The sequence below is a fragment of the Cryptosporangium arvum DSM 44712 genome (assembly GCF_000585375.1).
Lineage (GTDB): Bacteria > Actinomycetota > Actinomycetes > Mycobacteriales > Cryptosporangiaceae > Cryptosporangium > Cryptosporangium arvum.
On record NZ_KK073874.1, the window covers coordinates 8,037,393 to 8,091,676 of the forward strand.

Annotated in this window: 60 protein-coding genes and 1 pseudogene (1 of these 61 only partly in view); 13 read left to right on the forward strand and 48 right to left on the reverse strand. The window is 71.0% G+C overall.

Going from position 1 to position 54,284, the window contains the following annotated elements:
- The first annotated feature begins 126 nt into the window (after positions 1 to 126).
- Positions 127 to 456 (forward strand): WhiB family transcriptional regulator, encoded by a 330-nt coding sequence (locus CRYAR_RS36625; RefSeq protein ID WP_051571417.1) that lies wholly within the window; start codon positions 127 to 129, stop codon positions 454 to 456.
- Positions 457 to 530: 74 nt separating this feature from the next.
- Here CRYAR_RS36625 and groL read toward each other — a convergent pair whose 3' ends face one another.
- A complete protein-coding gene (groL, locus tag CRYAR_RS36630) occupies positions 531 to 2,171 on the reverse strand; it encodes a chaperonin GroEL (RefSeq protein WP_035857769.1) in 1,641 nt (546 codons plus the stop codon).
- Between the two features lie 107 nt (positions 2,172 to 2,278).
- Positions 2,279 to 2,587 carry a co-chaperone GroES gene (gene groES / locus CRYAR_RS36635; protein ID WP_035857770.1) on the reverse strand — a complete coding sequence of 103 codons (309 nt, stop codon included), beginning with the start codon at positions 2,585 to 2,587 and terminating at the stop codon, positions 2,279 to 2,281.
- Between the two features lie 454 nt (positions 2,588 to 3,041).
- Here groES and CRYAR_RS36640 point away from each other — a divergent pair, with 454 nt between their 5' ends.
- Together CRYAR_RS36640 and CRYAR_RS36645 are read left to right on the forward strand one after the other, a co-directional pair.
- Positions 3,042 to 3,233: a DUF1918 domain-containing protein gene (locus tag CRYAR_RS36640; protein ID WP_035857771.1), complete on the forward strand. Its 192-nt coding sequence runs from the start codon at positions 3,042 to 3,044 to the stop codon at positions 3,231 to 3,233.
- Positions 3,234 to 3,256: 23 nt separating this feature from the next.
- Positions 3,257 to 4,135 carry a DUF72 domain-containing protein gene (locus CRYAR_RS36645; RefSeq protein WP_035857772.1) on the forward strand — a complete coding sequence of 293 codons (879 nt, stop codon included), beginning with the start codon at positions 3,257 to 3,259 and terminating at the stop codon, positions 4,133 to 4,135.
- 22 nt (positions 4,136 to 4,157) lie between these two features.
- On the opposite strand, the gene CRYAR_RS36650 is transcribed toward CRYAR_RS36645, so the two are convergent.
- Positions 4,158 to 4,802, reverse strand: coding sequence for a hypothetical protein (locus CRYAR_RS36650; protein WP_157018337.1), 645 nt, complete (start codon positions 4,800 to 4,802; stop codon positions 4,158 to 4,160).
- 205 nt (positions 4,803 to 5,007) lie between these two features.
- On the opposite strand from CRYAR_RS36650, the gene CRYAR_RS36655 reads away from it, so the two are divergent.
- Entirely contained in the window at positions 5,008 to 5,910 is a 903-nt protein-coding gene (locus CRYAR_RS36655) for a hypothetical protein (RefSeq protein ID WP_157018339.1), read from the forward strand.
- Here the strand turns inward: CRYAR_RS36655 and CRYAR_RS50435 are convergent.
- Positions 5,904 to 9,359, reverse strand: coding sequence for a tetratricopeptide repeat protein (locus CRYAR_RS50435; protein WP_169745137.1), 3,456 nt, complete (start codon positions 9,357 to 9,359; stop codon positions 5,904 to 5,906). The two genes, CRYAR_RS36655 and CRYAR_RS50435, sit on opposite strands and share 7 nt — an antisense overlap.
- Positions 9,360 to 9,493: 134 nt before the next feature.
- On the opposite strand from CRYAR_RS50435, the gene CRYAR_RS36665 reads away from it, so the two are divergent.
- Positions 9,494 to 10,675, forward strand: coding sequence for a class I SAM-dependent methyltransferase (locus CRYAR_RS36665; protein WP_035857775.1), 1,182 nt, complete (start codon positions 9,494 to 9,496; stop codon positions 10,673 to 10,675).
- Here the strand turns inward: CRYAR_RS36665 and CRYAR_RS36670 are convergent.
- The 5 genes from CRYAR_RS36670 to tsaB are packed head-to-tail and all read right to left on the reverse strand — an operon-like array spanning position 10,642 to position 14,059.
- Complete coding sequence (locus tag CRYAR_RS36670; RefSeq protein ID WP_035857776.1) at positions 10,642 to 11,616, reverse strand: nucleoside hydrolase; 975 nt, start codon at positions 11,614 to 11,616, stop codon at positions 10,642 to 10,644. The two genes, CRYAR_RS36665 and CRYAR_RS36670, sit on opposite strands and share 34 nt — an antisense overlap.
- Positions 11,589 to 11,843: a hypothetical protein gene (locus CRYAR_RS36675; protein WP_035857777.1), complete on the reverse strand. Its 255-nt coding sequence runs from the start codon at positions 11,841 to 11,843 to the stop codon at positions 11,589 to 11,591. Before CRYAR_RS36675 ends, CRYAR_RS36670 begins: the two co-directional genes overlap by 28 nt.
- A complete protein-coding gene (gene tsaD, locus CRYAR_RS36680; protein WP_035857778.1) occupies positions 11,840 to 12,913 on the reverse strand; it encodes a tRNA (adenosine(37)-N6)-threonylcarbamoyltransferase complex transferase subunit TsaD in 1,074 nt (357 codons plus the stop codon). The genes CRYAR_RS36675 and tsaD overlap by 4 nt, the downstream gene beginning before the upstream one ends.
- On the reverse strand, positions 12,906 to 13,352 hold the full coding sequence (gene rimI, locus CRYAR_RS36685) for a ribosomal protein S18-alanine N-acetyltransferase (RefSeq protein WP_035869270.1): 447 nt from the start codon (positions 13,350 to 13,352) through the stop codon (positions 12,906 to 12,908). The genes tsaD and rimI overlap by 8 nt, the downstream gene beginning before the upstream one ends.
- A 29-nt stretch (positions 13,353 to 13,381) precedes the next feature.
- Positions 13,382 to 14,059: a tRNA (adenosine(37)-N6)-threonylcarbamoyltransferase complex dimerization subunit type 1 TsaB gene (gene tsaB, locus CRYAR_RS36690; RefSeq protein ID WP_035857779.1), complete on the reverse strand. Its 678-nt coding sequence runs from the start codon at positions 14,057 to 14,059 to the stop codon at positions 13,382 to 13,384.
- 147 nt (positions 14,060 to 14,206) lie between these two features.
- On the opposite strand from tsaB, the gene CRYAR_RS36695 reads away from it, so the two are divergent.
- Entirely contained in the window at positions 14,207 to 14,857 is a 651-nt protein-coding gene (locus CRYAR_RS36695; RefSeq protein WP_035857780.1) for a hypothetical protein, read from the forward strand.
- Positions 14,858 to 15,141: 284 nt separating this feature from the next.
- The gene (locus CRYAR_RS44125; protein ID WP_051571419.1) at positions 15,142 to 16,179 is read left to right on the forward strand and encodes a hypothetical protein; all 1,038 of its coding nucleotides are present in this window, start codon (positions 15,142 to 15,144) and stop codon (positions 16,177 to 16,179) included.
- Positions 16,180 to 16,383: 204 nt separating this feature from the next.
- Here CRYAR_RS44125 and CRYAR_RS36705 read toward each other — a convergent pair whose 3' ends face one another.
- Positions 16,384 to 17,910 (reverse strand): long-chain-fatty-acid--CoA ligase, encoded by a 1,527-nt coding sequence (locus CRYAR_RS36705; RefSeq protein WP_035857781.1) that lies wholly within the window; start codon positions 17,908 to 17,910, stop codon positions 16,384 to 16,386.
- Positions 17,911 to 18,149: 239 nt separating this feature from the next.
- Between CRYAR_RS36705 and CRYAR_RS36710 the strand changes: the two genes are divergently transcribed.
- Positions 18,150 to 19,313, forward strand: coding sequence for an MFS transporter (locus tag CRYAR_RS36710; RefSeq protein ID WP_051571420.1), 1,164 nt, complete (start codon positions 18,150 to 18,152; stop codon positions 19,311 to 19,313).
- Here CRYAR_RS36710 and tsaE read toward each other — a convergent pair.
- From tsaE to CRYAR_RS36740, 6 genes are read right to left on the reverse strand one after another with little or no spacing between them, the layout of a single operon-like run.
- Positions 19,293 to 19,742 (reverse strand): tRNA (adenosine(37)-N6)-threonylcarbamoyltransferase complex ATPase subunit type 1 TsaE, encoded by a 450-nt coding sequence (gene tsaE, locus CRYAR_RS46390; protein ID WP_035857782.1) that lies wholly within the window; start codon positions 19,740 to 19,742, stop codon positions 19,293 to 19,295. The genes CRYAR_RS36710 and tsaE overlap by 21 nt on opposite strands.
- On the reverse strand, positions 19,742 to 20,941 hold the full coding sequence (locus tag CRYAR_RS36720; RefSeq protein ID WP_051571421.1) for an alpha/beta fold hydrolase: 1,200 nt from the start codon (positions 20,939 to 20,941) through the stop codon (positions 19,742 to 19,744). The genes tsaE and CRYAR_RS36720 overlap by 1 nt, the downstream gene beginning before the upstream one ends.
- Positions 20,942 to 20,943: 2 nt before the next feature.
- A complete protein-coding gene (gene alr / locus CRYAR_RS36725; protein ID WP_035869279.1) occupies positions 20,944 to 22,062 on the reverse strand; it encodes an alanine racemase in 1,119 nt (372 codons plus the stop codon).
- Between the two features lie 25 nt (positions 22,063 to 22,087).
- Entirely contained in the window at positions 22,088 to 22,705 is a 618-nt protein-coding gene (locus CRYAR_RS36730) for a hypothetical protein (RefSeq protein WP_035857783.1), read from the reverse strand.
- A 40-nt stretch (positions 22,706 to 22,745) separates the two neighbouring features.
- Complete coding sequence (locus tag CRYAR_RS36735; protein ID WP_084701438.1) at positions 22,746 to 24,218, reverse strand: NAD(P)H-hydrate dehydratase; 1,473 nt, start codon at positions 24,216 to 24,218, stop codon at positions 22,746 to 22,748.
- A complete protein-coding gene (locus CRYAR_RS36740; RefSeq protein ID WP_035857784.1) occupies positions 24,215 to 24,586 on the reverse strand; it encodes a holo-ACP synthase in 372 nt (123 codons plus the stop codon). Before CRYAR_RS36740 ends, CRYAR_RS36735 begins: the two co-directional genes overlap by 4 nt.
- A 48-nt stretch (positions 24,587 to 24,634) precedes the next feature.
- Here CRYAR_RS36740 and CRYAR_RS36745 point away from each other — a divergent pair, with 48 nt between their 5' ends.
- The gene (locus tag CRYAR_RS36745) at positions 24,635 to 25,411 is read left to right on the forward strand and encodes an SDR family oxidoreductase (RefSeq protein ID WP_211247819.1); all 777 of its coding nucleotides are present in this window, start codon (positions 24,635 to 24,637) and stop codon (positions 25,409 to 25,411) included.
- On the opposite strand, the gene glmS is transcribed toward CRYAR_RS36745, so the two are convergent.
- From glmS to rplM, 5 genes are all read right to left on the reverse strand, one after another.
- On the reverse strand, positions 25,398 to 27,299 hold the full coding sequence (glmS, locus tag CRYAR_RS36750) for a glutamine--fructose-6-phosphate transaminase (isomerizing) (RefSeq protein WP_035857785.1): 1,902 nt from the start codon (positions 27,297 to 27,299) through the stop codon (positions 25,398 to 25,400). The two genes, CRYAR_RS36745 and glmS, sit on opposite strands and share 14 nt — an antisense overlap.
- A gap of 67 nt (positions 27,300 to 27,366) precedes the next feature.
- Positions 27,367 to 28,779: a phosphatase PAP2 family protein gene (locus CRYAR_RS36755; RefSeq protein ID WP_051571423.1), complete on the reverse strand. Its 1,413-nt coding sequence runs from the start codon at positions 28,777 to 28,779 to the stop codon at positions 27,367 to 27,369.
- 37 nt (positions 28,780 to 28,816) lie between these two features.
- Positions 28,817 to 30,160, reverse strand: coding sequence for a phosphoglucosamine mutase (glmM, locus tag CRYAR_RS36760; RefSeq protein WP_035857786.1), 1,344 nt, complete (start codon positions 30,158 to 30,160; stop codon positions 28,817 to 28,819).
- Positions 30,161 to 30,359: 199 nt separating this feature from the next.
- Positions 30,360 to 30,767: a 30S ribosomal protein S9 gene (rpsI, locus tag CRYAR_RS36765; protein ID WP_035857787.1), complete on the reverse strand. Its 408-nt coding sequence runs from the start codon at positions 30,765 to 30,767 to the stop codon at positions 30,360 to 30,362.
- A gap of 38 nt (positions 30,768 to 30,805) precedes the next feature.
- Positions 30,806 to 31,249 (reverse strand): 50S ribosomal protein L13, encoded by a 444-nt coding sequence (rplM, locus tag CRYAR_RS36770; protein WP_035857788.1) that lies wholly within the window; start codon positions 31,247 to 31,249, stop codon positions 30,806 to 30,808.
- A 226-nt stretch (positions 31,250 to 31,475) separates the two neighbouring features.
- Between rplM and CRYAR_RS36775 the strand changes: the two genes are divergently transcribed.
- Positions 31,476 to 33,338, forward strand: a complete 1,863-nt coding sequence (locus CRYAR_RS36775) for a flagellar basal body-associated FliL family protein (RefSeq protein ID WP_035857789.1) — start codon at positions 31,476 to 31,478, stop codon at positions 33,336 to 33,338.
- Here the strand turns inward: CRYAR_RS36775 and CRYAR_RS36780 are convergent.
- Entirely contained in the window at positions 33,335 to 33,979 is a 645-nt protein-coding gene (locus tag CRYAR_RS36780; RefSeq protein WP_035857790.1) for a response regulator, read from the reverse strand. The two genes, CRYAR_RS36775 and CRYAR_RS36780, sit on opposite strands and share 4 nt — an antisense overlap.
- Positions 33,976 to 35,136, reverse strand: a complete 1,161-nt coding sequence (locus CRYAR_RS44130) for a sensor histidine kinase (RefSeq protein WP_157018341.1) — start codon at positions 35,134 to 35,136, stop codon at positions 33,976 to 33,978. Before CRYAR_RS44130 ends, CRYAR_RS36780 begins: the two co-directional genes overlap by 4 nt.
- A 100-nt stretch (positions 35,137 to 35,236) precedes the next feature.
- Between CRYAR_RS44130 and CRYAR_RS36790 the strand changes: the two are divergent.
- Together CRYAR_RS36790 and CRYAR_RS36795 are read left to right on the forward strand one after the other, a co-directional pair.
- Positions 35,237 to 35,881: pseudogene (locus CRYAR_RS36790) on the forward strand (ATP-binding cassette domain-containing protein); the annotation flags it as partial.
- 56 nt (positions 35,882 to 35,937) lie between these two features.
- Positions 35,938 to 36,666, forward strand: a complete 729-nt coding sequence (locus tag CRYAR_RS36795; RefSeq protein ID WP_035857792.1) for an ABC transporter permease — start codon at positions 35,938 to 35,940, stop codon at positions 36,664 to 36,666.
- Here CRYAR_RS36795 and CRYAR_RS51055 read toward each other — a convergent pair.
- Positions 36,663 to 38,282, reverse strand: a complete 1,620-nt coding sequence (locus CRYAR_RS51055) for an ATP-binding cassette domain-containing protein (protein ID WP_035857793.1) — start codon at positions 38,280 to 38,282, stop codon at positions 36,663 to 36,665. The two genes, CRYAR_RS36795 and CRYAR_RS51055, sit on opposite strands and share 4 nt — an antisense overlap.
- Before the next feature lie 62 nt (positions 38,283 to 38,344).
- Here CRYAR_RS51055 and pgm point away from each other — a divergent pair, with 62 nt between their 5' ends.
- Complete coding sequence (gene pgm / locus CRYAR_RS36805; protein ID WP_035857794.1) at positions 38,345 to 39,988, forward strand: phosphoglucomutase (alpha-D-glucose-1,6-bisphosphate-dependent); 1,644 nt, start codon at positions 38,345 to 38,347, stop codon at positions 39,986 to 39,988.
- Here pgm and CRYAR_RS36810 read toward each other — a convergent pair.
- The 24 genes from CRYAR_RS36810 to rpsQ form a co-directional block, all read right to left on the reverse strand.
- On the reverse strand, positions 39,978 to 41,204 hold the full coding sequence (locus CRYAR_RS36810; protein ID WP_157018343.1) for a hypothetical protein: 1,227 nt from the start codon (positions 41,202 to 41,204) through the stop codon (positions 39,978 to 39,980). The genes pgm and CRYAR_RS36810 overlap by 11 nt on opposite strands.
- An 11-nt stretch (positions 41,205 to 41,215) precedes the next feature.
- Positions 41,216 to 42,079, reverse strand: a complete 864-nt coding sequence (gene truA / locus CRYAR_RS36815) for a tRNA pseudouridine(38-40) synthase TruA (RefSeq protein ID WP_211248057.1) — start codon at positions 42,077 to 42,079, stop codon at positions 41,216 to 41,218.
- 2 nt (positions 42,080 to 42,081) lie between these two features.
- On the reverse strand, positions 42,082 to 42,717 hold the full coding sequence (gene rplQ / locus CRYAR_RS51060; RefSeq protein ID WP_035857797.1) for a 50S ribosomal protein L17: 636 nt from the start codon (positions 42,715 to 42,717) through the stop codon (positions 42,082 to 42,084).
- A 69-nt stretch (positions 42,718 to 42,786) separates the two neighbouring features.
- Positions 42,787 to 43,809 carry a DNA-directed RNA polymerase subunit alpha gene (locus CRYAR_RS36825; RefSeq protein WP_035857798.1) on the reverse strand — a complete coding sequence of 341 codons (1,023 nt, stop codon included), beginning with the start codon at positions 43,807 to 43,809 and terminating at the stop codon, positions 42,787 to 42,789.
- Between the two features lie 100 nt (positions 43,810 to 43,909).
- Complete coding sequence (gene rpsD, locus CRYAR_RS36830; protein ID WP_035857799.1) at positions 43,910 to 44,536, reverse strand: 30S ribosomal protein S4; 627 nt, start codon at positions 44,534 to 44,536, stop codon at positions 43,910 to 43,912.
- Between the two features lie 32 nt (positions 44,537 to 44,568).
- The gene (rpsK, locus tag CRYAR_RS36835) at positions 44,569 to 44,973 is read right to left on the reverse strand and encodes a 30S ribosomal protein S11 (RefSeq protein WP_035857800.1); all 405 of its coding nucleotides are present in this window, start codon (positions 44,971 to 44,973) and stop codon (positions 44,569 to 44,571) included.
- Positions 44,974 to 45,024: 51 nt separating this feature from the next.
- Positions 45,025 to 45,405 carry a 30S ribosomal protein S13 gene (rpsM, locus tag CRYAR_RS36840; protein WP_035857801.1) on the reverse strand — a complete coding sequence of 127 codons (381 nt, stop codon included), beginning with the start codon at positions 45,403 to 45,405 and terminating at the stop codon, positions 45,025 to 45,027.
- A gap of 172 nt (positions 45,406 to 45,577) precedes the next feature.
- Positions 45,578 to 45,691 (reverse strand): 50S ribosomal protein L36, encoded by a 114-nt coding sequence (gene rpmJ, locus CRYAR_RS36845; RefSeq protein WP_035857802.1) that lies wholly within the window; start codon positions 45,689 to 45,691, stop codon positions 45,578 to 45,580.
- Positions 45,692 to 45,752: 61 nt separating this feature from the next.
- The gene (gene infA, locus CRYAR_RS36850) at positions 45,753 to 45,974 is read right to left on the reverse strand and encodes a translation initiation factor IF-1 (protein ID WP_035857803.1); all 222 of its coding nucleotides are present in this window, start codon (positions 45,972 to 45,974) and stop codon (positions 45,753 to 45,755) included.
- A 168-nt stretch (positions 45,975 to 46,142) separates the two neighbouring features.
- Positions 46,143 to 46,583: a DUF1707 SHOCT-like domain-containing protein gene (locus CRYAR_RS36855; protein WP_035857804.1), complete on the reverse strand. Its 441-nt coding sequence runs from the start codon at positions 46,581 to 46,583 to the stop codon at positions 46,143 to 46,145.
- A 23-nt stretch (positions 46,584 to 46,606) separates the two neighbouring features.
- Positions 46,607 to 47,428: a type I methionyl aminopeptidase gene (map, locus tag CRYAR_RS36860; RefSeq protein ID WP_035857805.1), complete on the reverse strand. Its 822-nt coding sequence runs from the start codon at positions 47,426 to 47,428 to the stop codon at positions 46,607 to 46,609.
- A gap of 66 nt (positions 47,429 to 47,494) precedes the next feature.
- Positions 47,495 to 48,145: an adenylate kinase gene (locus CRYAR_RS36865; protein WP_035857806.1), complete on the reverse strand. Its 651-nt coding sequence runs from the start codon at positions 48,143 to 48,145 to the stop codon at positions 47,495 to 47,497.
- Positions 48,145 to 49,476, reverse strand: coding sequence for a preprotein translocase subunit SecY (secY, locus tag CRYAR_RS36870; protein WP_035857807.1), 1,332 nt, complete (start codon positions 49,474 to 49,476; stop codon positions 48,145 to 48,147). The genes CRYAR_RS36865 and secY overlap by 1 nt, the downstream gene beginning before the upstream one ends.
- A 276-nt stretch (positions 49,477 to 49,752) precedes the next feature.
- Positions 49,753 to 50,202, reverse strand: a complete 450-nt coding sequence (gene rplO / locus CRYAR_RS36875) for a 50S ribosomal protein L15 (RefSeq protein ID WP_035857808.1) — start codon at positions 50,200 to 50,202, stop codon at positions 49,753 to 49,755.
- Positions 50,203 to 50,206: 4 nt separating this feature from the next.
- Positions 50,207 to 50,389 (reverse strand): 50S ribosomal protein L30, encoded by a 183-nt coding sequence (gene rpmD, locus CRYAR_RS36880; RefSeq protein ID WP_035857809.1) that lies wholly within the window; start codon positions 50,387 to 50,389, stop codon positions 50,207 to 50,209.
- 1 nt (position 50,390) lies between these two features.
- Entirely contained in the window at positions 50,391 to 50,987 is a 597-nt protein-coding gene (gene rpsE / locus CRYAR_RS36885) for a 30S ribosomal protein S5 (protein ID WP_035857810.1), read from the reverse strand.
- Between the two features lie 40 nt (positions 50,988 to 51,027).
- Positions 51,028 to 51,423 (reverse strand): 50S ribosomal protein L18, encoded by a 396-nt coding sequence (gene rplR / locus CRYAR_RS36890; RefSeq protein WP_035857811.1) that lies wholly within the window; start codon positions 51,421 to 51,423, stop codon positions 51,028 to 51,030.
- Positions 51,423 to 51,962 (reverse strand): 50S ribosomal protein L6, encoded by a 540-nt coding sequence (rplF, locus tag CRYAR_RS36895; protein ID WP_035857812.1) that lies wholly within the window; start codon positions 51,960 to 51,962, stop codon positions 51,423 to 51,425. Before rplF ends, rplR begins: the two co-directional genes overlap by 1 nt.
- A gap of 8 nt (positions 51,963 to 51,970) precedes the next feature.
- On the reverse strand, positions 51,971 to 52,378 hold the full coding sequence (gene rpsH, locus CRYAR_RS36900; RefSeq protein ID WP_035857813.1) for a 30S ribosomal protein S8: 408 nt from the start codon (positions 52,376 to 52,378) through the stop codon (positions 51,971 to 51,973).
- Positions 52,379 to 52,469: 91 nt separating this feature from the next.
- Positions 52,470 to 52,655 carry a type Z 30S ribosomal protein S14 gene (locus CRYAR_RS36905; RefSeq protein WP_035857814.1) on the reverse strand — a complete coding sequence of 62 codons (186 nt, stop codon included), beginning with the start codon at positions 52,653 to 52,655 and terminating at the stop codon, positions 52,470 to 52,472.
- 2 nt (positions 52,656 to 52,657) lie between these two features.
- A complete protein-coding gene (gene rplE, locus CRYAR_RS36910; protein WP_035857815.1) occupies positions 52,658 to 53,227 on the reverse strand; it encodes a 50S ribosomal protein L5 in 570 nt (189 codons plus the stop codon).
- The gene (gene rplX, locus CRYAR_RS36915; protein WP_035857816.1) at positions 53,227 to 53,574 is read right to left on the reverse strand and encodes a 50S ribosomal protein L24; all 348 of its coding nucleotides are present in this window, start codon (positions 53,572 to 53,574) and stop codon (positions 53,227 to 53,229) included. Before rplX ends, rplE begins: the two co-directional genes overlap by 1 nt.
- Positions 53,575 to 53,576: 2 nt before the next feature.
- Positions 53,577 to 53,945, reverse strand: coding sequence for a 50S ribosomal protein L14 (gene rplN, locus CRYAR_RS36920; RefSeq protein WP_035857817.1), 369 nt, complete (start codon positions 53,943 to 53,945; stop codon positions 53,577 to 53,579).
- A 103-nt stretch (positions 53,946 to 54,048) separates the two neighbouring features.
- Positions 54,049 to 54,284 carry the 3' portion of a 30S ribosomal protein S17 gene (gene rpsQ / locus CRYAR_RS36925; RefSeq protein ID WP_035857818.1) on the reverse strand. The gene runs 43 nt beyond the window's last position, so only the last 236 of its 279 coding nucleotides appear in the window; its start codon lies off the right edge, out of view; the stop codon is at positions 54,049 to 54,051.

A 54,284-nucleotide genomic window follows, 5' to 3' on the forward strand; every position in this document is an offset into this window, starting at 1 on the left:
TCGACGCAACCCCGTGTCATCGCACGCGCTATCGACGCAAGATCGATGCAAAAGTTGCCTCGGCCGCGTTTCCCCGCCGCTACCAGGGGCATTAGCTGGATCGACCGCACTTGCTTGGAGGACCCCATGGCCGACGTCCGCCGCCTTCCCGGACCGAACACCGACGTGTGGGACTGGCAGCTGCACGGCTCGTGCCGCGGCCTCGACAGCGCGCTGTTCTTCCATCCCGACAACGAGCGGGGCCCTTCGCGGGCCCGGCGTGAGAACGAAGCCAAGGCGATCTGCGCGGCCTGCCCGGTCGTCGACCCGTGCCGGGCGCACGCGCTCGCGGTGCGGGAGCCGTACGGGGTGTGGGGTGGCCTGTCCGAGGCCGAGCGCATCCAGCTGCTCGGTACCGGCCGCGGCGACGCGCTGCTGCCCCCGGTGGAGTCCGAGGAGATCGTGCGCACGGTCTGAGCCTCGGCCCGGGTCCGGACACAGAGAAGGCCGGTGGGGAAACCCCACCGGCCTTCTCTGTGTCTACGGACCGGTCAGAACCCCGGGCCGTGGCTGTGCGAGTGGCCGTGGCCACCGTGCGAGTGGCCCGCGGGCTCCTCCTCGGCCGGCTTCTCGACGACCAGGCTCTCGGTCGTGAGCAGCAGACCCGCGATGGAGGCCGCGTTGGCCAGCGCGTTGCGCGTGACCTTCACCGGGTCGACGACGCCCTGGCCGACCAGGTCGCCGTATTCGCCGGTGGCGGCGTTGAGACCGGAGCCGACCGGCATCTCGGAGACCTTGCTGACGACGACACCGCCCTCGAGGCCGGCGTTCTCGGCGATGTTGCGCAGCGGGTAGGACAGCGCGGCGCGGACGATCTTGACGCCGGTCGCCTCGTCGCCGGTGAGACCGAGCTCGCCGTCGAGCGCCGGGGCAGCGTGCACAAGAGCGGTGCCGCCACCGGCGACGATGCCCTCTTCCACGGCCGCCTTGGTCGCCGAGATGGCGTCCTCGATGCGGTGCTTCTTCTCCTTGAGCTCGACCTCGGTGGCCGCACCCACGCGGATCACGCTGACCCCGCCGGAGAGCTTCGCGAGCCGCTCCTGGAGCTTCTCGCGGTCCCAGTCGGAGTCGGACGCCTCGATCTCGTTCTTGATCTGGGCGATCCGGCCGGCCAGGCCCTCGGCGGTGCCGCCACCGTCGACGATCGTCGTGTTGTCCTTGGTGACGGTCACGCGACGAGCGGTGCCGAGCACGTCCAGGCCGACCTGGTCGAGCTTGAGGCCGATCTCCGGGGCGATGACCTGCGCGCCGGTCAGCTCGGCGATGTCGCCGAGCATGGCCTTGCGACGGTCGCCGAAGCCGGGCGCCTTGACCGCGACGACCGTGAAGGTCTTGCGGATCGAGTTGACGACCAGGGTGGAGAGAGCCTCACCCTCGACGTCCTCGGCGATGATCAGCAGCGGCTTCTTCGCCTCGACGACCTTCTCCAGGAGCGGGAGCAGGTCGGTGATCGACGAGATCTTCTCGGTGGTGACGAGGATGCGAGCGTCCTCGAGGACCGCCTCGAGGCTCTCCGCGTCGGTGGAGAAGTAGGGCGAGATGTAGCCCTTGTCGATCTGGAGGCCCTCGGTGACCTCGAGCTCAGTCTCCATCGCCGAGGACTCCTCGACGGTGATGACACCGTCGGTGCCCACGACGTCCATGGCCTCGGCGATCAGGTCGCCGATGGTGGCGTCCTGGGCCGAGATCGTCGCCACGTGCGCGATCGACTGCTTGGACTCGACCGGGATGGCCTTCTCCAGCAGCGCGGTGTTCACGGCGTCGACGGCGGCCTGGATGCCCCGGCGAACCGCGATCGGGTTCGCACCCGCGGCGACGTTGCGCAGGCCCTCGCGGACCAGCGCCTGCGCCAGCACGGTGGCGGTGGTGGTGCCGTCACCGGCGACGTCGTTCGTCTTGGTGGCGACCTCCTTGGCGAGCTGGGCGCCGAGGTTCTCGTACGGGTCGGTCAGCTCGACCTCACGCGCGATGGTGACACCGTCGTTCGTGATCGTCGGGCTGCCGAACTTCTTGTCGAGGACCACGTTGCGGCCCTTGGGGCCGAGCGTGATCTTGACGACATCAGCGAGCGCGTCGACACCGCGCTCGAGGCCCTTACGGGCGTCGTCGGAGAAGGAAAGAATCTTCGCCATCTGTTTGGCAGTCCCTATCTAGGTCTAGCAGCGCGAAACACGTACGCCCCGGCGGCGAGCGGCCGATGATGGCCGCCGCCACCGGGGCGCACGTGTCAAGACAAGGCTTACTTCTCGACTACCGCGAGCACGTCGCGGGCCGACAGCAGCAGGTACTCCTCGCCGGCGTACTTGACCTCGGTGCCGCCGTACTTCGAGTAGATAACGACGTCGCCGGCCTTCACGTCCACCGGAACGCGGGCGCCCTTGTCGTCGATACGGCCGGGGCCGACCGCGAGGACGGTGCCCTCCTGGGGCTTCTCCTTGGCGGTGTCCGGAATCACGATGCCGGAGGCCGTGGTCGTCTCGGCCTCGTTCGCCTGGACCAGGATGCGGTCCTCGAGCGGCCTGATGTTGACCTTGGTAGCGGTCGTCACGTCTTTGTCCTCCCCCTTCGTGGGGTGCAAACCGTTGCAATCCACCGGTGCTTCACGGGGCGGCTCGCCGTCGCGGGGATCAAGACGCCCTCGTGCACGAGTTGGCACACTCGAAGGTCGAGTGCTAAAGGGAACCCTAGCAGCTGTTGGCACTCCGTCAAGCCGAGTGCCAGCTGGTCAGCGGGAGGTTTAGGGGAGCCGGACCGCGGTACACGGAAGGCGGTCACCTGGCATCTTTCGCGATCTTTCTCGTAGACAGGCGAAAGTTTGCGCGTATAGTTGCCGGGAGCGATCACATAGTCACTTTGCGTGCTGATGTTACAGAAATAGTTGTGACCCGGGCCGCAGAGTTCACGAACCGTTGACACGCCTACTCTTCACATGCCGGGTGCGTAAGAGAAGAGTTGGTTCCAACCGGGGCCATGAGGCGGACCCCGCTGGAGGTGCGAAACTGATGCAGGCTCACATCGGCGACCGGGTCCACGTCCACGGCCACACGGCCGGGGTTCCGGACCTCTGGGGCGAGGTGCTGGAGGTGCGCGGCTCGGAAGGCCAGCCGCCCTACCTCATCGCCTTCAACGACGGTCACCAGGGCTTGATCTTCCCCGGCCCCGACGCGGTCATCGAGCACACTGTTTCTCGGTAGTCGGCGCTGGGCAACGGCCCAGCATGGGACGGATTCGGGTCGGCACGGCGTCGTGGACCGATCGGACGCTCATCGCCTCCGGCTGGTACCCCGACGGGGTCGAGTCCGCCGCCGAGCGGCTCGGCTACTACGCCTCGAACTTCGACATCGTCGAGGTGGACTCGACCTACTACTCCCCACCGGCGGAGAACACGGCCGCGCTGTGGGCCGAGCGCACACCGGCCGGCTTCACGTTCAACATCAAGGCGTTCTCGCTCCTCACTCAGCATCCGACACGGCCGGGGTCGCTCTACAAGGACCTCCGCCCCGCGGTGCCGGAGAAGAAGAACGTCTACTTGAAGGATCTCGACGACGCGGTGGTGGACGCGGTCTGGGAGCGGTTCCTCGCGGCGCTCGAACCGCTGCGCGCGGCGGGCAAGCTCGGTGCGCTGCTCTTCCAGTTCCCGCAGTGGTTCCCGATCGGGCGCCGTAACCGCGAGTACCTGCTGCAGGTGAAGGAGCGGTGCGCGCCGGACCGGATCTGCGTGGAGTTCCGGAACAAGACGTGGCTCTCGCCGGAGAACCGCGAATCGACGCTGGAGTTCCTGACCGACTACCAGCTGCCGTACGTCGTGGTCGACATGCCGCAGGGGCATCCGAGCTCGGTGCCGCCGATCGTCGTCGCCACCAGCGACCTGGCGGTGGTCCGCTTCCACGGCCACAGCGAGAAGTGGACGTCGAAGGACATCCACGAGAAGTTCGGGTACCTGTACAGGCCGGAGGAGTTGGAGTCCTGGGCCGGGCGGATCAAGGACCTGCCCGCGGCCGAGACCCACGTGCTGATGAACAACTGCTACTCGGACTACGCCCAGACGAACGCGCGCCAGCTGGTGGACCTGCTCGGCTTGGACGGGAAGGCGTAGCCGCCCGCCCAGGCCGCGCTCGTCAGTTGTGGCGGGCCGGCTCGGTGTCGGCCTGCGGGTAGGTCGGCAGCGGGCGGTCGGGCACCAGGCCGGTGGGCGAGGGGCGGAAGACCCTCTCCTCCACCTGGCCCGGGTTCGTGTCCACGGTCTGGCCGACCTTGATCGCGCCGGCCACCGGGGTCACATGGGTCACGTTCCACTGGCCGCTGTTGGTCTCGCTGGCGGAGCTGGACGTGATGAACGTTTCCCGGATGGCCGAGAGCCCCGGCCCGTACGGCGCCTTGTAGAAGCTGTACAGGTAGTAGTAGTGGAACCCGGTGTCGGTACCGGCGACCGTGCAGCCGTACCGGACCACCTGGTCCGGGAAGCCGTCGCCGGTCACGTCGGCGATGTCACCTTCGACGGTGGTGTATTCGAGCCGGTTCCACTGGCCCTTGCCCCAGGTGCCGCCCACCGGCCCTTCCAGCGTCACCACGCCGCCCGGGCACGTGGTGCCGTCGGGCAGCGTGATGTTCTCCCAGGGAACGACGTTGCGCCGGCCGAAGTCGATCTTCGTGTTGTTCGTGTTCGGCTCCACTGCCGCTGACGCCGGTGCCCCCGTCAGCGCGACCCCCGCCGCCGCGCTCACCAGGACCACCGTTGCGGCCAGGTACTTGCGAATTCGCATCGGACCCTCCACTCTCGCCGGTCGTTCCGGCGACCGGGGGAGCGTCTCGGACCGCCGAGCACATCGCCAGGCAACGTCCCGATTCCGACATGTGGGCAACGCGGATGTCGGCCGAAACGTGTACCGGCGCAGATCTACCCAAATAACCCCTGAGTCCGGTTAGCTGAACGGTATGAACCGGAGGATCAGGGCGTATCGCCGGGCGATGGCGGTAACGCTGGCGTTGGCGCTGGCTGCTGTTCCGGGGACGGCGTGCAGCGCCGAGGAACCTCCCCCGCCGCCGCCGTCCCCGCCGCGTCCCCAGGCGGTGAAGCCCTCGCTGCCGCCGGAGTTGCCGCTCGGAGGACGGCAGATCTTCCCGCGCTACCGGGTCGTCGCGTACTACGGCAGCACTGGCGGCGGCACGCTCGGCGTCCTCGGGGAGGAACCACCGGACCTGATCGTGCCGCGGTTGCGCGCGGCGGCCGCGCCGTTCGCCACCCCCGAGCGGCCGGTGCAGATCGCGTTCGAGCTCATCGTCCGGATCGCCGACCGGAAGCCCGGGAAGAACCGCGTCTACAGCCACAGCATCAAGCCGGCGGTGATCCGCCGGTACATCGAGGCCGCCGAGAAGGCGAAGGCGCTCGTCATCCTCGACATCCAGCCGGGCCGCCTGAACTTCCTCGACGCGATCAAGCCCTACCGGTGGGCGCTCGAGCACCCGAACGTCGGGATCGCGCTCGACCCGGAGTGGCGGGTCGCCTGGAACGAGGTACCCGGCGAGGTGGTGGGGCGGGCTTCGGCGGCCGAGATCAACGCGGCCTCCGCATACGTCTCGGAGCTCACCCGGGCCGAGCAACTGCCCGAGAAGTTGTTCCTGCTCCACCAGTTCCGGCGGGCGATGCTGCCCGACGTCGAGAAGATCGTGCCGCGGCCGGGACTGGTGATGGTGCAGCACGTCGACGGTTTCGGGACCCGGCGGGAGAAGGACGCGACGTACGCCGCGGTGCGGCGCCCCGCCCAGTTCAAGCTCGGTTACAAGCTCTTCTACGACGAGGACGTCGACCCGTACCGACCCGCCGAGGTCCTGGCCTTCACCCATCCCCCGGACTACATCAGCTATCAGTGAGCCGGGCGCCCACGCTCGATCTCGCGCCGCCTCGATGGCATCTGGTTGCCTGCGCCCCAGCCGAGCACCTGCACGGTGGTGGTGGTCGAGGTGAGCGCGCGTTTCGCGTTGCGCTCGTCGGACTCCAGGCGCGCGTGCGCCCGGTCGCGGATCTTCGTGACCGCGAGCATCAGCGTCTCGTCGCGGCCGGGGCCGATCCCGGTCATCAGCTCCACTGCCTGGTCCGCCGCCGACACCGCGTCCTCGAGCCGCCCGACCGCCGCCATCGTGGTGCTCGCCGCGGCCAGCGACCGGGCCAGGTCGGGCAGGTGCGGCTCCGGGTCCAGGTCGGCGAGCCCGCTACGGATGTCCACGGCCTCGGCCACCGGGGACAGCGCCTCGATCGGCCGCGACAGCCGCACCAGGCGGTTGGCCAGGTTGTGCAGCGACAGCGCCAGCTCCGGCAGGTAGCCCTCACCGACGGTGTCCACGAGCCGCCGGTAGACCGCGACGGCCTCCTCGACCGGCTCCAGCGCCTCCTCCATCCGACCGGCCTCGGCCAGCCGGATCCCCAGGTTGTTCAGCGACGCCGCGAGGTTGGGCAGGTACTCCAGCGAGTTCGACGCGACGAGCCGCCGGTACACCGCGACGGCCTCCTCGGCCGGCTGCAGGGCGTCCGCGGACCGCCCGGTCTCGGCCAGCCGGTTGCCGAGGTTGTTGAGCGCGAGCGCCAGCTGGGGCAGGTGTCCCACCGAGTCGGCGGCCACCAGCCGCCGGTACACCACGACGGCCTCCTCGGCGGGCTCGATCGACTCCTCCCAGCGCTCCAGATCGGCCAGGCTGATCGACAGGTTCGTCAGCGAGAACGCAAGTTCGGGCTGGTAGGTCGCCCGGTTGAGCACCGAGAGCCGGCGGCAGACCGCCACCGCCTCCTCGACCGGATCCAACGCTTCCTCCCGCCGGCCGACGTCGGTGAGCCGGATGCCGAGCGTGTTCAGCGAGGTCGCCAGCTCGGGCAGGTACGCGACCGAGTCCTGGGCGGCCAGCCGCCGGTAGGCCACCACGGCTTCCTCCGCGGGCGGCAGCGCCTCGCCCGGGCGCCCGGCCTCGGCCAGCGCGGTGCCGAGCAGGTCCAGCGACATCGCCAGGTCGGGCAGGTACGACGGGTCGGCGACGGCGAGCCGCCGCTGCACCGCGACCGCGTCCTCGGCCGGGGCCAGCGCGTCCTCGACCCGGCCCAGCGCCGAGAGCCGGATGCCCAGGTTGTTCAGGCAGCGCGCGTACTCGCTCAGCTCGGCCGCCTGCGGATCGGCGCCCGGACGCGCGGCCGCGACCAGCCGCTCCGACACCGCGGCCGCGATCGCGGCCCGGCTGGGCGTGAACCCGACCGACAGCACCAACGAGTCCAGTTGGCGCACGGTCTCCAGCGGCATCTCGCGCGCGCCGATCAGGTCGGTGATCACCTTCGTGTACCGCGTGGGCGCCAGCAGCACGAGCGGCACCGCGTAGCGCCCCGGCGCGGTACGCAGCAGCCACGGCAGCGACACGCTGATCCGGTTCTTCGCCCGTTCCTGCCGCCGCGACGGGGTCGGCGCGGACAGGCACCGGATCAGCGTCGTGGCCGCGTGCAGCGCGGCGAGCGGGTCGGCGTCACCGGCGATGCTGGAGACGACCGCCGACCACTCCGGGTCGGCCAGGCTCCCGGCCAGGTCCAGCAGGTGTGCGTCGGCCAGCCGCGCCGGACGCGGCGACGACCAGCCCTGCTCGGCGGTTCCCCGGTAGAGCCGGGCCAGCGCGACCGCGACCTCGGACCGGCGGTCGGCCGGCACCTGCCAGGGCGCGGGCACCGACCGCAGCGCCCGCACGGCCGCTTCCGGCGTGGCCGCAGGCAGCAGGCTCACCACGGCCATCGCCCAGTCGCGCTGACCGTCCTCGATCCCGCAGCCGGCCGCGGCCAGCACCGCGGACACCTGCCGCCGCTCGTAGGCCAGCACCGCGGCGACGGGATCAGGGCCCCCGCCGTCACGCCGGGTGTGGCGACGCAGCGACGGCGCGGTGGCGTCCAGGACACGCAGGGCGGCGTCGGCGTAGAAGTCGAGCGTCGTCGCCCAGAGACCGGCGGGCGCCGGGAACGTGAGCCGCTCCAGGTCGACGCGCGGAAGCACCCCGTCGGCCACCGCCCGGTTCGCGAACGCGGCCACAGCACCGCGCCACACCGCGTCGGACGCCTGCGGGCCGAGCTGCTGGGGTAGCGGCGGCAGCCAGACCGGGGCCGGCGCCACCCACGAACGCAGCCGATGGGCGTCGGAGAGATCGGTGAACCACCCCTCGGGCGACCGGGCGAGCAACAGCACCCGGATCCAGGCCGCGGCGTCGTACTCGTCGATCGTGGAGAGCAGTTCGCCGACCAGCGGGCCGACCGACTCGGCCTGGTCGACGACGAGCAGCGTCGGCGTGCGCAGCTCGACGATCGCGCGGATCCCCGCGATGATCTCCGGAGCCCGGCGCAGCTGCTGCTCCCACTCGGCCTGGTCGGGGCCGCTCAGCTCCAGCTCGGTCGGGCCGGTCGTGCGCCAGGCCGCCGGCGGCAGGTCCACGAACCCGGCCAGCCAGCCCTGGGCCTCCAGCGCGGAGCAGATCTGCTGCGCGGCGTGCGTCTTGCCCTGGCCGCCGGCTCCGCACAGCAGCCGCAGCACCGGGCCGCGGTCGGCCTGGGTCGCCCACGCGACCAGCTCGTCGACCTCGGGGCGGGGCTCGGTCGGCACGATGCCCGCCTCCGGGCGCAGCCACTCCGACGCCAACCCGACCGGGACGAAACCGAACGGCTCGAACAGCAGGTCGCGCACCTCGGCGATCGAGGTCGGCACCGGGAGCGGCGCCCGGACCCGGTCACGCAGGTCGTCGTAGTAGTGGGGCTCCGCGAGCACCGGCAGGTTGTCGGGCTCGTCGGCGCTGGGACCGGCCTCGATCGCCAGCAACCCGCCGTAGCCGGCCACGCCACCGGCGCCGTACTCGGATCCGCCGTATCGGGACCCGCCGTACTGAGGCCCGCCGTACTGAGGCTCGCCGTACTGGGGCCCGCCGTAGTGAGGCTCGCCGTAGTGAGAACCGCCGTGGTGAGGCTCGCCGTACTCGGGCCCGTAGTTCGGGCCGGCGTAGTAGCCGGTGTCGTAGTCCTGGTAGCCGCGCCCGCCGTTCGGCCCGTAGGGCGCACCCGGGTCGTACGCGGACACCGAGCCGAGGCCGGACTCGTACGGGTCGTACGCCGGTGAGCCGGGGCCGTGGCCGGGCGGGCCGTGGTAGGCCGCCTCGAACGAATCGCGCTCGTCGCCGAACCCGTAGCGGTCGGGCGCTCCGTACCCCAGTTCTCCCCCGTACCCGGGAGCCGGTCGCTCCGCCGGTTTTTCGATGCCTTCGGACCGGATGTCTACTTCCACCCAGCCGCGCGATGCCCGCCGAGCATCAGCCACCGCAGGTTCCCATGCTGTTGCGGCTCCTTCGGCTCCCGATTACACAGCGACATCGTGAGCACCGTCGCTCGCCACCCACCTCTGCCATCACGCCGTTGGGCCCGCCTCGGTTCAACGTGTGAAGATCTTCTTCCGTGGAGATTTCGGACGTCGAGGCGCTGAGGTCCGCGGCGGGTGTGGCCGCGCTGGCGGACGCGGCGGCGGACGGTGATCCGCTGGTGCTCGCCACCCGGCTCCGCGCCGCCGGGCACCACCCCCACCTGGTCTCGCTGGCGCTCACCCAGCAGCGGCTACGCCGCTCGGCCGCGACCAAGCTCGGGTCCGACGCTGCCGCCATGTTGTTCACCCCCGACGCCGTCGAGCAGGCCACCCGCGCGAGCGTGGCCGAGCGCCGGGCGGCCCGGCTGGCCGGGAGCGGCGCGACGCGCGTCGTCGATCTGGGCTGCGGCGCCGGGTCCGATCTGATCGCGCTGGCCCGCGCCGGCCTGGACGTCACCGGGGTGGAGCGCGACCCGGTCACCGCGGCGGTGGCGGCCGCGAACGTGGAAGCGCTGGGGTTCGCCGACCGGGCCCGGGTGATCTGCGCGGACGCGACGTCGGTGGAGCTCGACGGGTACGACGCCGCGTTCTGCGATCCGGCGCGCCGGGCCGGAGGCCGCCGGGTGTTCGACCCGGACGCGTACTCGCCGCCGTGGTCGTTCCTGCTGTCGGTCGCCTCGCGCGTCCCGCGGACCGCGGTGAAGGTCGCGCCGGGCCTCGACCACGACCGGATCCCGCCCGGTGCGGAGGCGGAGTGGGTGTCCGAACGCGGCGCCGTGCTGGAGGCCGCGTTGTGGTTCGGCCCACTCGCGCGGACGCCCCGGCGTGCGTCGGTGCTGCCGGCCGAGATCACCGGTAGCGGAACCCGGGAGGCCCCGGTCGGGGAGATCGGGCGGTATCTCTACGACCCCGACGGTGCCGTGATCCGGGCCCACCTCGTGGCTGAGCTCGCGGACCGGATCGACGGGCGGCTGCTCGATCCGGCAATCGCCTACCTCACGACCGACTCGCCCGCGGACACCCCGTTCGCCCGGGGCTACCGCGTCGAACACGTGATGCCGTTCGGCGTGAAACGGCTCCGGGCCGAGCTGGCCCGCCGCGGTGTCGGCCGGTTGGAGATCAAGAAGCGCGGGACGGCGGTGACGCCGGAGCAGCTGCGCCCGCAGCTCAAGCTCCACGGCCCCGGCGAGGCGACGCTCGTCCTGACCCGGGTGGGCGCCGCCCCGCTCGCGGTGATCTGCTCTCAGCTCACGGTCTCGACGAACAACCCGGCGTAGCGGGCGGCGTCGACGCCCAGGGCCACGTCCGCGACGGGCGCGGGGTGGCCGCGGTGCGGGTCCCAGTCCTTGTCGCTCTCCGCCCGCCGGTCGACGACCGTGCAGCCCCGGGTGTAGCGCCCGTCGAGCTCGACGCGCACCGGGAGCGCCTCGGTGGTCAGGCCGTCGGGCGCGACGACCGCGGCGACCGCACCGGCGTCGCCGATCTCGGCCGAGTCCAGTTCGCCGTTCATCCGGAACAGCAGGAGCTGACCGGCCAGCCGGGCGGACGGCACGTCGGACGCGGCCAGCGCGGTGGCGTCGGCCCGGGACACCCGGACCGAGTAGAAGACGTCGAGCCCGTACATCGTGACCGGAACGCCGGCGCCGAACACGATCGCGGCCGCCTCCGGGTCGGCGAAGACGTTGAACTCGGCCGCGGCGGTGACGTTGCCGCCGTTCACCGCGCCGCCCATCAGCACGATCCGCTCGATCTTCGGCCGCACCTCCGGGTAGGTGCGCAGCAGCAGCGCGATGTTCGTCATCGGGGCCAGCGGCACCAGCGTGATCGGGGTCTCGGCACCGAGCAGCAGGTCACGGAGCAGCTCGACGGCCGGCCGCCGGTCGAGCGGGCGCGTGGATTCGGGCAGGTCGACCTCGGCCAGCCCGTCGGCGCCGTGGACGTGTTCGGCCGTCTGGGTGGCGTCGGGTTCGGCCAGGTGCGGAGGATCCAGCAGCGGACGCCGGGCCCCGGCCGCGACCGGCAGGTCGAGCGGCGCCCCGGCGGCGTCGAGCACGCGCAGGGTGTTGCGCACGACCGGTTCCAGACCGGTGTTGCCGGCCACGCACGTGACCCCGCGCAGGTCGAGCGCCGGCGACTTCACCGCGAGCAGGAGCGCGAGCGCGTCGTCGACGCCGGTGTCGACGTCGAGGATCACCGGTCGACCGGAGAGAAGTCCCATGAGTGCGCCTCCCGTCGGAGCCAGTGTTTCGGGGGGTCGGCGAGCGCGACCGGCTCCGCGCGCCAGCGCGAGATCACCACGAGCCGGTTGTCGGCGGACGTGAAGACCTCGGAGCTGACGTGGCCCATCTTCCGCTCGAGCTCGGGCACGGCCACCGCACACGCCCAGTCGACGAGATCCTGGTGGGCCTCGGGGTGGGCCGCCATCTCGACCATCCGCACGATCATCGCGGCGCACCCACCTCGTGTGCGGCCATGACCACCTCGGTGACCGGCAACGACGAGTCGGCCGGCAGGTCGAGCGGCGACGGCGCGACCCCGGCGGCGACCAGCCGCGAGCCGAGCGCGGCGACCATCGCCCCGTTGTCGGTGCACAGCTTCGGGCGCGGCACGCGGAGCTGGACGCCGGCCGCGGCGCACCGGTCGGCCGCCAGCGACCGCAGCCGCGAGTTCGCCGCCACTCCCCCGCCGATCAGCAGCGTCTCGACCCCGTGCCGTTTGCACGCGTCGATCGCCTTCGCGGTGAGCACGTCGGCCACCGCCTCCTGGAACGACGCCGCGACGTCGGCCACCGGAACCGGCTCGCCGTTGCGCTGCCGGGTCTCCACCCAGCGCGCGACCGCGGTCTTCAGGCCGGAGAACGAGAAGTCGAACCGGTGCTCGGCGTGGTCGCGCGGGCCGGTCAGCCCCCGCGGGAACGCGATCGCGGCCGCGTCGCCGTCGCGGGCGGCCCTGTCGATCGGCGGGCCGCCGGGGAACGGCAGGCCGAGTACCCGGGCGACCTTGTCGAACGCCTCGCCGGCCGCGTCGTCGATCGTGGCGCCGAGCGCTTCGACGTCACCGGTCAGGTCGTCGACGAGCAGGAGCGAGGAGTGGCCGCCGGAGACGAGCATCGCGATCGCGGGCTCGGGCAGCGGGCCGTGCTCCAGCGTGTCGACCGCGACGTGGGCGGCGAGGTGGTTGACGCCGTACAGCGGCTTGTCCAGGGCCACCGCGTAGGCTTTCGCCGCCGCGACGCCGACCAGCAGTGCCCCGGCGAGCCCGGGACCGGCGGTCACCGCGATCGCGTCGACGTCGGCGAGCGTCACGTTCGCGTCGGCGAGGGCGCGGTGCACGGTGGGCACCATCGCCTCCAGGTGCGCGCGGCTGGCCACCTCGGGCACCACCCCGCCGAACCGCGCGTGCTGATCGACGCTCGACGCGACGGCGTCGGCCAGCAGCTCGTAGCCGCGGACGATGCCGACGCCGGTCTCGTCGCAGGACGTCTCGATGCCGAGCACCAATGGCTCGTCAGTCATTCGCTCTCCCTGGTGCTTCCAAGCGCATCACGATCGCGTCGGCGCCGCTCGGCTGGTAGTAGCCGCGGCGCAGGCCGATGGCCTCGAACCCGCGGCGGGTGTAGAGCCGCTGGGCCGGTGCGTTGTCCGCGCGGACCTCGAGCAGCACCTGCCGGGCGTCGCGCCGGGTGGCCTCGGTGAGCAGTTCGTCGAGCAGCCGCGCGCCCAGGCCGTGCCCCTGCCGGTCGCGCCGCACCGCGATGTTCTGCACCCAGGCGTCGTCGGGGCCGTAGACGCACAGCCCGGCGTACCCGACCACGTCGTCGCCCTCGAGCGCGACGCGGTACCAGCGGGTGTCGGCCTGGGCCAGTTCGGACCAGAACATGCCCGGCGACCATTCCTCGTCGCCGAACAGGTCACGTTCGATCGGGCCGACGGCCTCGATGTGCCACCAGCGCATCGGCGCGGTGACCGACTGCACCACTCCGGTCACGTCAGCACCGATTTGGCGGCGCCGGGCTCGACGGCGTCGGGCCGGCGCAGGTAGAGCGGGGTGAGCGGCTCCGCTGGCGCTTTCGCGAGCACCCGGGACGCGGCGCGGGCGGCGAGGTACTCCACCGCCGGGTACTGCGGCTCGCCGACCGGCCGGCCGAGCTGCTCGGCGTAGAGCGCGGCACCGCTACCGACGGCCAGCAGGTCGTCCCCGAGCTCGCCCGAATCCAGACGGGCGCGGAGGTCGGCGGGCTTGGCGACGTCGGGACCGTGGACGCGGGCGCCGGTGGCGTCGTAGGTGGCCCAGTACACCTCGCGGCGCCGGGCGTCGGTGGCCACCAGCACCGCCCGGCCCGGTACGGCCAGACCGTCGAGCGAACAGACCGGGTACGCCGGCACGCCCAGGGCGTCGGACAGGGAAGCCGCGGTCACCAGGCCGACACGCAGACCGGTGAACGGGCCGGGACCGACACCGGCGACGATCGCCGACAGGTCGCCGGCGGACACGCCCGCGTCGGACAGCGCCGCGGTGATGCTCGGGGCCAGCGTCTCGCCGTGCCGGCGGGCGTCCACGACGACCCGCCGCGCGCGGACCGTGACCGCTGAGGGGGCGGAGATCTCGGCGACACCGACGGTGACGGCGGCGGTGGCCGTATCGACTAGCAGAACCAGCACCCCGCAAGCCTACTGATCTCCGGCGGCGACAGCGGACGGCGCGGTGCGTAGCGGAGCCGACACAGCCTGCGTCAGCGCCCCCACGGTCGAGCCGGTCCGGAGCCCCCACGCTGTGGGACGGGCCGCTTCCAGGACCGGGAGGTCGACGTGAGTTACGAGCTGTACGAGCCGAACCCGCAGTACGCGCCCGCTCCACCGCCTCCCCCACCGCGGCGGGGACACTCGGGGTGGATCGCGCTGGGGATCGTGGCCGCGGTCGTGATCCCGGTGCTGATCGTGCTCGGCTGCGGCTTCGGGGGGATCCTGCTGGCCGCCCGCAGCGGTGCTTCGCCCAGCCCGTCCGCCGAGGCCACGCGGCCGGCCGTCCCGCCCGCCGGTGCGCCCTACCGCGTCCGGCTCCCGAGCGGATTCGTCTCGATCGAAGCACCGGCCGATCTCCGCGGCACCCTGGAGCACCCCGCAGCCGCCGTGCTCGCCGAGGGCGACACCACGAACATCCTGCTGACCGGCTCGGGCACGCTCCCGGTCGACACCGGGTCGCTGGCCGAGAACGCGCTGCGCACCGAGATCGACTCCGGCGTCACCGCGCTGGGGCACGACCCGAAGACCGGGCAGGCCACGTCCGTGCACGGCTACTCCGCGTATCGCTACGACTTCGCCTACGGCGGCGCGCACGCCTACAGCTACTTCGTCTTCAAGGGCACGACGATGGTGCAGGTGCTCTGCCGGTGGGCCGACCGGAAGGACGACGTGCTCCGGGGCTGCGACGACCTGCTCGCGACGCTGACGATCACCTGAACGGGGGTGTGATAGCTGTGTCCGGTACGCGACAGTGATTGCGTCGGCATCAGCACAGCGAAAACGACGTCGGCGCAGCAAGCTGGACAGAAGTCAGGGCTGGTGAGCCCGGCCGACCAAGCCCGGGGCGCCCGAACCAGGAGATACGGAACATCCCGTCGTCACACTGGTCACGCTAGTAGTGCGGTGAAGCCTCCGAGATGGTTGTCTGGCCCTCCCGCTCCACCTAGCGTGCTCTTCATTCACGCCGCGCTGGACCTAGACGGAGAGAACGGAACGAGGCAGTGAGCTACGACCCGAACCAGCCCTATGGCGGGCAGCCGTCTGACCCTTACGGTCAGCCGGCGAACCCGTACGGCCAGCCGCCCTCCTCGGGCTCGCCGTACAACCAGCCATCCTCGGGCTCGCCGTACGACCAGCCCGGTTCCGGTGCCCCCTACGGCCAGCCGGGTTCCGGCGCGCCCTACGGACAGCCGCCGGCGAATCCGACCGCGCCGTTACCCAACGACCCGTACGCCAACCCGAGCGCGGGTGCGTACGGCAACCCCAGCGCCGGCGCCTACGGCGCTGACCCCTACGCCCAGCCCGCCGACCCCTACGCGCAGCCCGCCGGCGCGTACGGCGCTCCCGGTGGCTTCCCGCCGCCGACCCCGCCCAAGAAGAAGAACACCGGCGTGATCGTCGGCGGCATCATCGCCGTGGCCGTCATCATCATCGCGGTCTGCAGCATCGGCGGCTGGCTGGTCGCCAACAGCGACACGAACGAGACGTCCGCGAGCAGCAAGCCGACCGCGCCGTCGGCCACCACGCTGCCCTCGCAGGGTGCCTCGGCCTCGCCGAGCGCCACCGGGCCGTCGATCGACACCAGCCGTCCCGAGGTCGCCCCGGCCGGCGCGCCGTTCACCACCCGGGTGCCGAAGGGCTTCCAGGAGGTCGTCACGCCGAGCTCCGACAACACCGGTGGGGCCCCCGACCACACGGCCGCGATGGCGAAGAGCGCCGGTGAGGCCGACGACCTGCTGGTCGTGGACTCGTACACGCTGAAGATCGACTCGACGTCGGTGAGCGACGCGGCGCTGCAGAACGAGTACGACGGCCTCGTGAAGCAGATCGGCCAGGACGCCACGACCCGGCAGAACGTGAACTACAACGGGTACCGGGGCTTCCGGTACGAGTTCAAGTTCGACTTCGCGAACGCGTACAGCTACTTCCTGCTGTACAAGAACCAGCAGATCCAGGTGCGCTGCCAGTGGGCGGACCAGGAGGCCGACATCAAGACCGGCTGCGAGTACCTGCTGAAGAACCTCCAGATCACCGGCTGACCTCCGGGCCCGCCCGATGGAGCTTCGTACCGGCACGACCGGTACGAAGCTCCATTTGTTTCTCGGGCGGTCGGCCGGGTGCGGATCACTCTTCGATCACGGATCGGCAACCATCGACCGCTGCGGCCCCACTCGCATGCACCATCAACGCACACACCGAACGCCGCCGACTAAACCCCTGGTCGGCGGCGTTCGCGGTGTTCGCTAGTTGAACCGGGTCTTCAGCTCGCGCTTGAGGACCTTGCCGGACGGGCCGAGCGGGAACGAGTCGACGAACTCGATGATCCGCGGGTACTTGTGGCCGGCCAGGTTCGTCTTGGCCCAGCCGATGATCTGCTCCTTGTCGGGCGACGCCCCGGGGGTCGGGACGATCACCGCGCAGACCTCTTCGCCGTGCGTGGGGTGCGGCACCGCGATCACCGCGACCTGGGCGACGTCGGGGTGGCGCATGAGCACTTCCTCGACCTCGCGCGGGTACACGTTGAACCCGCCGCGCAGCACCATGTCCTTCTTGCGGTCGACGATCGTGATGTAGCCGTCCTCGTCCTTGGTGCCGAGGTCGCCGGTGCGGAACCAGCGGTCGACGATGGCCTCGGCGGTGGCCTCGGGCCGGTTGAGGTAGCCCTTCATGATGTTGTGGCCGCGGATGACGATCTCGCCCAGCTCACCGGTGGGCAGGAACTCGATCCGCTCCTCGATCTCCGGCCGCGCGATCTCGGCGTCGACACCCCAGATCGGCCGCCCGACCGTGCCCGGCTTCGTCGGCCAGCCCTTCTGGTTGAACGTCGCGACCGGGGAGGTCTCGGTGAGGCCGTAGCCCTCGTAGACCGGGATCTGGAAGACCTGCTCGAACTGTTCGAGGACGGCCAGCGGCAGGGAGGCGCCGCCGGAGATCGCGAGGCGCAGCGGCGGCTTCTCGTCCGAATCGGCGTCGCGCAGGGCGTCGAGCAGCGCGATGTACATCGTCGGCACCGCGATGAAGTTGGTGACCTTCTCCTTGAGCATCAGCGCGAGCGCGCCGGGCCCGTCGAAGCGCGGCATCAGCACGAGCGTGCCGCCGGCCCGGAAGGTCACGTTCAACGAGACGGTCTGGCCGAACGAGTGGAACAGCGGCAGACAGCCGAGGACGACGTCGTCCGGGCTGGTGTCGAACGACGAGATCACGCTCGTGTCGACGTTCATCACGATGTTGAGGTGCGTCAGCATCGCGCCCTTGGGCTTGCCGGTCGTGCCCGACGTGTACAGGATCACCGCGACGTCGTCGGGCTCGGCCTGCTCGTAGGTGGCGATCGGCTCGGCCTGCTGGGCGAGCTCGTCGAGGCGCGGAGCCTCGGCGTCGCCGCTCAGGACCGTGAACAGTGGCACCCCGGCCAGCTCCGCGCCCTTGGCGCCCTCACCCAGCAGCGGGCCTGCGCAGACGAACAGCTTGGAGCCGGAGTCCTTGAGGACGTACTCGATCTCCTCGGCACGCAGCAGCGCGTGCACCGGGACGACGACCGCGCCCAGCGCCGCCGCGCCGTAGTACGCGAAGACGAAGTGCGGCGTGTTCGGGATGAGGATCGAGACCCGGTCGCCCGGGCCGATGCCCTGGGCCCTGAACACCGCGGCGTACCGCTTGGCCTGGTCCCAGACCGCGGCGTAGGGCAGCCGCAGGTCGCCGAGGACCAACGCGGTGTGGTTCGGACGCCGAGCGGCGGTCTCGGCGAGGATCGAGGCGACGGAGAGGGGCAAGGCGGACCTCCGGGCGGCGGCAGCGACGACGTCCTTTCGATCGTGCCACCGCGACCCGCACCCCGCACGGAGTTCCCGCTGCTCGCAGCCCTGTTGCACTCCGATCGCACCGGTGCGGCATACTTCGCCCATGCGTTCGCTCGAGGTTCAGTTGCCGCTCTACGGCGACGACCGCGAGCGTGGTGACTTCCCCGGAGCCGCGGGCCGCTGACCCCGTCCCTGCTCACCGAGGAATACCCGTGTCACCGTTCGCCCTGCTCCGACGACCTTTCGTCGCCCGGCTGCTCGCCTCCAGCCTGCTCGGACGCCTCCCCACCGGTATGGTCCCGGTCGCGCTCGTGCTGTTCAGCCGCGGCTCCGACGTGGGGTACGGCGTCGCCGGCCTGTTCGCCGCGGCGTACACGGCCGGGGGCGCGGTCGGCCAGCCGCTGCTGGCCCGCTGGATGGACCGTACCGGCCAGACCCGGATCATCGTCGGCGGTGGCGTGATCAGCTCGGTCGGGCTGGCCCTGCTGCCGTTCTCCGGCGTCGTCGGTGGCCTGGTGATCGCCGCCGTCGCGGGTGCGGCCACCCCGCCGCTCGAACCCGGGCTGCGCGCGATCTGGCCCGGTCTGCTGTCCGGCCCCGACGTGCCCAAGATCTACGCGCTCGACGCCGCCGCGCAGGAGTTGGTGTTCGTCGCCGGCCCGCTGCTGGTGCTGCTGGCCAACTCGTTCGGCCCCGCCGGTGGGCTCTACGCGGCGGCGGCGATCGGGCTGACCGGCGCGCTCTGGTTCGCGGTGGCGCCGGCGTCGCGCCAGTGGCGTCCGACCGAGGTGGGCGAGCGGCACTGGGCCGGTGCGCTGCGCCCGCCCCGGCTCCGCCGCCTCTACCTCGGCATCTCGCTGATCGGGCTGGCGATCGGGACGTTCCCGGTGGCCGCGTCGGCGTTCAGCGAGGCGTCCGGCGACCGCGGCTGGACCACCTGGCTGGTCGCGGCCAACGCGGGCGGCGCGCTGATCGGCGGCGTCTGGTTCTCCGGCCGCTCGCACCGGTACTCGCCCGGCCGGGTGCTCCCCTGGCTGTTCGTCACGCTGGGATTCGGCTACCTGCCGCTGGCGTTCCTGCCCACCGACCCCGGAATCTTCCCGCTCGCGCTCGGGCTGACGCTGGTCAGCGGCCTGTCTCTGCCCCCGCTGATGACGCTGACGTTCCTCGTCATCGACCGGCTCGCCCCCGAAGGCACGGTGACCGAGGCGTTCGCGTGGCTGATCACCGCGTTCCTGGTCGGCAGTTCGACCGGCGCCGCGGTGGCCGGTGCCATCGTCGCGCAGACGTCGCCGAGCTGGGTGTTCGTCCTCGCGTGGGCGTCCGGCCTGCTCGGCGCGCTGCCGACGTTCCGGCTACTGGGCCAGCGCGCGTAGCCGGTCGGGCCAGTCGCCGCCGTGCGGCACCAGGGTGGCGACACGCACGTCGGAGTCCTCGTCGCGGTCGAGCCGGATCTCCAGGTAGGCATCGGTGAGCTGCTCGACGAGCCCGGCGCCCCACTCCACCACGGTGACCGCCGCGTCGACGTCCGCGTCCAGGTCGAGATCGTCGACCTCGGCGACGTCGCCCAGCCGGTAGGCGTCGGCGTGGACCAGGGGAAGCCGGCCGCCGGGGTGGATGCGTGAGATCACGAAGGTCGGGCTGGTGACCGCGCCGCGGACCCCGAGACCGGCCCCGATCCCCTGGGTGAGCTGGGTTTTCCCGGCGCCGAGCGGGCCGACGAGCACGATCAGGTCACCGGCCCGGAGCAGCGGGGCCAGCGATCGGCCGAGCGCACGGGTGTCCTCGGGGGTCTTGAGCTCCATCAAGCACCCTTCCGGCGCAGGATCTTCTCCAGCGCTCGTCGTTGTTGTCCGCCCGCGCGCCGTGCCCAGCTGCGACGCTGCTTGGCCGCCGCCACCTCGGTGCGGTGCGGCGCCTCGGTCGGCCGGCGTCCCGCCGCCACCTGCGCGGACCGCCGGAACAGCTCGAGCAGGGCCTCGTTCGTCGCGTCGGCGTGCTCCATCAGCGTGCAGTGGCCGCCGTCGGCGACCTCCAGCAGCGCGGCTCCGGGCAGCAGCTTCGCGATCTCCCGGGTGTGCTCGACCGGCGTGAGCAGGTCGCGGTCGCCGCAGACGACGAGCGTCTCGATGCCCGCGAACGCCTCCAGAGCGGCGTACCGGTCGTGCTTCGACAGCGTGCCCAGGTACCCGGCGATCACCTCGACCCGGGTGCCGTCGTTCATCCGCTCCACGTACTCCACGAGCGCGGGGCTGGGGTTCGCGGTGCCGAACCCGTACCGCTCGGTGAGCAGGTACGCGAGGTCGCTGCCCGAGCGGCGGCCCCGCTCGGCCATGATCGGCTGCCAGCGCAGCACCTTCGCCAGCGTCGGCGTCAGCGCGCCGCGCAGCCAGGCGACGATCGGCGGGAACCCGAGCGCGACGTCGTCGAGATGGCCGGCGGACGTCGAGATCAGCGCGGCGCCGACGACCCGGTCGAGCACCAGATCGGGATGACGCTCGGCCAGCGCCATCAGCGTCATGCCGCCCATCGAGTGCCCGGCCAGCACGAGCGGGCCGTCGGGGGCGACCTTGGTGATCACCTCGGCGAGCGAGTCGGCCAGCTGGTCGATCGTGTAGTCGCCGTCCGGGCGGGGTCCGGAGTGCCCGTGGCCGGGCTGGTCGTAGAAGACCATCCGCAGCTTCGGGTCCTCGTGACCGGTGAACACCCGCCGCTGGAAGTGCCAGGTGCCCATGTCCAGGGCGAACCCGTGCACGAAGACCACGGTCAGGTCCGGCTCGCCGTCGGCCTCGACGACCTCGACGTAGACGTCGACGCCGTCCGCGGTGACGATCTGCGCGCTGTCGTAGGGCAGCGCGCCGAACGGCTCGTCAGCGTAGGGATCACCGATGCGGCGCCGGCGGCGGGTCGCGAACCGCTCGGCCGCTACCCCGGCCGCCGCGCCGGCGGCCATCGAGCCGACCAGCGCCCCGGCCAGGCCGAACGCACCTTTCGCCAGTCCCATGCCTAGGCCCCCGTCCCGACGTAACGGCGCGGGACGCGCGCCCCGATCCGCGTCACGATCTCGTAGTTGATCGTGCCGACCACGTCGGCCCAGTCGTCGGCGCTCGGCCCGCCCGGGCCGAACAGGACGGCCTCGTCGCCGGCGGACACCGGATCGTCCCCCACGTCGAGGACGAACTGGTCCATGCAGACGCGCCCGGCGATCGTCCGCCGTTCCCCGCCGAGCAGAACCGGGCCCCGGCCGCTCGCCTGGCGCGGGATGCCGTCGGCGTACCCGAGCGGGATCAGCGCGAGCGTCGTCTCCGTGGCGGTGTGGTACGTGTGCCCGTAGGACACGCCGTGGCCCGCCGGGACGCGTTTCGCGATGAGCACCTCGCCGCGCAAGGTCATCGCCGGCCGCAGTGGGGCCTCGATCCGCGCGGGGTTCGGCGAGAGCCCGTAGAGCGCGACGCCCGGGCGCACCAGGTCGAAGTACGCCTGCGGCAGGGTGAGCGTTCCGGCCGAGTTGGCCAGGTGGCGCACCTGCGGACGGATGCCCTGCTTCTCGGCGATCTCCAGCGCCTGGGAGAACACGCCGAGCTGCGCCGCGATCGACGGGTGGCCGGGCTCGTCGGCGCAGGCGAAGTGGCTCCAGACGCCGACCGCCTCGATGATGCCGTCGGCCTGGGCCTTGGCCGCGGCGGTGAGCAGGTCGGGCCAGTCGGCCGGGGCGGCGCCGGAGCGCCCGAGTCCGGTGTCGACCTTCAGGTGCACGCGTGCGGTCTTCCCGGTGGTTCTCGCGGCGGCGACGACCTCGTCGAGCACGCGGACGCTCGGGACACCGAGGTCGACGTCCGTGCTCACCGCCGGGGTGAAGTCGGTGCCCGGCCCGTTGAGCCAGCTGAGCATCGGGGAGCCGATGCCCGCGGTGCGCAGTTCGACGGCCTCGGCGACCGTGGCCACCCCGAGCCAGGTGGCGCCGCCGGCCAGCGCGGCCCGGGCGGCCGGCACCGCGCCGTGCCCGTACCCGTCGGCTTTCACGACGGCCATCGTGGCCGCGGAACGCGTGGCCGCGCGCTCTGCCAGGTGTGCGGTGTTCGCCCGGATCGCATCCAGGTCGATCACCACTTCCGCTTGCACCATGGCGTCCATTCTCCCAGGCGTGGGCTCATACACGGACATCCGGTGGAGGACTGGACGTGCTCGGGCTCGGGCTGGGGCTGGGGGCGCGCGGTGACGTCTCGGTCGGCCGGGGCTGCGGCCGGTCGCACAGCGCGTGCAACTCGGTGCGGGCCCGCTCGGCTTCGGCCACCTGGATGAACGGCGCCGGGTCGCTGGTGGCGAACCAGTAGAGGGCCTGCCGGACGGCGCGGTGGACGATCCGGATCGGCTGGCGCATCGAGCGCGGCGCCCACGACACGTCGGCCAGCAGGTCGGCGCTGTTCCGGTTCCAGGCCGCCAGATCAGGGTCGATGGTGGGCAGCGAGCGCAACAGACCGATCGCGGTGTCGACGTGGCGGAGCACCCGGTCGCACGCTCCGGCCACACCGGCCGGCGGCGGCTCCGACGGCACTGATCGCGGCGGCGAAGGCGGCACGACACTCGGCGGGAGCTGCCCGCGGAAGGGCACGTCGACCTCGTCGCTCGGCGTGCGGGTCACGTTCCGGCTGCCGGGTAACGCCAGTGGTTCGTTCTCGTCCAGCCAGACGAACACGAGGACGACGAGCAGCGCGAGGAACACTGCTCCGATGCCCGTCAGCAGGCCGGCGAGGTAGGGGCGCCGCATGGCCTGAGAGTAGGTCTCGGAGCCACTCGTCAATGGTTCGTTATCGAACGGTCCGCTGAACCGCCGCCGGAAGGTGATCGAGGACGCGCGACGCGACGACCGGGCCGGCCTCGGCGGCGAGCCGCCCCGCGGTGCCGTGCACGAACGCACCCGCCGCCGCGGCCTCGGCCGGTGGCACGCCGCCGGCGAGCAGCGAGCCGATCACCCCGGAGAGGACGTCGCCGGTGCCTGCGGTGGCCAACTCCGGCACGCCGGCCTTGACGACGTACACGGGCGCGTCGTCCGGGCTCGCGATCACCGTCCGGTAGCCCTTGAGCAGCACGGTGACGCCCAGTTCGCGGGCCGCGCGGCGGGCGGTGTCGATCCGGTCGGGGCCGACGTCACCGGCCAGGCGCGCGTACTCCCGGTCGTGGGGGGTGAGGAGGGTGGGAGCCTCGCGATCACGCACCAGCGCCGGCTCGCGGGCGACGATCGTCAGGCCGTCGGCGTCCAGCAGCACGGGGAGATCGGTGGCGAGTACCTGCCGGACGGCGTCCACCGCGTCGTCGTCGGTACCGAGACCGGAGCCCACCACCCAGGCCTGCACCCGGCCGGCGTCGGCCACCGACGGCGCGGAGACGACCTCGGGGTGTGCCGTACGGACCGCGTCACGGGCCGCGCCGGCGTACCGGACATAGCCCGACGGGCCGGAGAGTGCCCCACCCGTGCAGAGGATCGCCGCACCCGGGTACTGCTCCGAGCCCGCCGCGACACCGACGACACCACGGGTGTACTTGTCGTCGGACGGGCCGGGGCGGGGCCACCAGCGGGCGACCGCGTCCGCGGTGACCAGGCGGGCGAGCGGCTCGGCCGGGAAACTCAGCCCGATGTCGACGATCTCCACCAGCCCGGCCCGCACGGCACCCTCACCCACCAGCAGACCGGCCTTGAGGCTCCCGAACGCGACCGTGACGTCGGCGGTGACCGCCGCGCCGGCCACTTCGCCGGTGTCGGCGTCGACGCCGCTGGGCAGGTCGACCGCGACGACAACCGACCCGTGCGCACGCCACTGTTCCGCGGCGAGGGCCAGCCGGGCGGCGTCCGGGCGCAGACCACCGCGCCCACCGATGCCGAGCAGCCCGTCGACGACCACGGCCGGCCGTTCCCGGACGTCCTCGAGTTCGACGAGCCGCCCGCCGGCCGCTCGCAACGCGGTCAGACCGGCGCGGTGCACCCGCTCGTCCTGGACGCCCGCGACCGCCCGCACCACCGCACCGCGGCGGGCCAGCGCGGCACCGGCGAACAACGCGTCACCACCGTTGTCGCCCTTGCCCACCAGCAGCACGACCGGCGCGCCGTAGACCCGGTCCAGGACCTCGACGCACCGCCGGGCCAGGCCGGCCGCGGCCCGGCGCATCAGAGCACCCGGGGGGACGTGCGCCATCGCCTCGTGCTCGGCCGCCCTGATCGCCTCCACCGACCACGCGCCGGTGAGGACATCGTCGTCAGGCCGGTTCCGCGGGCCGGAGCTCATGCGCCCTCCGCCACGACCATCGCCGAGGCGATCCCGCCGTCGTGGGAGAGGGAGAGATGCCAGCGGGCGATGCCGGCCTTCGCGGCGGCCTCGGCGACGGTGCCCTTGACGTCCAGCCACGGACGGCCGGCGTCGTCCGGAACGATCTCGCAGTCGTGCCATTTGAGCCCGTGGGGAGCGCCGAGCGCCTTCGCGACGGCTTCCTTGGCCGCGAACCGCGCCGCCAGCGAATCCGCCGGACGCGGGTGGCCTTCCTGATTGACGCGTTCGGCCGCGGTGAACAACCGCTCCGCGAGGTGCGGGGTGCGGGCCACCGCGGCGGCGAACCGTTCGACGAGCACGACGTCGATACCGACACTGACGATCACGCTTCACACCCTGGCATGTCGGGTCGCAACAGTGGCACCGTGTCTCCCGTGCCACCTCTCACTGGTCGAGTTGCCCTGATCACCGGAGCCAGCCGCAAGGCGGGTATCGGCGCCGCGATCGCCGGCCGTCTCGTCGCGGACGGCGCGTCGCTCCTGCTCCACGGCTGGGACGCGCACGACGAGGCCCAGCCGTGGGGTGCCGACGGTCTGCGCTCGGTGGCGATGGACCTGGCCACCGGCGGGGGGCGGGTCGCCACCGCGGCGGCCGACCTGTCCGATCCGGCGGCGCCACGCACGCTCGTGGGGTCCGCGCTCGATCAGTTCGGGCGGCTGGACATCCTCGTCGCGAACCACGCGCGGTCGGTGCCGTGGGGCCCGCTCAGCGAGGTGACGGCAGCCGAGATCGACCTGTCGTACGCGGTGAACACCCGGGCCACGCTGCTGCTCGTGAAGGAGTTCGCGGCGGTGCGCGGCGAGGCTCCGGACGGGCGGGTCGTGCTCCTGACCTCGGGACAGGGCCAGGGGCCGATGCCGCTGGAGATCCCGTACGCCTCGAGCAAGGCCGCGCTGGCCGGCATGACGCCGAGCCTGGCGGCGGCGTTGGCGCCGTACGCCACGGTGAACTGCGTGAACCCGGGCCCGACCGATACGGGGTGGGCGAGCGCGGACCTCATCGAGGAGTCGCGGCCCAAGGCCCCGTTCGGACGCTGGGGGCAGCCCGATGACGCCGCGAAGCTGATCGCCTGGCTGGTGGGCCCGGAAGCCGGGTGGGTCACCGGCCAGGTGATCAGTTCCGACGGCGGTTGGGGTCTTACTCGACCGTGACCGACTTGGCCAGGTTGCGCGGCTGGTCGACGTCGTTGCCGCGCGCGGCGGCGATCTCGCACGCCAGCACCTGCAGCGGCACCACGGTGGTCAGCGGCGCGAGCAGCGTCGTCGTCCGCGGCACCCGGATGAGGTGGTCGGCGTACGGCTCGACCGCGGTGTCGCCTTCCTCGGCGATGACGATCGTCCGCGCGCCCCGGGCCCGCACTTCCTGGATGTTCGACACGATCTTGTCGTGCAGGAGGCTGCGCCCACGCGGCGACGGAACCGTGATGACCACCGGCACCCCGTCGTCGATGAGCGAGATCGGGCCGTGCTTGAGCTCGCCGGCCGCGAAGCCCTCGGCGTGCATGTAGGCGAGCTCCTTGAGCTTGAGCGCGCCCTCCAGAGCCACCGGGTACCCGACGTGCCGGCCCAGGAACAGCACCTGCTGCGAGCCGGACAGGTCCCGGGCCAGCTTGCGCACCGGCTCCATCGTCTGGAGCACCTCGGCGACCGCGTCCGGTGTGGCCTTCAGCTGGTCGACGATCGCCGCGACCTCGTCGGAGTACTTGATGCCGCGGATCTGCGCGAGGTGCAGGCCGACCAGGTAGACCGCGATGATCTGGGTGACGAACGCCTTCGTCGACGCGACCGCGATCTCCGGCCCGGCGTGCGTGTAGAGCACACCGTCGGACTCGCGCGGGATCGTCGAGCCGTTCGTGTTGCAGACCGCCAGGACACGCGCCTTCTGCTCCTTGGCGTGGCGCAGGGCCATGATCGTGTCCATCGTCTCGCCGGACTGGCTGATCGCGATGACCAGCGTCGACCGGTCGAGCACCGGGTCGCGGTAGCGGAACTCGCTGGCCAGCTCCACCTCGACCGGGATACGCGTCCAGTGCTCGATCGCGTACTTTCCGACCAGGCCGGCGTTGTACGACGTTCCGCAGCCGATGACGAAGATCTTGTCGATGTCGCGGAGATCCTGGTCGGTGAGGCGCACCTCGTCGAGCGAGATCTCGCCGTGCTCGGTCAGGCGCCCACGCAGCGTGTCGGCGATGGCCTGCGGCTGCTCGGCGATCTCCTTGAGCATGAAGTAGTCGTAGCCGCCCTTCTCGGCGGCCGAGACGTCCCAGTCGACGTGGTAGTCGCGCACCTCGGCGGCCCCGCCGGCGAAGTCGGTGACGACGATGCCGTCCGCGGTGACCTCGGCGACCTGGTCCTGGCCGAGCTCGACCGCGTCCCGGGTGTATTCGATGAACGCGGACACGTCGGAGGCGAGGAAGTTCTCACCCTGGCCGCGACCCGCCACCATCGGCGAGTTGCGGCGCGCGCCGACGACGACGCCCGGCACGTCCCGGTGGACGGCGAGCAGCGTGAACGCACCCTCGAGCCGGCGGCAGACGATGCGCATCGCCTCGGCCAGCCGGCCGGTGCTCTCGTCGGTGCTGGTGTGGCCGTAGTTCTGGCCGTCGAGCGACCAGTACGCCTCGGCGATCAGGTGTGCGGCGGTCTCGGTGTCGGTGTCGGAGCGGAACTCGACCCCGCGGTCCTCGAGCTCGGCGCGGAGCACCGCGAAGTTCTCGATGATGCCGTTGTGGATGACCGACACGCTGCCATCGGCCGAGAGGTGCGGGTGCGCGTTGCGGTCGGTGGGGCCACCGTGGGTGGCCCAGCGCGTGTGACCGATGGCGGTGGACGCATCCGTGCTGCCGAGGACGCTGCTCGGGTCGGCCAGCACGCTCGTGAGGTTGGCCAGCTTGCCGGCCTTCTTCTCCACGGCGATCTTGCCGCCGTCGACCACGGCGATCCCGGCGGAGTCGTAGCCCCGGTACTCGAGCCGGCGGAGGCCCTCTACGACGATGTCGACCGCGCGACGCGGGCCGGTATAGCCAACGATTCCACACATGGTGCCGAGGTTACCCAAGCGACTACCCGGACCCCTATGCCGGGATGACACAGAGCGACGTTCGGCGTTAACTCTCGACCTTTCGGACAGTAAGCCGGTCAGCGGCCGGTGATTTCCGCAACATCAGCACCGCGACGATCGTCAGCCACACCGCCCCATAGGCCGCGCCGCCCACCACGTCGGTCGGATGGTGCATACCGCGATAGACCCGGCTCAGCCCGACGAGGACCGCCAGCACGCCGACGGCGGCCAGCCAGCGCCCCGGGTGCTTGCCGGTCCGGCGGGCGAACAGCACCGCGAGCGCGCCGTAGCAGGCCACCGTCGCGGCCGTGTGACCGGACGGGAAACTGCTGGTCGGCGGCGCGATGTCGAGGTGCTGGACGTCCGGCCGGGGCCGATCGACGATCGAGGAGACCAGCAGGAAACCCCACACCTCGCCGACGACGGCGAGCACGATCGCAGCCGGCTCCAGCCAGCGTCGGTACACCAGCCGGGCGGCGAGCCCGCTGACGACCGTGACGATCGTGATCGTCGACGTCTCACCGAGCAGCGACGCGAACGCGGTGACGTCGTCCAGGGTGGGCGTGCGGTGCGTGGCGAACCACCCGGGGAGCCCGCCGTCCGGGTGTGTCCTCGCGACGAGCCACCCCGCACCGAGCGTGACCGCGACGAGCCCGGCCCAGGGCAGGATCAGCCGCGGAACCCAGTGCGCCACCTCGCCGACGGCGGCGCGGAAACCCGGCAGCGGCCGCGGATCGACGTCCGGCTCGGTGCGCTCGGGCTCGATCCCCGCGGTCAGCACGTGCGTGTCGCCCCACCCCGCCTCGCGTCGCCAGGTCCGGAACACGATCGTCGTCGCGGCGACCCAGCCCAGGCCGACGAGGCAGCCGCCGATCACGTCGCTGAGGAAGTGCACGCCCAGCGCGATCCGCGAGAAGCAGACCGCGGCCACGACCGTCACCGCCGCGACCCAGCCGACCCTGGGCACCCTCCCCCGGTCCAGCCAGAGCAGCAGCAGGACCGCACAGCCGACGAACGCGCCGAGGGCGTGGCCCGACGGGAACGAGTACCCGTCGGCGTAGGCGACCGCGTCCGGAAGCCCTGGCCGCGCCCGTTCCACCACTTCTTTCAGTACGACGCCGAGCAGCGCGCCGCCCCACGTCGTCACCAGGGCCCAGAGCGCGAGCCGGGGACGGTCCACGGCCAGCAGCCAGAGCGCGGCGACCGTCGCGACCAGCCGGAACGTCTCCGGGCGCCCGACGCTCGAGATGGCTTTCTGCACGTCGACGAACCACGGGTGCGCGGTGGCGAAGCCGTTCAGAGCCTGCGCGATGTCGAGATCGAGCCCCGCCACCGGGCCGTCGACGTTCTTGACGACGACAGCCAGGATCGCGACCGGCACCGCTACGACGCACGCGGCGACGAGCGCTAGCCCGAAGCGAACCAGGAGCCGCCGGTCCGCAATGACGGTGGAACTCATGACGGCAACCATTGCCGCTCAGCGCACGAACGACACGTCAGCCGACGTCGGCGACCACTTTCGCGATGCGGTGGGCGACGGCTTCGGCGTCTTCCTGGCTGGCGGCCTCGACCATCACCCGGATCAGCCGCTCGGTGCCCGAGGGGCGCAGCAGCACCCGCCCGGTCTCGCCCAGCTCCCGCTCGGCTTCCGCGACGGCGGCGGCGACCGACTCGGCCGCGGCGACCGCGGCCTTGTCCTGCACCCGGACGTTGATCAGCACCTGCGGCAACCGCGTGACCGCGCCCGCCAGCTCGGCGATCGTCTTGCCGCTGGAGGCCATCCGGGCCATCAGGTGCAGCGCGGTCAGCAGTCCGTCGCCGGTGGTGGCATGGGCGGGCATCACGACGTGGCCGCTCTGCTCACCGCCCAGCGCGAGACCCCGCGCCCGCAGTGCCTCGAGCACGTACCGGTCGCCGACGCCGGTGGTGACGAGCGAGATCCCGGCGTCCTTCATCGCGAGCGTCAGGCCCAGGTTGCTCATCACGGTGATGACGAGGGTGTCCTCGATGAGCGTCCCGGCGTCCTTCATCGCCAGCGCGATGATCGCCATGATCTGGTCACCGTCGACCGTGTTGCCGTCGGCGTCCACCGCGAGGCAGCGGTCGGCGTCGCCGTCGTGGGCGATGCCGATGTCGGCCCGGTGTTCGAGCACGGCCTTCCGGACGACGTCGAGGTGGGTGGAGCCCACGCCCTCGTTGATGTTCAGGCCGTCGGGCTCGGCCGCGATCGGGATGACCGTCGCACCGGCGCGCCGGTAGAGCTCGGGGGCGACCGCGGACGCCGCGCCGTTCGCGCAGTCGACGACGACGGTGATGCCCTCCAGGCGGTGGGTGAGCGTCGTGAGCAGGTGCTCGACGTACTGCTCGCCGCCGTCGTGGAAGTCACCGATGCGGCCGACGCCGGCGCCGGCCGGACGCGTCCACTCGCGGGCCGCGTTGTGCCGGATCGCTTCCTCGATCGCGTCCTCGATCTCGTCCGGAAGCTTGTGACCGCCCCGGGCGAACAACTTGATGCCGTTGTCGGGCATCGGGTTGTGGCTCGCCGACAGCATGACGCCGAGGTCGGCGCCGAGCTCGGCAGTGAGGTGGGCGACCGCGGGAGTCGGCAGCGAGCCGACTCTCGTCACGTCCGCGCCCGCGCTGGCGAGGCCGGCGCAGACCGCCGCCTCGAGCATCTCGCCGCTGGCCCGGGGGTCACGCCCCACGACGGCCTTCGGTCGTGGTCCCTCTACCCCGGCCAGTACGTGCGCCGCCGCGACGGCCACCGCCATCGCGAGTTCCGGCGTGAGGTCGCCGTTGGCGAGGCCTCGTACTCCGTCGGTACCGAACAGACGACCCATCAGTCCCGCCACTCCGCGGAGGTCACGACCGCTCGGTGCGAGCGGTACGGGTTCATTGGCCTCACGGGGCCGACCGTAATGGGTCGAGCAGTGCAATCCTGTCGGGCGCGCGACGTTGCACTGCCCGGACCAGGCCGCCCCCCGTGTAACACACCGGCCGGTGGCGAGACTGCCACCGGCCGGGTCGAACCTCGCTGAATCAGCGCTTGCTGTACTGGGGCGCCTTGCGCGCCTTCTTCAGACCGTACTTCTTCCGCTCCTTGACCCGGGGGTCACGGGTGAGGAAGCCGGCCTTCTTCAGCGCCGGGCGGTCGTCGGGCTCGACGGTGATCAGCGCACGCGCGATCGCGAGCCGGAGCGCACCGGCCTGACCGGTGATGCCGCCGCCACGCAGGCTCGCGATGACGTCGTACTGCTCGGCCTTCTCGAGGGTCACGAACGGCTCACGGATGAGCTGCTGGTGCACCTTGTTCGGGAAGTACTCCTCGATGGTGCGGCCGTTCAGCTTGAACTGGCCGGTGCCCGGCACGAGCCGGACCCGGACGATGGCCTCCTTGCGGCGGCCGACCGTCTGGATCGGCTTCTCCGCGACGACAGGGATGGTCACGCTAAAAGTCTCCTACTGCTGGCTGCGATGTCGCGGATTTACTGGGCGACCTGGTTGATCTCGAACGGCGTCGGCTTCTGAGCGCTGTGCGGGTGCTCCGGGCCGGCGTAGACCTTGAGCTTGCTCAGCAGCTGGCGACCGAGCTTGTTCTTCGGAAGCATGCCGCGGACCGCGAGCTCGATGGCCCGCTCCGGCCGCGTCTCCAGCAGCTCGTTGTAACCGACGCGCTTGAGGCCGCCCGGGTAACCGGAGTGCCGGTAGGCGACCTTCGTCTCACGCTTGTTACCGGTCAGGGCAACCTTGGACGCGTTGACGACGATGACGAAGTCACCGGTGTCGACGTGGGGCGCGAAGATCGGCTTGTGCTTGCCGCGCAGCAGCTGCGCTACGTGGGTCGCGAGCCGTCCGAGGACGACGTCGTTCGCGTCGATGACGTGCCACTGACGCTGGACGTCTCCGGCCTTCGGGCTAAACGTACGCACGGGTCTACCTTGTCTCGTCAGTTCTCGGGTCCGCTGGCCGCTCACCGGCGGTTGAGCGCGCAATTGATCCGGGCGAGTCAACCCCGCGGAAGCATGAAGCGCGCAACAGCAGCCAAGGATACCCGGCAAATTCGAGCATGGTCAAAAGCGGCGCCCCGGGCCGTGTGATAGGCGGCCTGGGGAATGCGACGCACGGGTGCTGCGGAGGGTAAGTAGGCTCGGCGGCATGACCACGCCGCCTCCGGGCCACCCGGGTTGGGACAGCCCACCCCACGGTCGGCCCGGTGCCGACGAGCCCGACCCCGCGAACCAGCCGCCGTCGGGTGATCTGCCGTACCAGTACGGGGGTCAGCAGCCGGGTTACCCGCCGCAGCAGGCAGGTTACCCGCCGCAGGACTACCCCGAACAGGAGCGCAGCTGGTTCGAGCCGTCGCCCAAGGGGCCGGGGCACCAGGAGGGCCCGTCGGGCCAGCACGCGACGCCGCCGCAGCAGCCCGACCCGCAGGCATATGGCGGCTACCCCGACCAGCAGGGTGGTTATCAGGGGTACCAGGAGCAGCAGGGCTATCCCGACCAGCAGGGTTACCCGGCGCAGCAGGCTCCGTACGCCGAGCAGCAGTACACCGATCAGCAGTACGACGACCCCCGTCAGCACAGCGACGCCCACTACGGCGGCCAGCAGCAGTACGGCGGCGCCCAGCAGTACAGCGGCCAGCAGCAGTACGGAGAGCAACCGCAGTACGGCGGTGGCCCGCAGCAGCCGTACGACGGGCAGCAGTACGAGGGGCAGCAGTACGGGGGCCAGCAGCCGTACGGCGCCCAGCAGCAGTACGAGAACCCGCAGTACGGCGAGCAGCAGCAGTACGGCGGTGGGCAACCGCAATACGGCGAGCAGCAACAGTACGGGGAGCAGCAGCAGTACGGCGGCCAGCAGTACGGCGACCCGCGGTACGACGACTCCACCCAGCAGTACGGCGCCGACCCGCGCTTCCAGAACGACCCGCGCTACGCGGACACCCAGTACGGCGCCGCGCCGGCGAACGCCCAGCCGAGCGCACCCCCGTACGACACCGGCGCCCCGTACGGCGGCGCACCCCAGAGCGCCCCGCCCTACGGCGGCGCACCCCAGAGCGGCGCACCCCAGAGCGGCCCGCCCTACGGCGGCCCACCGCAGAGCGGCCCCCCGTACGGCGGGGCGCCTTCGAGCGGCGCACCGGCGGCCTACCCGCCGCTGGAAGGCCCCGGCGGTGACCCGTACGGCTCCTCCTACGGGTACGGGAGCGATTTACCGGCCCGCGCGGAGGGTGACCGTTCGTCGTCCCTGAACCCCACCCGTCCCCGGCTCGACGAGCCGCCGGCGGAGGAGAACGGTGGTCGCGGCAAGCTGATCGCGATCATCGCCGGCGCGGCCGTACTGGTACTCGTACTGGTCGGCATCGGCGGCTTCCTGTTCTTCCGGGACGACGACTCGACCGACAAGGCGGCCGCCCCGAAGCCCTCCGCGTCCAGCGATACCCCGTCCCCGAGCGAGCCCGCGAGTGCGAGCCCGTCCACGTCGGCGAGCGGCGGCGGCGACAAGCTCGCCTCCCGCGAGACCGACCCGGCGCCGCTCGAGCTCACGGCCATCAGCCTGCCCAAGTACACGCTCTCCACCAGCGGCAGCTACAACCGCACCGGCCAGGACAAGGCCGCCGACTGCGGCAAGTCCGTCGACGGCGGAGCGGTCGCGCTGGTGAAGAAGCTGAAGTGCTCCGAGGTGACGAGCGTCACCGCGGTGAACACCACGACGAGCTGCGCGGTCACGTTCGGCGCGCTGAACTTCCCGGACGCCGCGACCGCCGCCCAGGCCGAGACCGCGATCAAGGGCAGCACCGCGGGCAGCTTCGTCCCGCGCCGGCACAACGTCGCGGCCGAGGGGCAGTCGGGCAAGAAGGACTGGTGGTTCTACCGCAAGGCGTACGGCCACTGGCTGGTGTTCTCCAGCGGCGCGTACACCTCGGGCAAGAAGGCCGAGAAGGACCCGGTCATCGACACCTGCTCCCAGGACTTCCTCTACTACGTGATCGACGCCCTGGACAAACGCCGCTAACGCGAATCACGCACGATCAGCGCGATCTGCACCCGGTTCTCGCAGCCGAGCTTGGTCAGCACCCGGCTGACGTACGTCTTCACGGTCGCCTCGCTGGTGTGGAGGCGCTCGCCGATGCGTGCGTTCGAGAGCCCGTCGGCGACCAGTCCGGCGACGTCACGCTCCCGCGGGGTGAGTACCGACAGGCGGGCCCGAGCGGCCGGCCGCGCTCCCGGGTCCGCGGGCGCGACCTGCTCGAGCACGATCCGGGCGGCCGACGGAGACAGGTACGCCTCACCCGCGTGCACGGCCCGCACCGCGGCGGTCAACTCGGCCGGCGAGCAGTTCTTGAGCAGGAACCCCGCCGCGCGGTTGCGCACGGCCCTGAGCACGTTCGGCTCCGCGCCGAACGACGTCAGCACGACGACCTGCACCGCGAGGTCGCGTCGGCGCAGTTCCTCGACGACCCCCAGGCCGTCCAACCCGGGCATCCGGATGTCGACGAGCACGACGTCGACGCCCGGCGCACCGGCCCGCTCGACGGCGGCTCGCCCGTCGGCCACCTCGGCCACGACCGTGAGGTCGTCGGTCGACTCCAGCACGGCGCGGATGCCGGCCCTGATCAGCGGCTCGTCGTCGGCGATCAGCACCCGGATCGTCATCCGGCGCCGACCAGCATCGCGGCCGGCAGCACCCCGAACAACAACACCGCGGTCGTCGCGCCGAGCAGAGCCGCCCGGCGGCCGGTCGACGGTCCCGCGTCCTGGGCCTCGGTGGGAAGCAGCACGCTGAGCCGAGCCTCACCGCCCACGCAGCGAAGCTCCGCGAACCCACCCAACGCCTCGACGCGCTCACGCATCCCGGCGACACCGTGGCCACCGCCGGACGCCGTGACGCCGTCGACGGGGTTCACGATCGTGAGCAGAAGCGCGTCCGACTCCCAGTCGAGCGTCACCGTCACCGGGCGGCCCGGCGCGTGCTTCCCGGCGTTGGTGAGCCCTTCCTCCACCACCCGGTAGGCCGCGCGATCCGCGTCCGGGCCCAACCGGCCCACCGGCCCGCTGCGCGAGAGGCTGGCGGCCAGGCCGGCCCGGACGTACCCCTCGACCAGTGCGTCGAGGCCGTCGAGCCCCGGAGCGTCGAGGTCGTCGCCGTGCCGGAGCGCGCCGACGACCTCGTGCAGCTCGCCGAGCGCGTCCCGGGCCGATTCGGCGAGCCGGGTGATCGCCTGCCGCTGCCCGACCGGCAGGTCGCCGGCCTCCAGCGCCGCCGCCTGGATCGACACCAGGCCGAGCCGGTGTCCGAGCGCGTCGTGCATGTCGCGCGCGATGCGCAGCCGCTCCCGGAGCCGTTCCCGTTCGGCCGACAGTTCCCGGGCCCGGCGGAGCTCCCGGTTGCGCTCGCGCAGCGCCGCGAGGAGGTCCGCGTGCTGGCGCAGGTACCGGCCGGCGACCACCGGCAGCACCACGAAGACGAGGTAAGGCGTGATCGCCCGCAGCGACGGCTCGGTGAGCGCCACCACGACCGGGACGCCGAGGCCCCCGACGGCCGCCACCGCGGTCAGCGGCGATCGCCCGTGCCGCCCCGCCCGGAACGCCGTCCACAGCAGCAGGACGTACGCCGAGCCGGTGACGCTCGCGAGAACCACGGCGACGACGAACGCGACCGTCGGCCACCGGCCCGCGGCGAGGATCGCCGCTCCGGCCACGACCACGTGTACGGCCGCGCCGAGGGCGGACGAGTGGACCGCGGGGATCGTCAGCAGCTCACCGGCGAATGCGGCCGACGGCAGGAGGGCGGCGGCGACGCGATGTCCCATGACCAGCAGGCTACGAGCCGGCGTCACCGCCTACTTTCGTTTCCGCCGGGTGCGACTTTCGCGAGCTGACGCGCCCGCTCGGCGTCCTTAGCGTCGAGACGTGCTCGAACTGCGCAACCTCTCCAAACGCTACGGGCGGACGCCGGCCGTCGTCGACGTCACGTGCACCGTCCGGCCCGGGCGGGTGACCGGCTTCCTCGGGCCCAACGGTGCGGGCAAGTCGACGACGCTACGCATGCTCCTGGGCCTCGACCGACCGTCCGGAGGTGAAGCCCTCGTGGACGGCGTGCGTTACCGGGATCTCACGCACCCGCTCCGAAGGGTCGGCGCGCTGCTGGAAGGTACCGCCGCGAACGGCGGACGCCGCGCGTACCACCACCTGCTCTGGCTCGCCCGGTCCAACCGGATCCCGCCCGCCCGGGTCGACGAGGTGCTCCGGCAGGTCGATCTGGACGACGTCGGGCGCCGCCGGACACGCGGCTTCTCACTCGGCATGGCGCAGCGGCTCGGTATCGCGGCAGCGTTGCTCGGCGACCCGCCGGTGCTGGTGTTCGACGAGCCCACCAACGGGCTGGACCCGGCCGGCGTCCGCTGGCTGCGCGGGACGTTGCGGGCGTTCGCCGCCGAGGGCCGCACCGTGCTGGTCTCCAGCCACCTGATCAGCGAGATGGCGCTGACCGCCGACCATCTCCTGGTGCTGGCCCGCGGACGGCTGCTCGCGGACACCCCGCTGGACGAGTTCGTCGGCGGCGACGGCGACCTCGAGAGCGCGTTTCTCCGGCTCGTGGAACGCGGGGCCGGATGAGCGCCGTCCGCGCCGAGCTGATCAAGCTCCGGACCGTGCGATCGACGGCGATCACGTTCGCTCTGGCCGTCGCCGTGTCCGCCGGGTCGGGCGCGCTGCTCGGAGCGGCCTTCCGGGGCCGGGCCGTCGCCGACGTCGATCCGCTGTTCACCGCGTTCTACGGCCTGACGATCGCCCAGATCCCGCTCGTGGTCTTCGCGGTGCTGGCGGTCGGCGAGGAGTACCGGTCCGGTCTGATCCGGGTGTCGCTGGCCGCGGTCCCCCGGCGCGGACGGTTCGTCGCCGCCAAGATCGGAGCGGTCCTCGGGTTCCTGGCGCCGGGCGCCGCGGTGGTCGTCGCCGTGGCGTTCGTGGCGGCGCGAGCCGCGCCCGGCGGGCCGGGAGCGGCACCGGCGATCCTCGGCGCCTGGCTCTACCTGGTCCTGATCAGCCTGTTCGCGCTCGGCTTCGCGATGCTGGTGCGCAGCCCGGTCGTCGCGCTCGGCGTGCTGCTGCCGCTCCTGTTCCTCGGATCGCAGGGCCTCGGGAACGTCCCGGCGATCAGCCGGGTCACGCAGTACCTGCCCGACCAGTTGGGCTGGGTGGCCATGCACCTCGCCGGGCCGCAGGACGACCCCCGCTGGGCCCGTGACTACGGCCCGTGGACCGGGCTCGCGCTGCTCGGCCTCTGGGCCGCCGCCGCGCTGATCAGCGGATGGGTCGCGGTCCGACGCCGGGACGCCTAACGCACGCGCTCGACGCGGCCGGAGTCCCACACCGGCTCGTCGGTCTCGCGGACCTCTCCGTCGGCGGCGAAGGACAGGAACCGGTCGAAGCTGCGCGCGAACCAGCGGTCGTGCGTCACGGCGAGCACGGTGCCGTCGAAGGCCGCCAGCCCGTCCTCGAGCGCCTCGGCCGACTGCACGTCCAGGTTGTCGGTCGGCTCGTCGAGCAGCAGCAGCGTGCACCCCGACAGTTCGAGCAGCAGCACCTGGAACCGGGCCTGCTGGCCGCCGGAGAGCGTCGCGAAGTCCTGGTCGGCCTGCGACTGCAGCCCGTACCGGCGCAGCGCGGAGATCGCACGGCCGCGGTCGAGGCCCCGCCGGGTGCCGGAACCGCGGCCGAGGATCTCCACCAGCGGCTTGCCGACCCACTCCGGGTGCTCGTGCGTCTGTGCGAACAGCCCGGCGACGACCCGGGCACCCAGCTTCCAGGACCCGCTGTGGATGACCGTGTCCCCGCCGAGCAACCGCAGGAAATGGCTCTTGCCGCTGCCGTTGGCCCCGAGGACCGCCACCCGCTCGCCGTAGTAGACCTCCAGGTCGAACGGCTTCATCAGCCCGCTCAGCTCCAGGCCGACGCACGTCACCGCCCGGACGCCGGTGCGCCCGCCGCCCAGCCGCATCTTCACGTTCTCGGTCACCGGGCGCTCCGGCGGCGGCCCGGCCTCCTCGAACTTCGCCAGCCGCGTCTGCATGGCGTGGTACTTGGCCGCCATCGCCTCGCTGTTCTTCGCCTGCTGCTGCAGCGTCCGGACGAGGTCCTTCAGCCGTTGGTGCTCCTCGTTCCACCGCTTGTGCAACTCGTCGAGCCGATCCAGGCGGGCGGTGCGGGCGTCGTGGTAGCTGGTGAAGCCGCCGCCGTGCACCCAGGCCGAGTGCGCCTCGAGCGTGACGACGTGGGTGGCCGTGCGGGCGAGCAACTCACGGTCGTGGCTGACGAAGAGCACGGTCTTCGGGGTCTCTACCAGCCGATCCTCCAGCCAGCGCTTGCCCGGCACGTCGAGGTAGTTGTCCGGCTCGTCGAGCAGCAGCACCTCTTCCTGGCCACGGAGCAGGGCCTCGAGCGCGAGCCGCTTCTGCTCGCCGCCGGAGAGCGTGCGCACCATCCGGTGCTGCGCCCGGTCGAACGGCACGCCGAGCGCGGCGACGGTCACCGTGTCCCACAGCACCTCGGCGTCGTACCCGCCGGCGTCACCCCAGCCGACGAGCGCGTCGGCGTAGCGCAGTTGGGTGGGCTCGTCCTCGCGCTCCATCATCGCGAGCTCAGCGGCCTCCAGCGCCTCGCCGGCGGCGCGCAACGGCGCCGGCGAGAGCCCGACGAGCAGGTCGCGCACTGTCGTCTGGTCACGCACCGAACCGATGAACTGGCGCATCACGCCGAGGCCACCGACCCGCACCACCGACCCGGCCTGCGGAGGGAGGTCGCCGGAGATCATCCGCAGCAGCGTCGTCTTGCCGGCGCCGTTCGCGCCGACGAGCGCGACGGTGGCGCCCTCCCCCACCCGGAACGACACGTCGCGGAACAATTCACGTCCGTCGGGCAGCGTGTGCCCGAGCCCCGATGCTTCTACGTAGCCCACGGGGGGAAGATTCTCCTCCGAAACCCGCTCGCCGGTCACCCCAGTTTTCTTAGGAGCGCACGATGTCGAACAATCCCCGCGCCGGACAGCCGGCCGAACCGTCCGACCTCGTCGATGTCGCCCACCTGATCACGGCGTACTACGCCGAACACCCCGACCCGGCCGCGATCGAGCAGCGGGTCGCGTTCGGCACGTCCGGGCACCGCGGTTCGAGCCTCAAGCGGGCCTTCAACGACGACCACATCGCCGCCACCAGCCAGGCGATCGTCGAGTACCGCGCCGATCAAGGCACCGACGGCCCGCTCTACCTGGGGCGCGACACGCACGCGCTGAGCGAGCCGGCCTGGACGACCGCGCTCGAGGTGTTCGCCGCCAACGGCGTCACCGTGCTGATCGACTCCCGGAACGGCTACACGCCCACGCCGGCGCTCTCGCACGCGATCCTGGCCTGGAACCGCGGGCGCACCCAGCACCTCGCCGACGGTGTCGTCGTGACGCCGTCGCACAACCCGCCCGACGAGGGTGGCTTCAAGTACAACCCCACGCACGGCGGCCCCGCCGACACCGACGCCACGAAATGGATCCAGGAGCGCGCGAACGAGCTGATCGCCGACGGGCTGCGCGGCATCAAGCGCGTGCCGCTCCAGCGCGCGCTGCAGGCCGACACCACGTCGAGGTACGACTACCTCGACAAGTACGTGAGCGACCTGCCGAACGTCGTCGACCTGGACGCGATCGCGGCCTCGGGCCTGCGGATCGGCGCCGACCCGCTCGGCGGCGCCAGCGTCGCCTACTGGGGCGAGATCGCCGATCGGTACAAGCTCGCGATGACCGTGGTGAACCCACTGGTCGAGGGCGACTTCCGGTTCATGACGCTGGACTGGGACGGCAAGATCCGGATGGACTGCTCTTCGCCGTCGGCAATGGCGTCGCTGATCAGCCGTCGCTCCGAGTACGACCTGGCCACCGGCAACGACGCCGACGCCGACCGGCACGGCATCGTGACGCCGGACGCCGGCCTGATGAACCCCAACCACTACCTCGCGACCGCGATCGAGTACCTCTACGCCCACCGCGAGGGGTGGCCGGCCGACGCCGCGATCGGCAAGACGCTGGTGTCCTCGTCGATGATCGACCGGGTCGCGGAGTCGCTGGGCCGGCGGCTGGTCGAGGTGCCGGTCGGGTTCAAGTGGTTCGTGCCGGGGCTGCTCGACGGCTCGGTGGCGTTCGGCGGCGAGGAGAGCGCCGGAGCGTCGTTCCTGCGCCGGGACGGCCGGGTGTGGACCACCGACAAGGACGGGCTCATCCTCGACCTGCTCGCCGCCGAGATCACCGCGGTGACCGGCAAGACGCCCAGCGTCCACTACGCGGCCCTGACGGAGCGGTTCGGTGCACCGGCCTACGCCCGCGTCGATGCGCCCGCTACGCGCGAGCAGAAGGCGCGGCTGGGCCGGCTCTCGCCCGAGCAGGTCACCGCGACCGAGCTGGCCGGGGAACCGATCGTCGCGAAGCTCACCGAGGCGCCCGGCAACGGCGCCGCGATCGGCGGGCTCAAGGTCGTCACCGGCTCCGGCTGGTTCGCCGCCCGCCCGTCGGGCACCGAGGACGTCTACAAGATCTACGCCGAGTCGTTCAAGGGCCCGGACGACCTCGCGCGCATCCAGGAAGAGGCACGCGAGGTCGTCGGCGCCGCTCTCAAGGGCTGACGTACGAGCGCATCTCCTCGTGGGAGTCCGGGAAGCCGTACTCCCCGAGGAGCATCGCGAAGTTGCCGAAACGGTTGCCGTCCCAGAGCCAGGGGCCCGGCGCGGCCGCCAGCACCTGGGCCAGGCGCTGCTGCCGGTCGTCGAGCTCACCGAACGGCGTGCCGTCGGCGATCGGGCCGTGCGGGCAGGCCAGGCGCAGCGCCTCACCGGCGATCGTCAGCGCGGGTGAGGCCTCGACCTGCGGTAACCGGGCGAGGAACGCGTTGAACGCGGCGACGTCGTGCTCGCGCCCCAGCTGCCGCAACGCGAGCGCTGCGTAACCGGCGAGGTCACCGTCGAGATACGGCATGCGGACGTCGGGCGCGCTGCCGCCGCCCGCCCAGTGCAGCAACTCGGGGGCGACGCGCGGGTCGGCACGGGGCCCGTCCAGCTTGGCGGCGGCCACGGCACCGGCCCACCGCACCACCGGCCGGGCGTCGACGAGCGCGCGGGCCGCCATGCGCTCGGCCCCGGCGGCGCCGAGCAACCCGGCGGCGACCACCGCCACCGCGGTCTCGGCCTCGTCACCGACCGCCGCGAGAGCGTCGAGCACCGCGAGCGAGAGCTCCGGCTCGGAGTCCGGGAACCACCCGAGCGTGTACGCGGCGATCAACGCGACGCCGTCGTCGGCCGGCAGCGCACCCAGCGGCGTCGCCCCGACCAGCACCCGGTCGCCCGCCGCGGCCTCGGCGACGGCCGCCGGCCGGACCGCGAGGCGCCGGAGCAGCGGCAGGCCGGCCGCGACGGCCTCGTAGGCCCGTTCCTCGGCCAGCGCGTCGACCTTGGCCTGATCGTCGATGCTGAGGCCGTCCCAGCCCTCGCGCAGGACGCGCGCCATCGCGTCCTCACCGCCGATCGACTCGACCCGCAGGTCCTCGATCGGGAGCGTCTCCGGGAGCCAGGCTTCGTCGCCGCCGATCGCGATCAGCGCGACGAGCTGCCCGATGAACGCCCGGTCCGGCACCGAGGGGTCGGCCAGCAGCTCGAGCAGCGGCGGCACCGCGTAGGCGCTGGCGGGGTACCGCGTGCCCTGGTGGACGATGCTGCTGAACAGGTCGCCGAGTGCCTGGTAGCGGACGTCGTCGTCGTCCGAACGCAGTGCGGCGATGGTGGAGGGAACGTCTTCGGCACTGCCGTAGGCGTGGGTGAGGCGGGACCAGTCGACCACGTCTGTCACACGGACATCTTCTATGCCAGCGTGCGGACCCGCCGCGTCAGGTCGATGCGTGCGGCGAGCTCCTCGTCGGGCGGGTACTCCACCGCGACGAGCGTCAGCCCGTGCGGCGGCGCCACGCCGACGTCGCTCGCCCGGTCGGTGCGGCTGAGCAGCGTCGCGGGCCACGAGGGCGGCCGGCGCCCCTCGCCCACCGCGAGCAGCGCGCCGATCAGGCTACGGACCATCGAGTGGCAGAACGCGTCCGCGGCCAGGTGGGCCTCCAGGACCCGCCCGGGGCCCTCGGCCGCCACGCTCCACCGGAACTCCTCCAGCGCCCGGATCGTCGTCGCACCCTCGCGGCGACGGCAGAACGCGGCGAAGTCGTGCTCACCCAGCAGACCGGCCGTGGCTTCGCGCAGCGCGTCCAGGTCCAGCGCACGTGGCCAGGCCAGCGTGTCGCGGCGTCGCAGCGGCTCCGCCCCCCAGGGGGCGTCGGTGACCCGGTAGAGGTACCGGCGACGCCGCGCGCCGAACCGCGCGTCGAACGCGGGGTGCGCGCGGGTGACGGCACGCAGCCGGACGTCGGCCGGGAGGACACCGGAGAGCCTGCGTACCAGCGACGGCCCGAGCGTCTCCCAGACCTCCTCGGGCAGGTCGCAGTGGGCCACCTGGCCGGCGGCGTGCACCCCGGCGTCGGTGCGCCCAGCCACCGTGAGGCTGACGTCGACGCGGGTCACCCGCACCAGCGCCTCGGTCAGCTCGCCCTGCACGGTGCGCCGGTCACGCTGGATCGCCCAGCCGGAGAAGTCGGTGCCGTCGTAACTCAGGTCCAGCCGGACGCGAACGAGCCCGCCGGTCCCGGCAGTACCGGGAACGACGGGCTCGTCTGCGGTCAGCGTCAGGCCTTCTCGGCGTCGTCGGCCTTGGCCTCGGCGGCCTCCGCCTTCGCCTCCGCGGCGTCAGCCTTGGCCTCGGCGGCCTCCGCCTTCGCCTCCGCGGCGTCAGCCTTGGCCTCAGCGGCCTCGACCTTGGCCTCGGTGGCGTCGTCCGACGTGTCGTCGGAGGCCGGGGCCTCGTCGGTACCGGTGTCGCCGGACAGTGCGGCGGCCTTGTCGTCCTTGGCGAACTTGGTGCCGCGGGCGCGCTCGGCCTCACCGACGGCGGTCTGCGCCACGGTCAGCGCCTCGACCAGCTCGATGATCGCCATCGGAGCGTTGTCACCCTTGCGGGGCTCGACCTTGACGATGCGGGTGTAACCGCCGGGGCGGTTGACGTACCGCGGGCCGATCTCGGCGAACAGGTGACCGACCACGTCCTTGTCCCGCACCAGGCTGAGCACCTGGCGACGGGCGTGCAGGTCTCCGCGCTTGGCGAAGGTGATCAGCCGCTCGGCGTACGGGCGAAGCCGCTTCGCCTTCGCTTCGGTGGTGGTGATCCGGCCGTGCTCGAACAGCGCCCGTGCCAGGTTCGACAGCAGGTGCTTCTCGTGCGCCGGGCTACCGCCGAGGCGGGGACCCTTGGTGGGCGTGGGCATCTTACTTGCTCCTCGGTTGGCCGCTCCGCGGCCGGATCCGTCTCTACGGACCCGGCCCCGGCCAGCGGGTTACAGCTGCTCGGTCTCGGCGTAGTCGGCGCCGTCGTAATCGGCGTCGGAGAAGGTGTCCACGACGTTCGCCGGGTCGAACCCGGGCGGCGAGTCCTTGAGCGCGAGACCCATCGTGGCCAGCTTCATCTTGACCTCGTCGATCGACTTCGCGCCGAAGTTGCGGATGTCGAGGAGGTCGGCCTCGCTGCGCGAGATGAGCTCACCCACGGAGTGGATGCCCTCACGCTTGAGGCAGTTGTAGGAACGGACCGTCAGGTCGAGCTCCTCGATCGGCAGCGCCAGGTCGGCCGCGAGCGCGGCGTCCTGCGGCGACGGGCCGATGTCGATGCCCTCGGCGGTCTCGTCCAGCTCGCGGGCGAGCCCGAACAGCTCGACCAGGGTCGAACCGGCCGAGGCGAGAGCCGTCCGCGGGGTGAGCGAGTTCTTCGTCTCGACGTCGATGATCAGCTTGTCGAAGTCGGTCCGCTGCTCGACACGGGTGGCCTCGACCGCGTACTTCACCTTCAGCACCGGGGAGTAGATCGAGTCGACCGGGATCCGGCCGATCTCCTGCCCGGGCTGCTTGTTCTGGACAGCCGAGACGTAACCACGGCCACGCTCGACGGTCAGCTCCATCTCGAGCCGGCCCTTCGCGTTGATCGTGGCGATGTGCAGGTCCGTGTTGTGCACGGTGACGCCCGCCGGCGGCGCGATGTCCGCGGCGGTGACCGTGCCCGGGCCCTGCTTGCGCAGGTACATCGTGACCGGCTCGTCGTTCTCGGAGCTGATCACGAGCTGCTTGATGTTGAGGATGAGCTCGGTGACGTCCTCCTTCACCCCCGGAACGGTGGTGAACTCGTGCAGGACGCCGTCGATCTTGATGCTGGTGACAGCGGCACCGGGGATCGAGGACAGCAGCGTGCGCCGGAGCGAGTTGCCCAGCGTGTAGCCGAATCCGGGCTCCAGCGGCTCGATGACGAACCGGGAACGGTGCTCGTTGACCTGCTCTTCGGTCAGCGCGGGGCGCTGGGTGATGAGCACTACTTACTCCTGTCGGTCAGGGCGTCCGCTATATGACGCCCGCCAAAAAACCCAACACAACCAATGGTACGGCCGACGCCGAGGCGCCGGCCGTCACCGATTACTTCGAGTAGAGCTCGACGATCAGCTGCTCCTGGACCGGCGTGTCGATGACCTGCCGGGCCGGGAGAGCGTGGACCAGGATCCGCATCTGGCTGGAGAGGACCTCGAGCCAGGCCGGGATACCCCGGGAACCGGCCTCGGCGCGCGCCACGACGAACGGCGTGAGCTCGCGGGACTTCTCCCGGATCTCGACGATGTCGTTCTCGCTGACGCGGTAGGACGGGATGTCGACCTTCACGCCGTTGACCAGCACGTGGCCGTGGCGGACGACCTGGCGCGCCATGTCACGCGACTTCGAGAAGCCGGCGCGGTACACGACGTTGTCCAGGCGGGACTCCAGGATCTGGAGCAGGATGTCGCCGGTCTTGCCCTGCTTGCGGTTCGCCTCGACGTAGTAGCCGCCGAACTGCTTCTCCAGAACGCCGTAGATGCGCTTGGCCTTCTGCTTCTCACGCAGCTGGAGCAGGTACTCGCTGTCCTTGGTGCGCCCGCGGCCGTGCTGGCCCGGCGGGTAGGGACGAACCTCGATCGGGCACTTCGGCGACTCGCACTTGCTGCCCTTGAGGAACAGCTTCATCTTCTCGCGCCGGCAGCGCCGGCAGTCAGCACCGGTGTAACGGGCCATTTCTCCTCAGTCTCCTATTACGTGGTGCTGAATCAGACGCGGCGGCGCTTGGGCGGGCGGCAGCCGTTGTGGGGCATCGGGGTGACGTCGGAGATCGAACCGACCTCGAGGCCGGTGGCCTGGAGCGAACGGATCGCGGTCTCGCGGCCGGAGCCCGGACCCTTCACGAAGACGTCGACCTTGCGCATGCCGTGCTCCTGCGCCTTGCGGGCCGCGTTCTCGGCGGCCATCTGCGCGGCGAACGGCGTCGACTTGCGCGAGCCCTTGAAGCCCACGTGGCCGGCGGACGCCCAACTGATCACGTTGCCCTGGGGGTCCGTGATCGACACGATCGTGTTGTTGAACGTGCTCTTGATGTGCGCGTGGCCGTGCGCAACGTTCTTCTTTTCCTTGCGCCGGACCTTCTTGACCCCGGCGCCACGGCTCTTCGGTGGCATTACTAAAAGTCTCCTCGAGAAAATGCGGTAGCTAGCTGGGCAGCGGGGCGGTTACTTCTTGCCCGGCTTCTTCTTGCCGGCCACGGTCTTGCGCGGGCCCTTACGGGTACGCGCGTTGGTGTGGGTGCGCTGTCCGCGCACTGGAAGGCCGCGGCGGTGCCGGATGCCCTGGTAGCAACCGATCTCGATCTTGCGCCGGATGTCGGCGGCAACCTCGCGGCGCAGGTCACCCTCGACCCTGAACTGACCCTCGATGTAGTCACGAAGGGTCACCAGGTCTTCGTCCGACAGGTCACGAACGCGGGTGTCCGGGTTGAGCCCGGTCGCCTTGATCGTTTCGAGCGAACGGGTCCGGCCGATACCGAAGATGTACGTGAGCGCGATCTCGAGCCGCTTTTCGCGGGGGAGGTCTACGCCGACGAGACGTGCCATGGGTGGGCGTACTCCTTCTGCTTGCGGAGGTCTGAGCGTTTCGAATTCCCGCCTGCCCGGGCGGGCCCCGGCCTCCGACCGGGGGTGGGACGCGTTACCGCGCCTCGAACGCTTTTTCGTGGTGCCGTACGAGAGTGCTTCACACCGCCCTGAGGAGAGGGCGACGGTGCTACTAGCCCTGGCGCTGCTTGTGGCGCAGGTTCTCGCAGATCACCATGACCCGGCCGTGGCGGCGGATCACCTTGCACTTGTCACAGATCGGCTTGACGCTCGGGTTGACCTTCACGGCTGTTCGCCATCTCCTAGAAAACGCCGCCAGCCGTGAGGGACCAGCGCGCTGCTGTCGATTACTTGTAGCGGTAGACGATGCGCCCACGGGACAGGTCGTAGGGCGAGAGCTCCACGACTACCCGGTCCTCGGGCAGGATGCGGATGTAGTGCTGCCGCATCTTCCCGGAGATGTGAGCCAGGACGAGGTGGCCGTTCTGCAGCTCCACGCGAAACATCGCGTTCGGCAGCGCCTCGACTACCCGGCCTTCGATTTCGATGGCCCCGTCTTTCTTGGGCATGTCCTCCGCAATCGTGACGTCGTTCCGGGCCCGCAGGCACCGGCGGTAAAACTCAAGTGAGGCACGTCAGGTCTTCAGCCGCGTCCCTCGCGCGCACGCGAGAAGAACAGACGCAACGCGCCAGCAATGAAGTCTACGTCGTCGACGACTGACCCGCCAAACCGGCCCTCAGTGACGCCGGCCCGTCAGCCGGTTGGCCAGGATGAACAGGCCCCAGATACCGAGCGGGAAGATCGGCCAGAAGAACACGAACTCGCCCCGGGTGACGCTCGTGATGGCCCAGATCCCGGTCAGGATGATGCCGATGCGCAACCAGGTGGCCTCGGAATCCCCCAGCCGGCGCTTACCCCGGACCGGCGCCTCGGCACCCGGCACCGGCGGCCGCGGCGTGTGCCCCGGCTGGGCCGGCAGGTCGGCGGTGAGCGGCACCAGCTCGGCCTCGGTCTTGGCCGCGTAGGCCAGCGCCGACCGCTCGTCGAACTCGGTCAGGTCGAGCCGCCCCTCGTCGAGGGCGGCTTTCAGACGGTCGACGACCGCCTGGCGCTCGGCGTCCCCGACACGCAGGGACGGCGGCCTCGACTCGGGAACGTCGGGTAAGGGCGCGGACATACCACCAGTGTCGCTCGCCGTGGCTACCCGCGCGACTGCTGCTTGGTGACCGCGTCACCGAGACGCGCGACACCGCCGTCGAGCGCGGTCAGCACCCACGGGCCGTCCTCGGTCAACACGAACGAGTGCTCGGTGTGCGCCGCCCGCGAACCGTCGACGGTCACGACCGTCCAGCCGTCCTCGAGCTCGACCGTGTCGGGATCGGCCATCGTGATCATCGGTTCGATCGCGAGCGCCATCCCGACGCGCAGCTTCGGGCCGCGACCGGGCTTGCCGTAGTTGAGCACGTGCGGGTCCTGGTGCATCTCGGTGCCGATGCCGTGGCCGCCGTAGTGCTTCACGATGCCGAACTTGCCGCCGGCCCGCACGGCCTTCTCCACCGCGTGGCTGATGTCGGTCAGGCGGCCGCCGACGCGCGCGGCCGCGAAGCCCGCCCACATCGCGTCCTCGCAGACCTTCGCCATCTCCAGGTAGGCGGGATCCACCGTGCCGACGCCCACCGTGATGGCCGAGTCGCCGTGCCAGCCGTCGACGATCGCGCCGCAGTCGATCGAGATCAGGTCGCCGTCCTCCAGGACCTGACCCTCGCTCGGGATGCCGTGGACGACCTGGTCGTTCACCGACGCGCAGATCGACGCCGGGAAGCCGTGGTAGCCCTTGAACGACGGGATCCCACCCAGCGACCGGATCGACTCCTCGGCGATCGCGTCGAGCGCACCCGTCGACACGCCGGGGGCCACCGCCTCACGCAGCCGCTCCAGCGTCTTGCCGACCACCAGGCCGGCCTCGCGCATCAAGAGGATGTCGGCCGGTGACTTGAGCTGGATCTCCTGCGTCCTGAACACACTTGCGACAGTAGCGCGCGACAGAGGGCCAGGGTGCCTCGCACCCTGGCCCTCTGTGAACGCTGCTTACTCGAACGGCGCCAGTGCGTCGATCGCCCGGTCGGTGACGTCCTCCACCGGACCGGTGGCGTCGATGCCGACGAGCTTGCCCTGGGCGCTGTAGAAGTCGACCAGGGGCTCGGTCTGCTCGTGGTAGACCTCGAGCCGCTTGGCGATCGTCTCCGGCTTGTCGTCGTCACGCTGGAACAGCTGACCGTCGCACCGGTCGCAGACACCCTCGACCGTCGTCGGATCGAACTCGACGTGCCAGATCTTCCCGCAGCCCCGGCAGGTACGCCGCCCGGACAGCCGGCGGATCACCTCGTCGTCCTCGACCACCAGTTCGAGCACGACGTCGATCTTGACGCCGAGCTCCTTCAACATGTCGTCGAGCACCTCGGCCTGCGGGACGTTGCGAGGGAACCCGTCGAGCAGGAACCCGTCGACCGCGTCCGGCTCGGCCAGCCGCTGGCGCACCATGTTGATCGTGATCTCGTCCGGAACGAGCTGACCAGCGTCCATGTATTTCTTCGCCTCGACGCCCAGCGGCGTGCCCTGGCCCACGTTGAAGCGGAACAGGTCGCCGGTCGAGATTTTGGGCGCGGCGAGGTGAGCTGCGATGAACTCGGCCTGAGTCCCCTTGCCCGCACCCGGGGGGCCGACCAGTACCAGCCGCACTAGCGGAGGAAACCTTCGTAGTTGCGCTGCATGAGCTGGCTCTCGATCTGTTTAACGGTCTCGAGACCGACACCGACGATGATCAGTACCGCCGTACCCCCGAAGGGGAAGTTCTGGGTGTTGTTGCCGCCGTCATCGAGTAGGGAGATGAACAAGTTCGGAAGAACCGCGATGATACCGAGGTAGATCGACCCGGGAAGGGTGATCCTGCTCAGAATGTAGCCGAGGTACTCGGCCGTCGGCCGACCGGGCCGGATGCCCGGCACGAATCCACCGAACTTCCGCATGTTGTCCGCGACCTCGGTCGGATTGAACGTGATCGCCACGTAGAAGTACGTGAAGAAGACGATCAGGCCGAAATACAGCGCGATGTGCACCCAGGAGTCCGCCGGCGTGATCCATTTGTCGACGAACTTCTGCACCGATCCGGGGTCGTCCGGGTTGCCCAGCTGGCTGAACAACTGCGGCAGATAGAGCAGCGACGAGGCGAAGATCACCGGGATGACACCGGCCTGGTTGACCTTCAGCGGGATGTAGGTGGACGTGCCCCCGTACATCCGGCGGCCGATCATCCGCTTCGCGTACTGCACCGGGATGCGGCGCTGAGCCTGCTCGATGAAGACCACCAGGCCGATGACGACCAGGACGATCACGAGCACGATGCCGAAGACGAGACCGCCCTTGGTCTCCAGGATGTTGTTGCCCTCGTACGGCATGCGCGCCGCGATCGAGGTGAAGATCAGGACCGACATGCCGTTGCCGACGCCGCGGTCGGTGATCAGCTCACCGAGCCACATCACGACCGCGGTACCGGCGGTCATCGTCAGCACCAGCGTGGTGAGCGTCAGCCACTGCGGCTGGGCGGTGTTGCTCGGGATCACCGAGAGCGTGCACCCCTGGAAGAGGTTGCCGCTCCGGGCCAGGGCGATGTAGCCGGTCGACTGCAGGATCGCCAGACCAATGGTCAAGTAACGCGTGTACTGCGTGATCTTGGCCTGTCCCGCCTGGCCCTCCTTGCGGAGCTGTTCCAGCCGTGGAATGACCACGACGAGCAGCTGCAGGATGATGCTGGCGGTGATGTAAGGCATGATCCCGAGCGCGAACACCGACAACTGCAGGAGCGCTCCACCGCTGAACAGGTTCAGCAGCGTGAGTACCTCGCTGCCACCACCGGTGTTGAGCTGCTCGATGCACTTGTTGATGTTCGTGACCGAAACGCCTGGCGACGGCAGCGTGGCGCCGACTCGGTATATCGCAATGATGAACAGCGTGAAGAAGATCTTCTTGCGCAGGTCGGGCGTACGAAACGCCCTACCGAAGGCGGCGAGCACAAGTCCTCCTGCGCACGGACCCATCGTCATGGCCCGCTGATCGGTCTGGGCCGGCGACCCGTGGGGGTCGGCCGCGGCCCTTGGTCGGGGCAGCCCGCTCCGCCGTCAGGCGCGGGCCTGTGGTGCGACTCTAACAGTCAGTTGGTCTCCCATGGCCCACGCTGGACTCTGCCGTGAGCACGACGCCCCTGTGAGAGCGCTGAGAAGCCATAGGGACCAACGGAATCCGGCCCGGGCGAGTTCCGCCCGGGCCGGCCGGTGTTGCTGAGGTTGCGGTTACTGCTCGATCGCGGTCGCGGTTCCGCCCGCGGCCTCGATCTTCTCCTTGGCGGTGGCCGAGAACTTGTGCGCCGACGCGGTGAGCTTGACGCCACCGAGATCGCCGTCACCAAGAATCTTGACCAGACGTCCGGGACGGACGGCACCGGCGAGCGCGAGCTCCTCCGGGCCGATCTCGCCGCCGTCGGGGAACAGCTCGGCGAGCCGGTCCAGGTTGACGACCTGGTACTCGACGCGGAACCGGTTCTTGAAGCCCTTCAGCTTCGGCAGTCGCATGTGGATGGGCATCTGCCCACCCTCGAAGCGCGCCGGAACCTGGTAGCGAGCCTTGGTTCCCTTGGTACCGCGACCGGCCGTCTTACCCTTCGAGCCTTCACCGCGACCCACGCGGGTCTTGGCGGTGCGAGCGCCCGGGGCCGGCTTCAGGTGGTGAACCTTGAGGGCCATGGCGTTACTCCACCTCCTCGACCGTCACGAGGTGGCGCACGGTCTGAACCATGCCGCGCATCTCGGGGCGGTCTTCCTTCACGACGACGTCGTTGATCCGCTTCAAGCCGAGCGACCGCAGCGTGTGGCGGTGGTTCTGCTTGGTGCCGATCGACGACCGGATCTGGGTGACCTTGAGACGAGCCATGTCACTCTCCTCCGGCCCGAGCACGCAGCAGCGCACGCGGCGCGACGTCCTCGAGCGGCAGACCGCGGCGGGCCGCGATCGCCTCGGGACGCTCGATCATCTTCAGCGCCGCGATCGTGGCGTGCACGATGTTGATCGCGTTCGACGAGCCGAGGCTCTTGCTCAGGATGTCGTGGATGCCGGCGCACTCCAGCACCGCGCGGACCGGGCCACCGGCGATGACACCGGTACCGGGGCTGGCGGGCTTCAGCAGGACGACTCCGGCCGCTTCCTCACCCTGAACCGGGTGAGCGATGGTCGAGCCGATCCGCGGCACCTTGAAGAAGTGCTTCTTGGCCTCCTCAACGCCCTTGGCGATGGCGGCCGGCACCTCCTTCGCCTTGCCGTAACCGACACCGACGGTGCCGTCACCGTCGCCCACCACGACCAGCGCGGTGAAGCTGAAGCGACGACCACCCTTCACGACCTTCGCGACACGGTTGATCGCGACGACGCGCTCGATGTGCGGCGACTTCTCCGGGGCCGATCCGCCCCGCCCGCCGTCGCGACGGTCCCGGCGTTCGCCGCCTCCACCGCCTCGGCGCTGCTGACCAGGCATCAGACGTTCCCCTCGTAGCTCTTGTCGGTGCTGGTGATCATCAGAACTCCAGCCCACCTTCGCGAGCGGCGTCGGCCAGAGCCGCGATCCGCCCGTGGTACTTGTTGCCGCCACGGTCGAAGACGACCGCGTCGATGCCGGCCGCCTTGGCCCGCTCGGCCACCAGCGCGCCGACCTTCTTGGCCAGGGCCGACTTGTCGCCGTCCCCGCCGCGGATCGAGGTGTCCAGGGTCGAGGCCGACGCGACCGTGCGGCCGGTGCCGTCGTCGATGACCTGGGCGTAGATGTGGCGGGTGGACCGGGTGACGACCAGACGCGGACGCGCCTCGGTGCCGACGACCTTCTTCCGCAGGCGGAAGTGGCGGCGCGACTTGCCCACCCGGCGCACGGCGGAGACGCCGGCACCCGACTTGCGGTGAAGCAGATTCGCACCCATCACTTACCTGCCTTTCCGGCCTTGCGCCGGACGTTCTCGCCCTGGTATCGGACGCCCTTGCCCTTGTAGGGCTCCGGCGGACGAATCTTGCGGATGTTGGCGGCGACCTCGCCGACCAGCTGCTTGTCGATGCCCTCGACCACGAACTGGGTCGGCTTCTCGACGCGGAACGTGATGCCCGCGGGCGGCCGGACGACGACCGGGTGGCTGAACCCGAGCGCGAACTCGAGGTCAGAACCCTTGGCCGTGACGCGGTAACCGGTGCCCTGGATCTCCAGCGTCTTGCTGTAGCCCGAGGTGACGCCGGCGACCATGTTCGACACCAGCGTCCGGGTCAGACCGTGACGCTCCTTGGCCCGACGCTCGTCGTTCGGACGCGACACCTCGATCGAACCGTCGTCGCCGCGACCGATCGAGATCGGCTCGACGACCTGGTGGGTGAGAGTGCCCTTCGGGCCCTTCACGGTGACCGTCGAACCGTCGATCGCGACGTCGACGCCGGAAGGCACCTGGATCGGCAGCTTACCGATGCGTGACATGCTCTCCCCTACCAGACGTAGGCGAGGACTTCCCCGCCCACTCCACGCTTGGTCGCCTGCCGGTCGGTGAGCAGACCCGACGACGTGGAGATGATCGCCACGCCGAGGCCGCCCAGCACGCGGGGCAGACTGTTGGACTTCGCGTACACCCGCAGGCCGGGCTTCGACACGCGCCGGAGGCCGGCGATGCTCCGCTCACGGTTGGGGCCGTACTTCAGATCAACGGTGAGGACCTTGCCAACGGCGCCCTCGGCCGGGTCGGCCACGCTCCAGCCGGAGATGTAGCCCTCCTGCTGGAGGATCTCGGCGACGTGCGCCTTCAGCTTGGAATGCGGCATCGTCACCCGGTCGTGGTACGCCGAATTGGCGTTGCGCAGACGCGTCAGCATGTCTGCGATCGGGTCGGTCATCGTCATGGGTTCATGCCTTTCTCGCCGCGGTTCCCGAAGGCCTTCGGCGAAGCAGCGGACCTGTGCCCAGGTCCTTCGTTCGAGCGTGGCGACGCGGTCACCACGAGGACTTGGTGACTCCGGGAAGCTCGCCGCGGTGCGCCATCTCGCGCACGCAGATGCGGCACAGGCCGAAGGCCCGGTACACGGCGCGCGGACGGCCACAACGCTGGCAGCGAGTGTACGCACGCACCTTGAACTTCTGCTTGCCCGACGCCTTCTGGATCAGGGCCTTCTTCGCCATGCTCAGTTCTCCTTGAACGGAAAGCCGAGGAGCTTGAGCAGCGCCCGACCCTCCTCGTCCGTCGTCGCGGTGGTCACGACCGTGATGTCCATGCCCCGCGGGCGGTCGATCTTGTCCACGTCGATCTCGTGGAACATCGACTGCTCGTTCAGGCCGAACGTGTAGTTGCCGTGACCGTCGAACTGGTTGCCGGACAGGCCGCGGAAGTCGCGGATGCGGGGCAGGGCGATCGACAGCAGGCGGTCCAGGAACTCCCACATCCGGTCGTTGCGCAAGGTGACCTTGGCGCCGATCGGCTGTCCTTCGCGCAGCTTGAACTGCGCGATCGACTTGCGGGCCTTCTGGACCTGCGGGCGCTGACCGGTGATGGCGGTGAGGTCGCGGACCGCACCGTCGATCAGCTTGGAGTCGCGAGCGGCGTCTCCGACGCCCATGTTCACGACGACCTTGACGACGCCGGGCACCTGCATGACGTTCGAGTACTTGAACTGGTCACGCAGCGCGGGGATGATCTCCTCGCGGTACCGCAGCTTCTGCCGAGGCTGGATCTTCTCGGTGGCCGGGGCAGTCATCAGATGTCCTCACCGGTCCGCCGGGAGACGCGGATCCGCTTGCGCGAAACCCGACCGTCGTCGCCGGTGACCTCTTCGGTCCGGTAGCCCACGCGAGTCGGCTTGCCGTCGTTGCCGATCACCATCACGTTGCTGACGTGAATGGCGGCCTCCTGCGTCACGATGCCGCCCGACTTCGCGCCGCGCTGCGTCGTGGAGACCTTCGTGTGCTTCTTGATCCGGTTGACACCCTCGACGAGCACGCGGTTCGTCTCGGGGTACGACTGGATCACCTTGCCCTTGGCGCCCTTGTCCTTGCCGGCGATGACCAGGACGGTGTCGCCCTTTTTCACCTTGAACTTGGCCATGGTCAGAGCACCTCCGGGGCGAGCGAGATGATCTTCATGAACCGCTTGTCGCGCAGCTCACGCCCGACCGGGCCGAAGATGCGGGTCCCGCGCGGGTCGCCACCGTCCTTGATCAGGACCGCGGCATTCTCGTCGAAACGGATGTAGGAGCCGTCCGGCCGCCGCTTCTCCTTCACGGTGCGGACGACGACGGCCTTCACGACGTCACCGCGCTTCACGCCCGCGCCGGGGATGGCGTCCTTGACGGTGCCCACGATGATGTCGCCGATACCCGCGTACCGCCGGCCGGAGCCACCCAAGACCCTGATGCACAGGATCTCCTTGGCCCCAGTGTTGTCGGCGACACGCAGTCGCGACTCCTGCTGGATCACGTCAACTCCATAGATGTCGCGCCGGTTCTCTCATTGAGAGCCTGGCGGAACGGAACTTACTCAAGTGTGCCCGAGGGTTCTCCCGAACCCTCGGGCAGGCGGCTTACTTCGCGCGCTCGAGGATCTCGACGACGCGCCACCGCTTGGTGGCCGACAGGGGCCGGGTCTCCATCAACCGGACCCGGTCGCCGACGCCGCAGTCGTTCTGCTCGTCGTGCGCCTTCAGCCGGTGGGTACGACGGATGACCTTGCCGTACAGGCGGTGCTTGACGCGGTCTTCGACCTCGACAACCACGGTCTTGTCCATCTTGTCGCTGACCACGTAGCCCTCACGGACCT

Bases quoted from the DNA above. Each gene is read 5' to 3' on its own strand.
- CRYAR_RS36675 (WP_035857777.1), bottom strand. From the start codon at position 11,843: ATGATCGTGCGGATGGTCGAGATGGCGGCCCACCCCGAGGCCCACCAG.
- rplQ (WP_035857797.1), bottom strand. From the start codon at position 42,717: ATGCCCACGCCCACCAAGGGTCCCCGCCTCGGCGGTAGCCCGGCGCAC.
- CRYAR_RS36640 (WP_035857771.1), top strand. From the start codon at position 3,042: ATGCAGGCTCACATCGGCGACCGGGTCCACGTCCACGGCCACACGGCC.
- CRYAR_RS36795 (WP_035857792.1), top strand. From the start codon at position 35,938: ATGAGCGCCGTCCGCGCCGAGCTGATCAAGCTCCGGACCGTGCGATCG.
- pgm (WP_035857794.1), top strand. From the start codon at position 38,345: ATGTCGAACAATCCCCGCGCCGGACAGCCGGCCGAACCGTCCGACCTC.
- CRYAR_RS36755 (WP_051571423.1), bottom strand. From the start codon at position 28,779: ATGAGTTCCACCGTCATTGCGGACCGGCGGCTCCTGGTTCGCTTCGGG.
- CRYAR_RS36855 (WP_035857804.1), bottom strand. From the start codon at position 46,583: ATGTCCGCGCCCTTACCCGACGTTCCCGAGTCGAGGCCGCCGTCCCTG.
- infA (WP_035857803.1), bottom strand. From the start codon at position 45,974: ATGCCCAAGAAAGACGGGGCCATCGAAATCGAAGGCCGGGTAGTCGAG.
- rplR (WP_035857811.1), bottom strand. From the start codon at position 51,423: ATGGGTGCGAATCTGCTTCACCGCAAGTCGGGTGCCGGCGTCTCCGCC.
- CRYAR_RS36730 (WP_035857783.1), bottom strand. From the start codon at position 22,705: ATGCGGCGCCCCTACCTCGCCGGCCTGCTGACGGGCATCGGAGCAGTG.
- CRYAR_RS36720 (WP_051571421.1), bottom strand. From the start codon at position 20,941: ATGGGACTGGCGAAAGGTGCGTTCGGCCTGGCCGGGGCGCTGGTCGGC.
- alr (WP_035869279.1), bottom strand. From the start codon at position 22,062: ATGGTGCAAGCGGAAGTGGTGATCGACCTGGATGCGATCCGGGCGAAC.
- CRYAR_RS36655 (WP_157018339.1), top strand. From the start codon at position 5,008: ATGGCGGTAACGCTGGCGTTGGCGCTGGCTGCTGTTCCGGGGACGGCG.
- CRYAR_RS36670 (WP_035857776.1), bottom strand. From the start codon at position 11,616: ATGGGACTTCTCTCCGGTCGACCGGTGATCCTCGACGTCGACACCGGC.
- CRYAR_RS44130 (WP_157018341.1), bottom strand. From the start codon at position 35,136: ATGGGACATCGCGTCGCCGCCGCCCTCCTGCCGTCGGCCGCATTCGCC.
- tsaD (WP_035857778.1), bottom strand. From the start codon at position 12,913: ATGACTGACGAGCCATTGGTGCTCGGCATCGAGACGTCCTGCGACGAG.
- rpmD (WP_035857809.1), bottom strand. From the start codon at position 50,389: ATGGCTCGTCTCAAGGTCACCCAGATCCGGTCGTCGATCGGCACCAAG.
- CRYAR_RS36775 (WP_035857789.1), top strand. From the start codon at position 31,476: ATGACCACGCCGCCTCCGGGCCACCCGGGTTGGGACAGCCCACCCCAC.
- groL (WP_035857769.1), bottom strand. From the start codon at position 2,171: ATGGCGAAGATTCTTTCCTTCTCCGACGACGCCCGTAAGGGCCTCGAG.
- glmM (WP_035857786.1), bottom strand. From the start codon at position 30,160: ATGGGTCGTCTGTTCGGTACCGACGGAGTACGAGGCCTCGCCAACGGC.
- rpsH (WP_035857813.1), bottom strand. From the start codon at position 52,378: ATGACGATGACCGACCCGATCGCAGACATGCTGACGCGTCTGCGCAAC.
- CRYAR_RS36625 (WP_051571417.1), top strand. From the start codon at position 127: ATGGCCGACGTCCGCCGCCTTCCCGGACCGAACACCGACGTGTGGGAC.
- rpsK (WP_035857800.1), bottom strand. From the start codon at position 44,973: ATGCCACCGAAGAGCCGTGGCGCCGGGGTCAAGAAGGTCCGGCGCAAG.
- CRYAR_RS36735 (WP_084701438.1), bottom strand. From the start codon at position 24,218: ATGAGCTCCGGCCCGCGGAACCGGCCTGACGACGATGTCCTCACCGGC.
- rplX (WP_035857816.1), bottom strand. From the start codon at position 53,574: ATGGCCAAGTTCAAGGTGAAAAAGGGCGACACCGTCCTGGTCATCGCC.
- CRYAR_RS36905 (WP_035857814.1), bottom strand. From the start codon at position 52,655: ATGGCGAAGAAGGCCCTGATCCAGAAGGCGTCGGGCAAGCAGAAGTTC.
- rplF (WP_035857812.1), bottom strand. From the start codon at position 51,962: ATGTCACGCATCGGTAAGCTGCCGATCCAGGTGCCTTCCGGCGTCGAC.
- rpsM (WP_035857801.1), bottom strand. From the start codon at position 45,405: ATGGCACGTCTCGTCGGCGTAGACCTCCCCCGCGAAAAGCGGCTCGAG.
- rpsD (WP_035857799.1), bottom strand. From the start codon at position 44,536: ATGGCCCGTTACACCGGTGCTGACTGCCGGCGCTGCCGGCGCGAGAAG.
- glmS (WP_035857785.1), bottom strand. From the start codon at position 27,299: ATGTGTGGAATCGTTGGCTATACCGGCCCGCGTCGCGCGGTCGACATC.
- CRYAR_RS36650 (WP_157018337.1), bottom strand. From the start codon at position 4,802: ATGCGAATTCGCAAGTACCTGGCCGCAACGGTGGTCCTGGTGAGCGCG.
- tsaE (WP_035857782.1), bottom strand. From the start codon at position 19,742: ATGGAGCTCAAGACCCCCGAGGACACCCGTGCGCTCGGCCGATCGCTG.
- rplE (WP_035857815.1), bottom strand. From the start codon at position 53,227: ATGACTGCCCCGGCCACCGAGAAGATCCAGCCTCGGCAGAAGCTGCGG.
- rimI (WP_035869270.1), bottom strand. From the start codon at position 13,352: ATGCGCTGGTGGCACATCGAGGCCGTCGGCCCGATCGAACGTGACCTG.
- rplO (WP_035857808.1), bottom strand. From the start codon at position 50,202: ATGGCCCTCAAGGTTCACCACCTGAAGCCGGCCCCGGGCGCTCGCACC.
- CRYAR_RS36645 (WP_035857772.1), top strand. From the start codon at position 3,257: ATGGGACGGATTCGGGTCGGCACGGCGTCGTGGACCGATCGGACGCTC.
- rpsE (WP_035857810.1), bottom strand. From the start codon at position 50,987: ATGCCTGGTCAGCAGCGCCGAGGCGGTGGAGGCGGCGAACGCCGGGAC.
- CRYAR_RS36780 (WP_035857790.1), bottom strand. From the start codon at position 33,979: ATGACGATCCGGGTGCTGATCGCCGACGACGAGCCGCTGATCAGGGCC.